This is a genomic window from Methylobacterium oxalidis (genome assembly GCF_007992195.1).
Taxonomy (GTDB): domain Bacteria; phylum Pseudomonadota; class Alphaproteobacteria; order Rhizobiales; family Beijerinckiaceae; genus Methylobacterium; species Methylobacterium oxalidis.
This window is the reverse complement of record NZ_BJZU01000066.1, coordinates 1-55,932: the sequence shown is the minus strand read 5'-3', so window position 1 is coordinate 55,932 and position 55,932 is coordinate 1. Positions and strand designations below refer to the sequence as shown.

Here is a 55,932-nt window from a genome sequence, read left to right as displayed (position 1 = left end):
CCTCGTCCGCGTTGCCGTTCGGAACCATCTCGGCGGCGGGGACGGAAGCGGCCCAGCCGGCGAGGAACAGGGCGAGGGCTGCGCGGCGGAATCCGACACGAGGAGCGCTCGTCATGGCCATCCCTCCCGAGTGGCGCCGCGTGCGGCGCAGCCCGCCGGAGCGCGTGCCGTGGCGGCCGCGCCTGTCCGTTTCGAGATCGAGGCTTGAGGTTGCGCGGCGGGCTGGACACCCGCCCCTCGGTCGCGACGCGGGATCGCTCGGCCGCATCGCGGTGCAGCGCTCGCCAAGCGCCGATCTGATGAGGCCGAGAGGGGCCGAGTTCCGCCGCACGGGCATTAACAAATGCGTCGGCTACTACCTTATAGGCAGGCGAACCCGTTGAGCCGGCGAAACGTCCCGGCTCAGGCGGTCTTGCGGACGGGCAGGCGCGAGACGCCGGCCCGGTGAGGGAGCCCGAACGCCGTGAGCGGGTGGACCTCCACGGGCTCGTCCCGGCGGGCGACCACGAGGCTGTGGTCGGGCACCGCGATCCACTCGGCGTGCTTGCGGTCGACCGGCTCCGAGGCGACCACGACGCCGTCCTCCGACTGGCGGTAGTAGAGGGTGTTGGCCGCGTCGTTCGCCGCGTAGCGGAAGGCGTAGAGGTCGTGCCCGTCGGCGAGGGCCGCCGTGAAGCGGAACGGGTGGGCGCCCTCGTCCTCGTCGACGAGCCGGGTCAGCGCCGCGAGCGTCTCGACCGTGGCGGTGACGGGATCGCGCCGCCCGCCCGGTCCCATCAGCCCCGCACCGGCGATGGCGAGGAAGATCGCCTCCGAATCCGTGGTGCCGCTGCGCGAGGGGTAGAGCGCGTCCGGGATCAGCGCCTCGATCGGGCGGCGCAGCCGCGCCCAGTCGCCGATGTAGCCGTTGTGCATGAACAGCCAGGGCCCGCAGGCGAAGGGGTGGCAGTTCGGCCGGGTGATCGGCGTGCCGGTCGCCGCCCGCACGTGGGCGAAGAACAGGTGCGAGTGCAGGTGACGGCACAGGTAGCGCAGGTTGTCGTCCGACCAGGCGGGCTGGACGTCGCGGTAGCGGCCGGGCTCCGGGTGCTCGCCGTACCAGCCGAGCCCGAAGCCGTCGCCGTTGATGCTGGCGGTGGATTCGAGCGCCTGGATGCTCTGCGAAACGAGCGAGTGCGACGGCTCGGTCACGTAGTGCTCGAGCGGGATCGTGCGTCCGCGATAGGCGATCCAGCGGCACATGGTCGGTTCCTTCCCCCTGTTTCCCGGCCGCAAGCCCTTCCCGGACGATCGTGGAGAAACGACGTCACCTTGAGCGCGGACGGGCCTCAGACGCCGTGCGTCTGGAGCCAGGATTCGAGCAGGGCCACCTGCCAGAGCTTCGAGTTGCCCTTCGGCGTCAGCGTCCCGTCCGGGTCCGCCAGCAGTCTATCGACGTAGGCCCGGTTGAACAGGCCGCGCTGCCGCGCCGCGGGCCGGTCGAGGACGTCGCGCACGAACTCGTAGAAGGGCCCGCGCAGGTGCTTGAGCGCCGGCACCGGGAAGTAGCCCTTCGGCCGGTCGATCACCGCGGCCGGCACCACCGCGCGGGCCGCCTCCTTCAGGATGTGCTTGCCGCCCCCGCGCACCTTCAGCTCGGCCGGGATGCGGGCGGCGAGCTCCACCAGCTCGTGGTCGAGGAACGGCACCCGCGCCTCGAGCCCGTGCGCCATCGTCATGTTGTCGACCCGCTTGACGGGATCGTCCACCAGCATGACCTGCTGGTCGAGCTGCAGCACCTTGTCGATGGCGGTGGGGCTCGCCGACTCGGAGAAGAACCGGGCGATGTAGTCGCGGCTATGATCGCCGTTCAGGTAGTCGGGCGCCAGCGCCTCCCGCATCTCGGCGTGGTCGCGGTCGAAATACGCGCGGGCGTAGTCCGCGACCGGATCCTGCGAGCCCATCAGCTTCGGGTACCAGTGGTAGCCGCCGAACACCTCGTCGGCGCCCTGGCCGCTCTGGACCACCTTCACGTGCCGGGCGACCTCCTGCGAGAGGAGCCAGAAGGCCACCACGTCGTGGCTCATCTGCGGCTCGGCCATCGCCGCGATGGCCGAGGGCAGGGCGTCGAGGGTGCGCGAGCCGTCGATCACGAGCTTGGTGTGGTCGGTGCCGAACTCGCGGGCGACGATGTCCGAGTACTTGAACTCGTCGCCCTCGACGCCGTTCACCGCGTCGAAGCCGATCGAGAAGGTCTTGAGGCCCGTCTGCCCGCGGCGGGCGAGAAGCGCCACGATGACCGAGCTGTCGAGGCCGCCCGAGAGCAGCACGCCGGTCGGGACGTCGGCGATCTGGCGGCGCTCGACCGCGGTGCCGAGGGCGTCGAGCACGGCCTCGCGCCAGTCCGCCTCGCTCATGACGCGGTCCGCCTCGCGCGCGCCGACGGTGAGCGTCCAGTAGGTCTCCTCGCGGCGCGCGCCGTCGGGCTCGATCGTCAGGATCGTGGCGGGGCCGAGCTTGCGCACGCCCTTCAGGATGGTGAGCGGGGCCGGCACGCCCGCGTGCCAGCTCATGTAGTGGTGGAGCGCGACCGGATCGATCGCGGTGTCGACCCCGCCCGCGGCGAGGAGCGCCTGCGGGCTGGAAGCGAAGCGGAAGCGCCCCTTCGTCTCGCTGTAGTAGAGCGGCTTGATGCCGAGGCGGTCCCGGGCGAGCACGACGCGCCCGCTGTCGCGCTCCAGCACCGCGAAGGCGAACATGCCGAGGAAGCGGTCGACGCAGGCCGGCCCCCAGGCGTGGTAGCCCTTGAGCACGACCTCGGTGTCGCTCGTGGAGAAGAAGCGGTAGCCCTTGCCCTGAAGCTCGTCGCGCAGCGACTGGTAATTGTAGATGCAGCCGTTGAAGACGAGGGTGAGCCCGAGCTCCGGGTCCTGCATCGGCTGCTGCGAGGCGCTCGACAGGCCGATGATCTTGAGCCGCCTGTGGCCGAGGATCACCCGGTCGTGGCCGAGGATCCCGCCGGCATCCGGCCCCCTGTCCGCCAGCGCGTCCACCATGCGCTTGACGGCGCCCGGGTCGCCCGGCCCCTCGAAGCTGATCTCACCGCAGAGCCCGCACATCCCACCTTCGCCTTCCGGTTGGTCCCGGTCCGCAACGCGTCGGCGCTTCCCCCGGTTCGATCTCCGGAGGCGGGCGATGCGATTTCCGAGCCAGGGGCCGGATCACGCGCGCTCCGGGACGCCGGCCCGGCCGGGCCGGGCGAGCGCGATCAGCGCGCCCCCGGCCATCCAGGCCAGCACCGCGAGGGGCCAGAGGAAGCCCGGCCAGCCGGGAACGGGGTAGAGGCTGTTGAGGAACGGCCAGGCGAGGAGCGCCGCGCCGAGGAGGCCGACCGCGCTCATCAGGCGGCGGCCCGCGCGGGCGGCGTGCACCATCTGGGCGAGGCCGACGCCCATGTAGACGAGGATCAGGACGAGCGTCGCCACCGTGGCGAAGCCCTCGCTGTAGGCCCGCGAGCCGGACAGGCCGCCGAAGACGAGGAGCGCGGCGATGTTGCCCGCGCCGATCAGCCGGGTCGCCCGCCGCGGCGCCCCGTGCTCCGGGTCGATCTCGGCGAGCCGCGCGCTCAGGCCGCCGCGGCCGAGGGCGCAGAGGATGCGGGCGGCCGCCGCCGCCGTGCCGAGGGCGCAGGCGAGCGAGCTGATTCCGGCGGCGAGGTCGAGGAACACCCCGTAGCCGGGTGAGACGTAGCGCGCGGCCAGAGCGCCGAGGGGGGCGTGGGCGGCGCCGAGCTCCGCGACGCCCTCCGGGCCGTAGCCGAGCACCTGCGCGTAGGAGACCAGCGTGTAGAGGAGCGTCGCGACCACGAGTGAGCCGATGATGGCGAGCGGGATCGAGCGGTGCGGGTCGCGGGTCTCCTCGGCGAGCGTCGCCGCGCCCTCGAAGCCGGCGAGCGAGAGCACGGCGAACACCATCGCGAAGCCGAGGCCCGACCAGCCGTGCGCGGCGTCGGGCACGAAGGGCGCGGCCGTCAGCGGTACTCGGGCGAGGATGGTCGCGGCGAGCACCACGATCGCCAGCACCGCCGCCGCCTCGATCACCAGCATGATCACGGCGATGCTGCGGATCTCGCGCCCGCCGAGCCGGATCACGAGGAGGCCGGCCCCGGCCGCGATCGCCTGCCAGAGGCCGGGCAGCGCGATCCCGAGATGCTCCAGGGCCACGCCCAGGAAGCCGCCGACGAGCCCCGTGGCGGAGGCGAGGAACGCGAGGTAGGCGAGCAGCAATCCCCAGCCGGCGAGGAACCCTGAGCGCCGTCCGAACACCGCGCCGACGTAGGCGTAGGCCGAGCCCGCTGTGGCGATCCGCCGGCTGAAGGCGACGAAGGAGAGGCCGATCAGCGCCATCGCGGCGCCGCCGATCAGGAAGGCGAGGGGCGCGGCGCGCCCGCCCGCCTGCACCGCCAGCGGCACGTTGAAGGCCATCGCCAGGGTGGGGGCGATGATCGCGAGCGAGAGGACGAACGCCTCGAAGGCGCTCAGGGATCGTCGGAAGGTCGCCATGGGCGGCCAGGGTGCAGGATGCGCGCCGCCGAGGCCAGGGGCGTACGGCGGGGCCTCAGGCGCGGCCGCGCCGCCCCGCCGCCACGACGCGGCTCAGCATCAGCGAGAGCTGCTCCACCGAGTAGGGCTTGTGCAGGAGCTCGAAGCCGTGCGTGCCCTCCTTGGCGAGGACGTGGCTGTAGCCGCTCGTCAGCACGATCGGCATCTCGGGCCGCCGCTGCCGGATCTCGTTGGCGAGGTCGACCCCGTCGCGGCCGGGCATGACGACGTCGGAGAACACCACGTCGAACCGGAAGGGGATCTTCTCCAGCTCCGCCAGCGCCGCCTCGGCGTCGCGCACCCAGACGGTGGAGTAGCCGAGTTCCTCCAGCGTCTGCGTCGCGAAGCGGCCGACCTCGGCGTTGTCCTCGACGACGAGCACGCAGGTGCCGTGGCCGTCGACCTGCGCCTCATCCGCCTCGCTCCCGGGCTTCGGGGCGGCGGCCGGCATCTCGGCCCGGGGCAGGTAGAGCGTGAAGGTCGTGCCGCGGCCGACCTCGCTGCGCACCAGCACCGCGCCGCCCGACTGCTTGGCGAAGCCGAACACCTGGCTCAGCCCGAGCCCGGTGCCCTGGCCGACGCCCTTGGTGGTGAAGAACGGCTCGAAGATCCGGTCGAGGATGGCGGGCGGGATGCCGGTTCCGGTGTCGCTCACGGAGACCGCGACGAAGGGGCCCGGCACGGCCTCCTCGGTCCGGGAGGCCGGGATGCCCTCGGCGGCCTCCACGGTGATCGTCAGCTCGCCCTCGCCCTGCATGGCGTCTCGGGCGTTCACGGCGATGTTGACGAGGGCGGTGTCGAACTGGCTCGGGTCGGCGTGGACGCAGCAGGGCCGGTCCGGCAGGCGCGTCACCACATGGATGCGCGCGCCCGTGAGCGTGCCGACCATGTCGCCGATGGAGGCGACGCTGGCGGAGGCGTCGAAGGTCTCGGGCTTCAGGGCCTGGCGCCGGGCGAAGGCGAGGAGCTGTCCGGTCAGCTTCGCGGCCCGGTCCACCGTGTCGGCGATGGCCAGCACGTAGCGGCTGCGCCGGTCCTCGGGCAGGTCGCGCCGCTTCAGGAGGTCGGTCGAGGACTTGATCACGGTGAGCAGGTTGTTGAAGTCGTGCGCGACGCCGCCCGTGAGCTGGCCTACCGCCTCGAGCTTCTGGGCCTGCCGGAGCGCCTCCTCGATCCGCTCGCGCTCGGCGATCTCGGCGGTGAGGCGCGCGTTCGCCTCGGCGAGCTCGTGCAGGCGGCTGCGCTCCTCGGTGAGGTCGGTCAGCACGCCGCAGAGGAGCGGCGCCTCGCCGTCGCGCTCCAGGCGGTTGAGGGAGAGGTAGACCGGGCGGGGCTCGCCCGCCTTGTCGCGCAGGGCGATCTCGCCGCGCGCGGGCCGGCGCAGGGCGCCCTCGAGGAGGGCGGCCAGCGCCGCCTCCTGCCCGGGCTGGACGAAGCGCCGGAGCGAGTGGCCGATCAGCGTCTCCTGGCGCGCGCCGAGGATCGCGGCGAGGCGCCGGTTGCAGTAGAGCACCGTGCCCTCGTGGCTCAGCGTGAGGGCGCCCTCCTGGATCTGCTCGATCAGCACCCGGTAGGGCCGGTCGGCGTTCTCCAGGGTGTAGACCAGCCGCTCGCCGCCGGGGCCCTCGACGACGACCGCGTCGAAATCGCCCCGGCGGATCGCCGCGAGCGTGTCCTCGCTCTCCTCGAGCCGCGCCTCCAGCTCGGCGATGCGGGCCTGGTACTCCGCGTGGCTCATGTCGGTGACGACCTCAGCGGACATCGGCGTCCTTCGGCCCGGCGCTCCTCGGCTCGGTACCCTTCGGCCCGGCATCCTTCGACCCGGCATCCTTGGGCAGGCCGAGCCCCTGGAGGATGCGCCCCTCGTCCGAGAGGTCGCCGGCGATGCGGCGGGCGGGCTCGGGGCGGAGCCTCACCAGGGTCGGCGCCGCGAGCACGCGGTCGGTCTCGGCGAGCGCCTGCTGCTGGTAGATGTCGACGATCTCGAGCTCGTAGCCCTCGGCGAGGTGCGCGTCGCAGACCCGCCGGACGGCCTCGATCGTGCGGTGCGAGCGCGGCGAGGTGCCGGCGATGAACAGGCGCAGGTGGTAGCGGCCCGTCCCGTCCCGAGGCGCGCCGAGGCTCAAGGCGCGTCGACCTTGGGACGGATGTCGAGGCCGACGAGCACCTTGTCGGTGTTCGAGAGGTCGCCGATGATCCGCTTGAGGGGCGAGGGCAGCCGGCGCACCAGGGTCGGGATCGCCAGGATCTGGTCTCCCGCGGCGAGCTGCGGGTTCGTCATCAGGTCGACCACCTCGATGTCGTAGCGGCCCGCGAGGTGCTCCTCGCAGAAGCGCTTCAGGTTCGCCATCGCGGCGAGCGACTTGGAGGTCTGCCCGGCCACGTAGAGGCGCAGGTGGTAGTGGCCCGGGTCGAGGTCCGCCTCGGTCGTCGGTTCGGCCGGGTTCTGTCTCTCGTCGCTCATCCTGCAGCACCCCGCCGCTTCGCGATCTCGCGCCGGTCGCTCGCGATCCGCGCCTCGCGCGCCTCGTTCTCGCCGAGGAGAAGGCGCTCCTCCTCCTCGGCCGCCTCCAGGCCGGCCTCGAGCTCGGCGATCTGGCGCTCGATCGAGAGGCGGCGGCGCGTCGCCTCGCGCCGGCGCCGCTCGTTCTCCTGGCGCCGCCGCAGGGCGGCCGCCTGCTCCTCCGCCTCCTGGATGAGGCGGGCGGTGCCCGTCAGCACGCCGGAGGGTCCGATATAGGCGTCGATGAGCCGGATGCCCGCATCCGACATCAGGAATTCGCGCACCTGGTGCGAGTGGCGCATGCCGCGCGCCTTGATGACGTAGAGCGTGCGCGATCGCTCGCCGTTGGCCTCGACGCTCTGGAGCTTGATCCAGGAATCCATCAGCGAGGACACGCCGAAATCGTCGGCGAGGTCGACGGCGCCGTCGATGCGCAGGCTGGTGAACAGGGCCGTGATGCCCCGGCACTTGAGGAGGTCGACCATGCGCAGGATGGTCGCCTGCATCTCGGTGGCCGGGCCGCGCAGCGCCGAGAGCGGGTCGACCACGACGAGGCTCGGATCGAACCGGTCGATGTCGCGGTGCATCCGGGCGAGGTGCATCTCGAGGCCGAACAGGCTCGGCCGCGCCGCCTCGAAGCGCAGGAGCCCCGCCTGGACGTGCTGCGCGAGATCGAGGCCGATCGAGCTGGCGTTGCGGCAGATCTGGTCGCCGCTCTCCTCGAACACGAAGGACATGCAGCGCTCGCCGCGCCGGCAGGCCGCGTCGATCATGCTGGAGCTGATCATGGTCTTGCCGGTGCCGGCCTCGCCCGAGATCAGGATGCTGGAGCCGCGGTGGAACCCGCCGGGCTCCAGCATCTCGTCCAGGCCGGCGATGCCCGAGGAGATGATGCCGCCGGGCGCCGCGTAGTCGAGGTCGGCCGAGGTCACCGGCAGGACGCTGATGCCCTCGGCGTCGATCAGGAACGGGTACTCGTTGGTGCCGTGGGCCGAGCCGCGGTACTTCACGACCCGCAGGCGGCGCGTCGTGATCTGGTCCTCGACCCGGTTGTCGAGGAGCACGACGCAGTCCGAGACGTACTCCTCCAGCCCCTGGCGGGTGAGTTGGCCCTCGCCGCGCTCGCCCGTGATGACGGCGGTGAGGCCCCGGTCCTTGATCCAGCCGAACAGCCGGCGCAGCTCCGCCCGCAGGATCGAGGCGTCCGAGAAGCCGGAGAACAGGGTCTCGATCGTGTCGAGCACCACGCGCTTGGCCTTCACCGTGTCGACCGCGTAGCCGAGGCGGATGAACAGGCCGTCGAGGTCGTACTCGCCGGTCTCCTCGATCTCGCTGCGCTCCACGCGCACGTGGTCGATGGCGATGCGCCCCTCCGCCACGAGCCGGTCGAGGTCGTAGCCGAGGGAGGCGACGTTCGCCACGAGGTCCTCGGCCCGCTCCTCGAAGCTCATGAAGACGCCGGGCTCGTCGAAGAGGGTGGCGCCGTTGACGAGGAAGGTGGTGGCGAAGAGCGTCTTGCCGCAGCCCGCCGCGCCGCAGACCAGCGACGGCCGCCCCGCGGGCAGGCCGCCGAACGTGATCTCGTCGAAGCCCGTGATGCCGGTCTCGACCTTCGGCAGGGTCGGGTGCTGCTCAGCCTCGGACGCCACGATCGGGTTCTCTGGTGTCTCGCGCGCCCACCGCGCGCCGCGCAAGCCGCGGTGCGGCGGCCTGTCGGCCTAATGCAAAGCCTCCCCGGCGGCAATACGCCACCGCAACCGGGTGTTGTGGCGATCCGGTCACTCCGCCGCGAGCGGGGCCGCCTCGTGGGTGGGTACCTCTCCGGCGGCCGCGTGGCGCGGCAGGGTCACCGCGAAGGTGGTGCCGGCGCCGAGCGTCGAGGCGAGCTCGATGCGCCCGCCGAGGGCGCGCACCAGCGCCTTGACGTGGGCGAGCCCGATGCCCTCGCCGGGCTGGTCCTGGGGGCCGGCCCGCCGGAACAGCTCGAAGACGCGGCCGTGATCCTGCTCGGCGATGCCGCGGCCGTTGTCCGCGACCTCGAAGCGGGCGTGGCCGCTCGGCGCGATCCGCCCCGTGACCGTGACCCGCCCGGGCCGGCCCGGTTCGAGGTACTTGAGCGCGTTGTCGATCAGGTTGCCGAACACCTGCTCGACGGCGAGGCAGTCCGACACGATCCCCGGCAGGTCGGGCGCCACCTCGACGCGCGCGCCCTGCATCTCGGCCTGGTGCCGGTGCGCGTCCCGGACGGCTCTCATCAGAGCACCCATGTCGAGGGGCTCGGCCGCGAAGTTGCGCCGCCCCTCGCGGGACAGCTTCAGGATCGCCGCGATCAGCGCGTCCATCCGCGCCACGGCGGCCTGGATGAAGCCGAGGGACTCGCCGAGATCCGCGTCGATCTGCGCCGCCCGCGGGTGGCCCGCCAGCGCCTCCCGCACCTCCGCGCGCGTGGCCACGAGCTCGCTCGTGAACCCCATCACGTTGACGAGCGGCGCGCGCAGGTCGTGGCTGACGATGTAGGCGTAGCGCTGGATCTCCTCGTTCGACTCGCGCAGCCCGGCCTCGGCCTCGCGCTGCTCGGTGATGTCGGTGTGGACGCCGACCCACTCGCGGATCGTCCCGTTCCGGTCGAGCACGGGCACGCCGCGGATCGCGAAGTGGCGCCAGCCGCCCGCCTTCACGCGAAGCCGGTGCTCGAACTCGAAGGTGCGCCGCGCGGCGACGGTGGCGTTCCAGGCGTCGATCGAGGGCTGCGCGTCCTCCGGGTGGACGGCCCGCGCCCAGCCGTAGCCCTCGTACTCCGCGCGCGTCTGGCCCGTGATGGCCGCCCAGCCGGGCTGCTCGCCGACCATCCGCCCCTGCGCGTCGTTCGTCCAGAGCACCCCGCGCACGGCCTGGACCGCGGCCCGGAAGCGCTCCTCGCTCATGCGCAGCTCGGCCTGCACCCGCTGCTGGTCGATCGAGGAGGCGATCATGGCCAGGAACAGGATCAGGAAGGTGGCGCCCGCCACGCCGAGGGCGAGGTTCTGCTGGTGCGCGCCGAGGGCCGCCGGGTGGGCGGCGTGCACGCCGGCCTCCGCCGCCGTGATCGTGGCGGCGGCCATGCCGGTGTAGTGCATCCCCGCCACCGCGGCGCCCATCACGCAGGCGGCCGCGAGCGTCTGCCACACGGTCCTTCGGCGGAAGGTGAGCCACAGGGCCGCGGTGGCGGCGGTGACCGCGATGCCGACCGAGACCGCGACGACGGGCAGGCTGTAGGCGAGGTTGCCGTGGATGCGCATCGCCGCCATGCCGGTGTAGTGCATGGCCGCGACGCCGAGGCCCATCAGGGTGCCGCTGGCGAGGATCGTGCCGGCCCCGGCGCCGGGGCGGCCGACGAGAGCGAAGGCCGCTCCGGTCGCCGCGATGGCGATGAGGAGGGACAGGACCGTCGGCGCGAGGTCGTAGGCGGCGGGCAGGCCCATCTCGAAGGCCAGCATGCCGACGAAGTGCATCGACCAGATGCCGCCGCCCATCGCGACCGCCGCGCCGCCGAGCCAGGCCCAGCGCGGGCCCGCGGCCCGGTCCCGGACGCGGGCCCCGAGGTCGAGGGCCGTGTAGGAGGCGAACACCGCGATGGCGATCGACAGGGCGACGAGGGCCGGGTTGTAGCCGGTATGGACCATCGGGAGGCTGGGCTGGGGATCGGGCGGGCTTTGCGAAGGCCCCGAGAGTACCGGGGCCGCGCTCCGCCGTCACGCGTCGCGGACGGGCGTCCAGCCCGCTTCGATGCGGTGCCTCCGGAAAGACCCGGCCGGGCCGCGATCAGCCGCCGCCGACGCCCGTCGTCACCTTGCCGGTGCCGCTGCAATCGGGGCAGGTCTCGGCCCCGATCTTGCCGGAGCCGCCGCAGCGCCGGCACAGGTTCTCGCCGCTGCCGGGGGTGCCCGGAGGGGCCTCGTCTCCGGGTTTCTGGGGGTCGGTCCCGTCCATGGCGCGCCTCCTTCGCAGGGGCAACCGGGCGCCCCGGGGGAGCGTTCCGCGGCAGGATTCCCGGGCAGGATTCCCGGGACAGCCGTCAGGCGGCAGCGGCCGTTTCCGCTGCGCCGGCCTCGTCGGTCTCGCCGGCGCGGAGCGCGTCCGCCTCCGCGCAGAGGGTGCCGGCCAGGAGGCGCGCGCGCTCCGCCCAGCGGTCGCGCTCCTCGCGCATCCGCGCGAGCCGGTTCTCCGCCGTGGCGAGGGCGACCTGCAGGTCGTCCACCTCGCCGCGCAGCGCGCTCGTGCGCTCGCGCTCGCTGGCGAGCGCCGCCTTCAGGATGATGAGCGCCGCCTCCGCCGCGCCCTTCGCGGGCCGGCGCGCCGCCTCCCGCGGCCGCGGGGCGGCCGGCGCCGCGGCATCGGCGGGCCCGGTCGCGCCGAGATCCTGCCAGATCTCGCCGATCTCGGCCCGGACGCGGGTCACGTCGAGGGCGGCCGGCCCGGGGTCCGCGGCGGCCTCCGCGCCCGGCACGGCGGCCGGCGGGGCGGCCAAGCCCTCCTCCTCCAGCACGAGGCCGTGCAGCATGGCGAAGACCACGTCGCCGTCGAGGCGGGACAGGTCGAAGCCGCTCTCCTCCGCGAGGCCGCTCCAGAGCGCCCGGCCCCTGGCCGACTGGCCGACGAAGGCCATCGACCAGGTGGCGAAGCCGCGGCTCTCGACCGGCCCGCATTGCAGGACCGTGACCTCGCCGTGGCGCATGTCGCGCTGGATCCGCTCGAACGTGTCCTCGACGCCGACCCGCGGCCCCTCCAGCACCTGCGCGAAGGCGCCGCCGTTGAACATCAGGGCGCCGGTGACGCCGGCGGCGCCGTTGTTGCGCTGGGACGTCTCCAGGATCTGCGCCACCGCGGCGGCGGCCTCGGCCTCGGAGCCCGGGAGCAGGTTCTTGCTGGCGTAGACGAGGCGGTAGAGGTCGCTCATGGGCGGGCTCCGGGTCGGGAGGGGGTCGGGCGCGCGCGGTGTCGCGCCAGGAGCGCGGCGAGGTCTTCGGCCGGGACGGGGCGGCTGATCAGGTAGCCCTGCACGTCGGTGCAGCCCTCCGCGCGGATGCGGTGCATCTGCTCGGCGGTCTCGACGCCCTCGGCGACGGTGGTCATGCCGAGGCTCTTGCCGAGGCCGGCGATGGCCCGGATGATCGCCTCGCCGTCGGGCTTCGAGACGAGGTCCGACACGAAGGAGCGGTCGATCTTGATCTTGTCGAAGGGGAACGAGCGGAGGTAGCTGAGCGACGAGTAGCCGGTGCCGAAATCGTCCATCGAGACGCGCACGCCGAGGTCGCGCAGGCGGTGCAGCGTCTGCAGGGTCCTGCCGCTCTCCTGCAGCAGCACGCCCTCGGTGATCTCGACCTCGAGGCGCGCAGCCGGCAGGCCGGACGTCGCCAGAGCCGACACGATCATCTCCACGAGCCGGTCGCTCTTGAACTGCGCGGGCGAGACGTTGACCGCCACCGTGAGCGGGGCCGGCCAGCCCGCCGCGTCCCGGCAGGCCTGCCGCATCACCCACTCGCCGATCGGCACGATCAGCCCGATCTCCTCCGCGAGCGGGATGAACTCGGCGGGCGAGACCATGCCCCGCTCCGGGTGGCGCCAGCGGATCAGCGCCTCGCAGCCGGTGAGCTGGTCGGTCTCCAGGTTGAGCTGCGGCTGGTAGTGGAGCTGGAACTCGCGGCGGGCGAGCGCCTGGCGCATGTCGAGCTCCAGCTGGCGGCGCGCCTGCATGCGCGCGTCCATCTCGGGCTCGAAGAAGCGGAACAGGCCCCGCCCGTCGAGCTTCGCCCGGTAGAGGGCGAGGTCGGCGTTCTTGAGGAGGCGGTCGGCGTCCTTCCCGTCGGCGGGCGCCAGGGCGACGCCGACGCTGGCGCCGATGGTGAGGAGGTGGCCGTCGACCATGTAGGTCCGGCCGATCAGGTCGACGATGCGGCGCGCCAGCGCCTGCGTCTCCGCCGGGTTTTCCACCTTCGTCTGCAGGATCACGAACTCGTCGCCGCCGATCCGGGCGACGGTGTCGGAGGCCCGCACGGCCGAGCGCAGGCGCTCGGCCACCTTCACGAGGAGCGCGTCGCCGACCGGGTGGCCGAGCGTGTCGTTGACCGGCTTGAAGCGGTCGAGGTCGAGGAGGAGCAGGGCGCAGCCCTCGCCCGCCCGCCGCAGCCGCGCCAGCGCCTCGTCGAGGTGCTCGCGCAGGAGGAGGCGGTTCGGCAGCTCGGTCAGGGGGTCGAGCCGGGCGAGCTCCTCGGCCCGGGCCTCCGCCGCGCGCCGGGCGCTCACGTCCGAGACGGTCACGGACCAGCCGCCGCCCTCGGCCGGGTGCATCGCGACCGTCAGGCGCCGCGCCGCCTGCGACAGCTCGAAGGCCGCCGCCTCGCGCCGGGCGAGGGCGGAGCGCAGGCGCCCGGCCTGCTCGCGCCGCCGCTCGGTCGCGGCCCTGGCGAAGGCGCGCAGGAGCGTCCGCAGCGGCGCGGCCTCCACCGCCGCCCCGGTATGGCCGATGAGGGAGGCCACGGGGCCGCTGGCGAGGACGACGCGCCCCCGCCCGTCGATCAGGAGGAGGCCGTCCGGGATCGCATCGAGATAGGGGCGCAGCGCCGGCGGCTGATCGAGCGCGGCCGCGTCGCTCGCCCGCTGTGTGACGGTGCTGGCCCGGAGGGGAAGGGACATCCTGGCAATGTTCCGGAAGGACGGTGTGCGGGCGATGGCGTGACGGCGCGGGGTCTCGGAACCAGGAAAGCAGACACAGTCTAATTTTGTCCTAAAACAGCCGCTTCGACTCACGGGGTCGAAATTGATCTATGTTGATCAGGCATGCGCCGCGGGTATAGAAGCTTCGTTGCGACGCAAGAAGCGAAGCAACATTCCGCGTGTTGCTGAGACAACGATTGCGCACAACTCTGTGTTTGCCTCGGCGGCGATCCGACTTCGCTGTCCTCGGGCCCTCCCGACGCTGCAGGCCGCCGCGCACGCTGGCCGGCTCCGCGGCGTCGGCGGCCGGGCTCAGCGTCCGCAAGCGCACGGGCCGGCCCCGCTTCCTCCCACGGGGCGGCGGAGGTTCTAGGATCGGCCGGCCGGAGAGGAGGGCGCGATGGACGAGGAGACGATCAGGAAGCTGTCCGACGCCGTCCACGAGGCGGCGAGCGCCCTGAACCGGGCGATGGCCTACGCGGTCCAGGGCGGTCTGCGGATCGACATCGAGTCCGAGACCTCGCAGATGGCGGTCAACCACCACCCGATCCCGATCCTGCGGGTGCACATCTACCAGGAGCGGTGAGGCGCGGGCCTCCTCAGCGGCGGTAGCCGCGCCGGTAGACCGTGGTCCGCGGCCCGTAGACGCCGCGGCGCACCACGACGCCCCGGCTCCCGTGATAGCCCCGGCGCACGCCGACGGCCGCGTTCGGCCCGACGCAGCCGGCGCGGTAGACCCCGCGGGCGCAGACGACGGCGCTCGCCTCGGTGGGCAGGATTGCGATCAGGCCGGCCAGCAGGCCGAGGGCCACCAGGATCCGCTTCATCGCTCGTCTCCGTCTGGTCGTGGGCCGGGGCGTCGCTCAGGGCGACGCCAGCATGCGCAGGCAGGTGCCGGCCTTCTCGGCGGCCGGGCGCGCCTCGGCCTCGTTGAGCTTGCCGGCCTCGACGAGGGAGCGGGTCTGCGCCACCACCGTGTCCCGCAGCGTGTCGAGGCTCTTCATGTTGCGCAGCGAGGCGTCGTAGATGATCCGCGAGTCGGAGGGCAGGCCCGCCGCGCAGTGGTTCGCGGCGGCGTTGCCGCCCCCGCCGCCCGCCTGCGCCACCTGCGGGCTCGCGCCTGAACTCGAGCCTGAACTCGAGCCTGAACTCGAGCCTGAACTCGAGCCTGAACCCTGGGCCGGAGGCGGGGCGCCCTGCGCGGAGGATCCGGCGGGGGGCGCCGTCGAGCCCGTACCCGCGGCCGCCCCGGCGACGGCCGCGCCGGCGAGCGCGGTGCCGGCGAGGGCCGCCGCCGCCGGCGCGCAGCGCCAGCACCGCGCGAGGAGGGCTTCCCGCGCCAGGATCGGGGCGCGGATACCCCCGGCGGCCACGCCGCCGCGCCAGCCGCGCGCGACCCAGAAGGCGTCGGCGGGCGTCGCGAGGCCCGCGAGCGCGGCGCCGGCCGCGAGCGTGACGACGAGCCGTCTCATCGGTGCCTCCCTCAATAGGCGGATGCCGGGAAGGGGACGGCCTGCGCCCCCTCGGTGTGGGCGGTGGAGAAGACGCGGTCCTCGAGCGGCGGGTCGACCACCCAGTCCGAGAAGGTCACCGCGTCGCGCGGGCGGCCCGGCGCGCCCGTCTCCGTCACCCAGAGCTGGCGCGGCAGGCGGTCCTGCACGCCGATCCAGATCTGCGCCTGCGCGTCCCGGTCCGCGAAGGCCACCACGTCGGTCTCGACGCCGCCGACGAGGCGCGAGCGGCCGACCACGAAGGCGCGGGTGAGGCCCTCCGTGAGGGCCTGCGCGGGGTTGGCCAGCAGCACGTCGGCGAAGGCCTGCGTCTCGCCGGCCGCCGCGACCTCCGCCCGCAGCGCCGCGTCGAGGCTCGCAGGCGCGGGCATCGTGGCCACGGTGCGCGCCTCGGGGCGGAACAGGGTCAGGCTGCGCCCGTCCAGGATGAGCTCGCGGGAGGGCCCGTCGCCGTCCGTGACGACGCGCAGGCGGTCGGGCCGCCTCAGCTCGACCCGGCTGCGGCCGACGTAGAAGACCGACTGCCCCTCCGCGCTCGGCACGTCGTGCACGGCGAGCGCCGTGAAGCTGAGGCTCCGGGCCGCCGCCAGCGCCGCGCCCGTCGCCTTCAGCAGCGCCAGGGCGGCGGGCTCGACGGAGGGCGCCGCCTGGGCCGGCGGGCTCGCCGGCTGTGCGGCGGTCTCGGCCGCGGGCGCGGAGAGCGGGAGGACGAGGGCTGCGAGGAGCCCGAGCGGGATCAGCGGCCGCATGACGTGTTCCCTCCCGCGCCCGGCCTGCCGGCGCCCCGGCGAACGCCGCGCGACGCCGGGCTCCGGAAGCGAGCGGGCCCGGCGAAGACCGAACGGAACCTGCACAAGACGTCGGTGCCCGGCCCGGGGCCGAAGCGTCGGCCGCAAGCAACGGTGCGCTTCCTCCAAGTGGGAGGAAAGCTTCGAGAAGCTGGCCGCACCTTATGCCTGCGGCCAATGTCAGTCTATGATATCAAAGCGTACCGAGATTGCGTGAGTTAAAGCCTGATGACATCTTGACATCGCTCAAGTGCAGGTCGTTCCCCAGCGGGCAGCGACCGGCGGGAGGATCGGATGTGGGGTGTCCGCGTGCTCGCGGGGATCTTCGCGCTCGTCGGCGTCGCGGCGGGGGCGCTGTATCTCGGGATGCCGCGGGCGGACCTGCGCATCGCGGCAGGCCCGCCCGGCACCGGCATCCACCGCCTCGTCAAGGCGATCGCGGCGGCGAACGCCAAGGTGCATCCGCGGGTGCGCCTCGTCGTCGTGGAGAGCGACAGCCTCGCGGGATCGGGCCGGGACCTCGAGGAGGGCCGGGTCAACCTCGCGGTCATCCGCAGCGACCTGCCGCCCCCGCGCAACGCCCAGACGATCGCGATCCTGCGGCGGGACGTGGTCGCCTTCGTGCTCCCGCCCCACAGCGGCGTCGACTCGGTCGGCGGCCTGTCCGGGCACGCGGTGGCGCTGCCGGCCGGGTCCGCTCCGGCGGAGGACGAGCGCCTGCTCGACCATCTGCTCGGCTACTTCGACGTGCCGGCCGCGAGCGTGCGCCGCACGGTCCTGCCGCTCGACGCGATCGGCCGCGCGGTCAGGGACCGGCAGGCCGCCGCGATCCTGGCGGTCGGGCCGATCGGGCCGGGCGTCGTGGTCGACGCGGTCGCGAGCCTGGCCCGGGCCGAGAAGGGCACGCCGAAGCTCATGGCCATCGACGAGGCGGAGGCGATCGGCAAGCGCCTGCCGGGCCTCGAGTCCCTCGACGTGCCGGCCGGCGCCTTCCGGGGCCGGCCAGAGGTGCCGGGGGACACGGTGACGAGCGTCGCCGTGACGTACCGGCTCGTCGCCTCCCGCACGATGCTCGACATCCTGGCGGCGGCCATCGCCCGGACGGTCTTCACCATGAAGCCGATGCTCCTGGAGGCGACGCCGCTCGCCAACCAGATCGAGGCGCCCGACACCGACGACAAGGATCCGGTGCTGCCGATCCACCCGGGCGTCGCCGCCTATCTCAGCAACGGCGACCAGAGCTTCTTCGACACCTCCGAGAGCTACGTCTACGTGGTCGGCATCCTGGTGAGCCTCACCGGATCGAGCCTCGCCATCCTCGCGGAGCGCCGGCGCCGCCGGCAGACGGGGCGGGACCGCAAGCTGCTCCTGCGCCTCGTCGAGATCGCCGAGGCGGCCGAGGAGGCCGACCGGGCGGCGCTCGCCGCTCTCGACCGGGAGTTGCACGGGCTGGTGGCGACCGCGCTGACGCGGCAGGCCGAGGGCTCGTCCGGCTCGGACCGGTGGGCGACCGTCGCGGCGGCGACGGCGCACGCGCGCCACGTCATCGCCGGGCGGCGCGCGGCCCTCGGCGAGCCGGACGGCGCCCCGGCAGACCCGCGGCTCGCCGAGTCGGCGCGCGGGCCTGCCACGGAACGTGAAGGAATGTGAAGGACAATTCTCAAGTCTTGCCCTAATCCAAGAGGCGGTGTTGATTGGATCAGGTGGAGGTGCGATCGTCGCGACATTGACGGCGACTGTGTTCGTACTGGAGCGCACCGGATTTCTCGCTCGTTTCTCGTACAGGACCGCACGCACATGATGCTCACGATCCCGGTCGCCCTGTTGGCGACGACACTCGCGCACGCGGCCGCCGAGGGCGTGCCGGTCTTCGACATCCGGCCCGGCTGCCACGCGGCCACTTCCCTGATGAGCCTCGACCCGAAGCGGGAGAAGCGCTGCCTCGACGACGAGGCCACCGCGCGCACCGAAGTCACGAAGCAGTGGACGAGCTTTTCCGCCGTCGAGCGCCAGCGCTGCGCGGCCGAGGCGCAGCTCAACGGGATCCCGAGCTACGTGGATCTCCTCGAATGCCTGACCCTCTCCCGCGAGGCCAAGGCCGGCGCGAACTGACCGGGCCGCCGGCGCCGCCCCGCGCGCCGGCCGGACGGTCCACCGGGCGGATCCCCATGTCGAACGCCACGCCCCGCACGCGGCCCCGTCCGCCAGCCCCGGCCCGGCCGCGCCGCCGCCCGGCCTCGCTCGCTGCCGGGGCGGGGATGCTCGCGCTCGCCTGCGGCTGCAACGAGAAGAACCAGTACGTGGCGCCGCCCGCACCGACCGTGTCGGTCTCGCAGCCGCTGGAGCGGCCGGTGACGCGCTACCTCGAGATGACGGGCAACACGCAGGCCTTCGCCACGGTCGATCTCGAGGCCCGCGTCCAGGGCTTCCTCGAATCGATCACCTACAAGGACGGGGCGCGGGTCGCGAAGGGCACGCCGCTGTTCGGCATCCAGCGCAACACCTACGAGGCGCAGCTCAAGCAGGCCCAGGGCAGCCTCGCCTCGCAGGAGGCGGCCCGCACGAACGCCCAGTCCGAGTACCAGCGCCAGTCGACGCTGGGGAAGCAGGAATTCGCCTCGCAGGCCCATGTCGAGGACACCAAGACCAAGCTCGACCAGGCGACCGCCTCGGTCACCGAGGCCCAGGCGAACCTCGACCTCGCCGAGATCAACCTCGGCTACACGCAGGTGCTGGCGCCCTTCGACGGCATCGTCACGAACCACCTTGTCGACGTGGGCGGGCTCGTCGGGGTCGGCGGCCCGACGAAGCTCGCCACGATCGTGCGGGTGGATCCGCTCTACGTCTACTTCAACGTGAGCGAGCAGCAGGTCCTCCTCGTGAAGGACGGCCTCGCCAAGCAGGGGCGCACCCTCGGCGACGTCTCGAAGATCCCGGTCGAGATCGGCCTCCAGAACGAGACCGGCTACCCGCACGCGGGCCATCTCGACTACGTGGCGCCGCAGATCGACCCCTCAACGGGGACGCTGCTCGCCCGCGGCCTGTTCGAGAACGGCCGGCACGCCCTGATGCCCGGCCTGTTCGTTCGGGTGCGCGTGCCCCTGGAGCGGCAGGACAAGGGTCTGCTCGTGCGCGACGACGCGATCGGCACGAACCAGCAGGGCAGCTACGTCCTCGTGGTCGGCGCGGACGACGTGGTGGCGCAGCGCCTCGTCACGCCCGGCCCGCGCGAGGGCCGGTACCGCGTGATCGAGGCCGGGCTCAAACCCGGTGAGTGGGTGATCACCGACGGGCTGCAGCGGGCGGTGCCGGGCTCGAAGGTGGCGCCGCAGAAGGTGACGCAGGAGGCGGCGGCCGAGGCTGCCGCGCCGGATCCGACCCGGCGCTGACGCGCGCCCGACCGGCGCCTCCAACCGACGAAGGCCACCATGATCTCGCGCTTCTTCATCGAGCGGCCGGTCCTCGCCAACGTGCTGGCCCTCGTCATGGTGCTGATCGGGGCGGTCTCCCTCTGGAACCTGCCGGTGGCGCAGTACCCGAACGTGGTGCCGCCGACCGTGCAGGTGACGACGCGCTACCCCGGCGCGAGCGCCCGCACGGTGGTGGACACCGTCGCCCTGCCGATCGAGCAGCAGGTCAACGGCGTGCAGGGCATGCTCTACATGCAGTCGACGAGCGCGAGCGACGGCACCTACACGCTCACCGTCACCTTCGCGATCGGCACCAACGCCGACCAGGCCCAGGTGCTGGTGCAGAACCGCGTCGCCATCGCGATGTCCCAGCTGCCGCAGGCCGTGCAGGTGCAGGGGGTGACGACGCAGAAGAAGTCGACCGCGATCCTCCAGTTCGTCACGCTGTCCTCGCCGGACGGGCGCTACGACAGCCTGTTCCTCGCCAATTACGGCGTCATCAACCTCCAGAGCGAACTGGCGCGGCTGCCCGGCGTCGGCAGCGTGACGGTGTTCGGCGCCGGCCAGTACGCCATGCGGATCTGGCTCGACCCCGACCTCGTGCAGGCCCGCGGGCTGACGCCGGACACCGTGATCAGCCTCGTGCAGCAGCAGAGCCAGGAGGTGACGGCGGGCGCGGTCGGGATGCCGCCCGCCCCGCGGGGCCAGGACTTCCAGTACACGATCAACGTGAACGGGCGGCTCGACAACGCCCCCGACTTCGAGAACATCGTCCTCAAGGCCGACGCGCAGGACGGCGGGCGCATCACGCGGCTGCGCGACGTCGGCCGGGTCGAGCTCGGCGCCCAGACCTACAGCCAGTCCTTCACGCTGAACGGCCAGCCCGCGGCCGGCATCGGGATCTACCAGCTGCCCGAGGCGAACGCGATCTCGGTGGCGGGCGAGGTCCGGGCCCGCATGGACACGCTGGGCAGGAGCTTCCCGCCCGGCCTCGTCTACGCGGTGCCCTTCGACACGACGGCCTTCGTCGAGGCCTCGATCCGCGAGGTCTACGTCACGCTGTTCGAGGCCGGGATCCTCGTGCTCATCGTCATCATGGTGTTCGTGCAGGACTGGCGGGCGATGCTCGTTCCCGCGACGACCGTGCCGGTCACCATCATCGGCGCCTTCGCGGCGATGGCCGCGCTCGGCTTCACGGTCAACCTCTCGACCCTGTTCGCGATCGTGCTCGCCATCGGCATCGTGGTGGACGACGCCATCGTGATCGTCGAGGGCGTCGCACGCCACATCGAGCGCGGCCTGCCGCCGAAGCTCGCCGCCGAGAAGGCCATGGACGAGCTGTTCGGCCCGATCATCGGCATCACCCTCGTGCTGATGTCGGTCTTCATCCCGGCCGCCTTCCTGCCCGGCCTGACCGGCCAGCTCTACAAGCAGTTCGCCCTGGTGATCGCCGCCACCGCGCTGATCAGCGCCGTCAACGCGATGACGCTGAAGCCGACCCAGTGCGCGCTCTGGCTGCGCCCGCCCGTGCCGCCCGAGCGGCGCAACGTGCTGTTCCGGGCCTTCAACCGGGTCTACGACGCCGCCGAGGCGGCCTATGCCCGCCTGATCGCCCGCATGGTCCGGCACAGCCTCGCCATGGTGCTGGCGGCGCTCGCGCTCGGGGGCGTGGCCGCCTGGGGCCTGACGCGCCTGCCCACCGCCTTCCTGCCGATCGAGGACCAGGGCTACGTCCTCGTCGGCGCGCAGTTGCCGGACGGCGCCGCCAAGGAGCGCACCGACGCGGTGATGCAGCGGGTCAGCGCCCTGGCGAAGGAGGTCCCGGGCGTCGATCAGGTGCTCACGATCAGTGGCATCTCGGTGCTCGATTCCAACGCCTCGCTGCCCAATGCCGGCGTCGCCTACGTGATCCTGAAGGACTGGGACGCGCGCGAGAAGGCGACGGGGCAGGACCTGCGCAGCCTCATCGGGCACCTGAACCGGGGCCTGGAGGAGATCGAGGGAGCGGCGACCTTCGTGCTGGTGCCGCCGCCGATCCAGGGCATCGGCAACGCCAGCGGCTTCACCATGCAGGTGGAGCTGCGCAACGGCAGCTTCGACTACGCGCTCCTCGAGAGCCTCGCCCGCACCATCGTGGCGAACGGGAGCTCGCAATCCGCGCTCCAGCGCCTGAACACCTCGTTCCGGGCCGGCGCGCCGCAACTCTCGGTCCTCGTGGACCGGGTCAAGGCGGAGGCGCTCGGCGTCACGGTGGGGCAGGTCTTCTCGACCCTGTCGAGCTACGTCGGCTCGTCCTACGTGACGCAGTTCAACAAGTTCGGCCGCACCTTCCAGGTCTACGTGCAGGCGGCCCCGGACTACCGGCTGCGGCCCGAGGACATCGCGAACCTCTACGTGAAGGCGGGCAACGGCACGATGGTGCCGCTCGGGACCATCGTCACGGTGAAGACGGTGCAGGGGCCGCCCCTCGTCAGCCTCTACAACCTCTACCCGACCGCCACCATCGTCGGAGGCGCCGCCACGGGCTACAGCTCGGGCGAGGCGCTCGGCCTGATGGAGCAGATCGCCGGCAGCGTGCTCCCGCCCGGCGCAGGCTTCGACTGGACCGCCATGTCCTACCAGGAGAAGGCGGTCGGCACGCAGATCTACGTGGTGTTCGCGCTCGCCCTCGTGCTCGTCTACTTCGTGCTGGCCGGCCAGTACGAGAGCTGGATCCTGCCGCTCGCGGTGCTGCTCGGCGTTCCGCTCGCGCTCCTCGGCACGGTCGGCGCGCTCATGGGGCTCGGGGCCGCCAACAACCTCTACACGCAGATCGGCCTCGTCCTGCTGATCGCGCTCGCCAGCAAGAACGCGATCCTCATCGTCGAGTACGCCCGCGAGAAGCGCCAGGAGGGCATGGAGATCGCCGCCGCCGCGGTGGAGGCCGCGCGGCTGCGCTTCCGCCCGATCCTCATGACCTCCTTCGCCTTCATCCTCGGCGTGCTGCCGCTCGTCACGGCGAGCGGGGCCGGCGCCTCCGCCCGCAAGTCGATCGGCATCGCGGTGTTCAGCGGCATGCTCGCCTCGACGTGCCTCGCGGTGCTGTTCGTGCCCTCGCTCTACGTGGTCCTGCAGCGGATCGAGGAGTGGCGCGCGGGCCGGAAGGGGGCGCCTCAGGCGGGCCCGCCCCCGGTCGCCGACCGCGCCTGAGGCGGTCTCCTCAGGCGGCGGGCCGGGCGACCCGGCGCGCCTCGCCGGGGCGCAGGCCGAAGCGGCGCAGGAAGGCCCGGCTGAACGCGCTCTCGGATTCGTAGCCGACCTCCGCGGCGATCCGGCCGAGCGGGGCATCGCTCGTGGCGAGCCGGTGCTGGGCCAGCGCGAGCCGCAGGTCGGTCAGGAAGGTGAGCGGCGCGAGACCGGCGGCGCGGCGAAAGGCCCGGACCAGGGTCGCCCGCGAGACATGCGCCTCCTCCGCCATGGCGTCGAGCGTCCAGGCACGCGCCGGGTCCAGGGCGAGGGACCTGAGCAGGCGCGCCGTCGCCGCCTCCGAGAGGAGCCGCAGCAGGCTGCTGCCCGCCCGGTCGGTCTCGAGATGCGCGCGCAGGGCCATCATCAGGAGCGCGCTCGCGAGGTCGGCGGCGATGGCCGCCGCGCCCACCCGCGCCTGCCCGAGCTCGTCCCGGATCGCCAGGATCAGGGCCCGGATGCGCAGGGCGGTCTCGCCCTCGGTCCGCATCACGATCATCCGGGGCAGCAGGGCCGGGACGAGGCCGCCGATCCCGGCACCGAAATGCAGCCGGCCGCAGATCACCTCCGTCTCGGGCTCGGCCGCGACGTTGCTCTTGAAGCGGACGCTGCCGTGGGCACGCACCCGCACGGGCGGCCCGTGCCCGGCGCCGGAGCCGTCGCCGATCGCGTGGGCCTCGCCCTGCGGCAGCAGGACGACGTCGCCGGCGCCGAGATCGAGCGGCGGCAGGCTCGCGACGCGGATCCGGCAGGCGCCCTGCGTGACGATGTGGAAGGGCGCGAACCCCGCCGGCTCGGCCGGGTGTTCGGAGCGCCAGGGGCCGCTGAACCAGCACAGGTCCTGCAGCTCGGGCCGCACCCGAAGCATCGGCGCGAGACCCGTCAGAGCGTCGGCCGTCGCGTCGGTGGGGATCGCCTGCACGCCATGCTCCGGGCGGGCCGGCCCCGCTGCAACTGACAATAGCAGCGATTGATCCGCCCCGACATCCGATTGCGCCGATCGGCCATCGAGGGCGGGCTCGCCGCGGCATAGCTCTCGTCCATCGACGATTCGAGCGAGAGTCCGCCGCCATGAGCACGATCTCCGTTCCCGAGGCCGAGGCCGCCGCGCGCCCGGCCGGGAGCGTCCGCAGACAGCATTTCGAGTACCTGCCGGTGAGCCTGTTCGGCTCCGTCATGGGCCTCACCGGGCTCAGCGTAGCGTGGCGGCTCGCCGGCCAGCGCTACGGCGTGCCCGCCCTCGTCGCCGACGCGGTCGGCTGGGTGGCGCTCGCCGCCTTCGCGGCCCTGGCGCTCGCCTACGGCGCGAAGGTCGTCACCGCCCGGGCTGCGGTGGTGGCCGAGTTCAACCATCCGATCGCCGGAAACCTGTTCGGCACCATCCTGATCAGCCTCCTGCTGATCCCGATCCTGCTCGCGCGCTCCGCCCCCGTGCTCGCCCGCGGCATCTGGATCCTGGCCGCCGCCGCCATGGTCGTGTTCGCCCTCGTGATCGTCAGCCGCTGGATGGGCAGCCGCCAGCAGGTCGCCCACGCCACGCCGGCCTGGGTCGTCCCCGTGGTCGGGCTCTTCGACCTGCCCCTCGCGTTGCCCGTCCTCGACCTGCCGGCGGCCCACGCGGTCGGCCAGTTCGGCCTGAGCGTCGGCCTGTTCTTCGCGCTGCCCCTGTTCACGCTGATCTTCTCGCGGCTCCTGTTCGAGGAACCCCTGCCGGCGGCGCTGCGGCCGACCCTGATGATCCTGATCGCGCCCTTCGCGGTCGGCTTCTCCAGCTACGTCGCGGTCACGGGGCGCATCGACGCCTTCGCGGAGGCGCTGTTCATGCTGACCCTGTTCGTGCTCGCCGTGCTCGTCGGGCGCCAGCGCGACCTGCCCTTCTGCTGTCCGTTCCGGGTCTCGTGGTGGGCCGTGAGCTTCCCGCTCGCCGCGACCGCCGCCGCGGCCCTGCGCTACGCGGACCATGCGGGCTCGCCCGTCGCCGACGCGATCGCCCTGGCGCTGCTGGCCTTCGCCACGCTCGTCATCGCGGGGCTCGCCGGCCGCACCCTCCTCGGCATCGCCCGGGGCGAGCTGCGGGCGCTGAGCGGCTGAGGGCCGGGCGGCGCGTGCGCCCGGACACTTGCGCGGCCGGCCCGGGGCGGGCACACCGCTCACATTAGATGTATATGCATCTAATGTGAGCGGACGCTAGCGGACCGGAGCGCGCGACCGGGTTCCCTTGCGGAGCGGCGAGGTACAACCTTCGCGTGCACCGACACGGATAGGTTCGGAGGAATGTCGAGCCGATGCTGACCATAGGCGTGCTGGCCATTCCCGAGCTCAAGCTGATGTCGCTCGCCGCGCTCTCGGTGTTCCAGGCCGCGAACGGCGTCGCGGGCAGCCGGGCCTACGAGGTCCGGCTGGTCTCGGAGCGGGGCGGCAGCGTCCCGACCAACGTGGGGTTCGGCGTGGAGACCGAGCCCGTCGACGCCGCCCCGGGCGCCTTCGACACCTTCATCATCGGCGCGTTCACGGGGATGGAGGCGGGCTCTCCCGCGCTCCTCGACTACGCGGCCCGGTCGGCGGCGGGGGCGCGCCGGGTCGCCAGCTTCTGCACCGGCGTCTTCGTGCTGGCCGAGATCGGCCTCCTCGGGGGCCGCCGGGCCACGACCCACTGGCTGAACACCGCCGCTCTCCAGGCGCGCTACCCCGACCTGCGGGTCGAGACCGACCGGATCTTCGTCAACGACGGCACGGTCTGGACCTCGGCCGGGATGACCGCCTCGATCGACATGGCGCTCGCCCTCGTGGAGGACGACCTCGGCCGGCCGACGGCCCGGGAGGTCGCGCGCCGCATGCTCCTCGACCGGCGCCGGTTCGGCGCGCAGCCGCAGGCGTCGAGCCTGATCGACCTCGAGCCGCGGTCCGACCGCATCCAGCGGGCGCTCGACTTCGCGCGCCTGAACCTGCGCGAGGCGCTCACCGTCTCCCAGCTCGCGGAGATCGCCCGGCTCTCGCCGCGCCAGTTCAGCCGCGCCTTCCACGCGGAGCTCGGCCAGCCCCCGGCCAAGGTGATCGAGCGCCTGCGCGCCGACGCGGCGCGGGTGATGCTCGCCCAGGGGCGGCACTCCCTCGAGGTGATCGCGGCGGAGACCGGCTTCGCCGACCGGGAGCGCATGCGCCGCGCCTTCCTGCGGATCTACGGGCGCAACCCGGGGGCGTTCCGGCGCGAGACGCGCCTGCCGGCACCGGCCTGAGCGGGGCCGGCGATGTCCTGAAACGATGGGATTATGACATTTCGGTGCGCCGGGGATCGCCATAAGCATAGCCATGCCTCGCACCTCGACCGGGAGGACCACGCGATGATCAAGCTGACGATCAACGGCCGCGAACATTCCGTGGATGCCGAGCCGGATACGCCGCTCCTCTTCGTCCTGCGCGACGATCTCCACCTCACCGGCACGAAGTACGGCTGCGGCATCGGCCAGTGCGGTGCCTGCACGGTGCTGATCGACGGGCAGGCGACCCGCTCCTGCCAGATGCCGCTCGACGGCGTCGGCGCGCAGGCCGTCACCACCATCGAGGCGATCGAGCAGGATCCGGTCGGCCGCCGGGTTGTGGAGGCCTGGGTCGGCATCGAGGTGCCCCAGTGCGGCTACTGCCAGTCCGGCCAGGTCATGGCCGCCACGAGCCTTCTGAAGCAGAACCCGAAGCCGACCGACGCGGACATCGCGGAGGCGATGACCAACCTCTGCCGCTGCGGCACCTACAACGTCATCGGCGCCGCCGTGCGCCGCGCCGCGGCCTGAGAGGGGAGGGCGCCATGAACGATCTCACCCCGCCGCTCCTCGCCGCCGCTTCCGGCGCGTCTACCGCGCGCGAGCCCGTGCGCAACCTGTCCCGCCGCGGCTTCCTCGGCGCCGGTTCGGGCGCGCTCCTCCTCGGCGTCGGCCTGCGCGCCGGGCCCGCCCGCGCCGGCGGCTCGCCGGCGGAGGGCGCGGGCGCCATCGCGCCGAAACCGGGCACCCGCGTCGCCGCTTTCCTGGAGATCCGGCCTGACGGCACGGTCCGGCTCCTGAGCCCCTTCGTGGAGGGCGGCCAGGGCATCAACACGGGGCTCGCCCAGACCATCGGCGAGGAGCTCGACCTCGACCCCGCCCGCTTCTCCGTGGAATGCGCCCCGCCGGGGCCCGACTACGCCGTCGTCAACGGCCTGCGCCTGACGGGCGGCAGCTTCTCGACCCGCTCCAGCTTCGACGCGATGCGCCGCCTCGGCGCCACCGCCCGCGAGATGCTGCTGCGGGCCGCCGCCGCCCGCCTCGCCGTGCGCCAGGACGAGCTGACGACCGAGAACGGCCGCGTCCTGCACGGAGCGTCCGGCCGCGCGCTCGGCTACGGCGACCTCGCCGAGGCCGCACTCGCGCTCGTCCCGCGCGACGACGTGCCCCTGAGGGATCCGAAGACCTTCCGCTACATCGGCAAGCCGGTGCCGCGCCTCGATGCCCGCGACAAGTCCACGGGCCGGGCCGAGTACGCGATCGACATCCGCCTCGACGGCATGCTGCACGCCGCCGTGGTCCACGCGCCCCATCTCGGCACCGAGCCGCGCTCGGTCGCCAACGAGGCGGAGGTGCGCGCGATGCCCGGCGTCCACTCGGTCCACCGCCTGCCCGGCGCGGTGGCGGTCGTGGCGGAATCCTGGTGGCGGGCCCGCAAGGCCGTCGAGGCCCTCGCGGTCACCTGGACCGAGCCGGCGCCGGAGGGCGTCGCCACCGTCTCGGGCGCGTTCTCCTCGGCCGCGATGCTCGCCGCCCTGAAATCCTCCACCGAGCCCGGCATCGCGGCCGAGCAGGAGGGGAACGTCGAGGCGGCCTTCGCCGGGGCCGCGACGGTGATCGAGGCGGAGTACGACGCGCCCTACCTCGCGCACGCGCAGCTGGAGCCGCCGGCCTCGGTGGCGCGGTTCGCGCCGGACGGGAGCCTCGACCTCTGGCTGCCGAACCAGATGCCGGAGGTGTTCCAGCAGGTCGCCGCCAAGGTCGCCGGGCTCCAGCCCGACGGGGTGCGCATCCACTCGCCGATGCTCGGCGGCTTCTTCGGGCGCCACTTCTTCTACGGGCCGGGCAACCCCTTCCCGCAGGCGATCCTGCTGGCGAAGGCCACGGGCCGGCCCGTCCGCGTGCTCTGGTCGCGCGAGGAGGAGTTCGGCATGGACGCGGTGCGCCCGCTCGGCTTCGTGCGCTTCCGGGCGGCGATCGGCCGGGACGGACTGCCGGTCGCCCTGACGACGCGCGCGGTCGGCGAGGGGCCGATCGGCCGCTGGTTCGGCTCGATCTTCAAGAGCCCGGTCGATTCCTCGGTGGTCGAGGGCCTCGACAAGAAGCCCTACGCGATCCCGAACCGCAGGCTCGACTACGTGAAGGTGCCACACCCGGTCACGATCGCCTTCTGGCGCTCGGTCGGGCACTCGATGAACGACTACTTCTACGAGAGCTTCCTCGACGAGATCGCCGAGGCCGGCGGCCAGGATCCGTTCGCGCTGCGCATGGCGCTCCTCAGGGACAGCCCGCGCCACCGCACCCTGCTGCAGGCGGCGGCCGACCTCGCGGGGGGCTGGAAGCGCGGCCCCTTCGCGGGGCCGGAGGGCGGCCGGCGGGCGCGGGGCGTCTCGATGGCCTCTCCCTTCGGCTCGGAGACGGCCACCATCGCCGAGGTCTCGCTGGAGGACGGCGAGGCGCGGGTGCACGACCTCTGGATCGCGATCGACCCGGGCAGCGTCGTCAACCCGAGCATCGTCAAGCGTCAGGTCGAGGGCGCGGCCGCGCTCGGTCTCTCGGCGACGCTCCTGGAGCAGGTGGTCTACGAGGGCGGCCAGCGCCAGGCGCGCAACTTCGACGCCTACCCGATCCTCGACCGGACGCGGATGCCGCGGATCCACGTGGCGATCGTCGAGAGCGGCGCCCCGATGGGCGGCATCGGCGAGCCGGGCCTGCCCGGCGTGCCCCCCGCCGTGGTCAACGCGGTGGCCGCGCTCACGGGGCAGCGGCTGCGCAGCCTGCCGCTCAGCAAGGCCCGCCTCACGGCGGCCTGAGGGGCCTTCCGGGCGGCCCGGGTTCCAGGCCGCCGCGGATGCATTATCCTGACTCCGCGGCGGCAGCGCGTCCGGGCCTCGCCCGGACCGGCGGCGAGGAGCGGTGCGCGATGGCGAGCCCCCATCCCGGAGACGGGATCAGCATCCGGACCATGTCCCCGGCCGAGCTCGGGCTTGCCCTCGACTGGGCCGCGGCCGAGGGCTGGAACCCGGGCCTCGACGACGGCGCCTGCTTCCGCGCGGCCGATCCGGGCGGCTTCCTGATGCTGCACGACGGGGACGCGCCCGCCGGCTCGATCTCCCTGGTCCGCTACGGCGAGGCATTCGGCTTCCTCGGCCTCTTCATCGTGCGGCCGGACCGCCGCGGGCAGGGCCTCGGGCGCCGGCTCTGGGAGGCCGGTCTCGGACGGCTTCCCGGCGGCACGGTCGGGCTCGACGGGGTGGTGGAGCAGCAGGGGGCCTACGCGCGCGCCGGGTTCGTCCTCGCCCACCGCAACGTCCGCTTCTCCGGCACGCCGCGCCCGTCCGGCCCGCCCGATCCGCGCGTCGTCCCCGTCGACGCGGCGCTCCTGCCGGCGGTACTGGCGTTCGACCGGCGCTTCTTCCCCGCGCCGCGCGAGGCGTTCCTGCGCTGCTGGCTCGGCGGCGGGCGCGGGGTCCGCGCCCTCGTCGCGGACGGCGCGGTCGCGGGCTACGGCGTCGTGCGCGCCTGCCGGCACGGTCACAAGGTCGGGCCCCTGTTCGCCCCGGACGCCGACGCGGCGTCCGCGCTCCTCGCCGGGCTCGTCGCCGGCCTGCCCGGACCGGTCGCCCTCGACGTGCCGGAGCCCAACGGCGCCGCGGTGCGGCTTGCCGAGACGCTCGGCCTGTCGCCGGTCTTCGAGACCGCCCGGATGTATCGCGGGGCGGCGCCTGGGCTGCCGCTCGCGGAGACCTTCGGGATCACGACCTTCGAGCTCGGCTGAGGCCCGCTCAGGAGGCGCCGAAATTCTCCAGCACCTGGTCGAGCGCCTCGGGCGTCACCCGCACCGAGCCCGCGAAGGGATGGTCGATCGCCACGATCACGAGCAGCCCGGAGAAGATCAGGATCGACAGCATCCCGGTCATGATGGTCTGCACGCGCAGGTTCTCGGCCGCGAAGAAGAAGGTGAAGCTGATCGTCAGGACGGCGCCGCTCGCCAGCACCAGCCAGAGCACGTCCGGCACGCTGCCGGAAGCCATGATCAGGCGGTCGCGGCGAGCCTCGGTGACGTGGTCGAGCTGGTTCAGGATCTCGGCGAGGACGACCTCGGAGCGAGGGTCTCCGGGGCGCGTCGCCAGGGCGGCGGCGTAGATGGCGTCGAGCGCCTGCCGCGCGCCCGGCGCGGTCTCGCCGCGCTCCATCGCGGGCCAGTCCTCCTCGACGCTCGCGCGGATGTAGCGGGTCAGGCCGGCGCGGAAGCCTTCCCGCGAGGCCGCGTCCAGGCCGTCGCTGAGCCGGTAGAGCACGGCAAGGGCGCCCGCCTCCTGCGCCACCTTGCGCTCCGCCTCGCTGAACTTCTCCCAGACCACGATGACCGCGAAGGCGAGGAGCACCGCGTAGAGGACGCCGACCGTCGCGAACTTGAACCCGGCGACCTCGTTGTTGGTGCGCAGCTTCGCGAAGCTGATCCGGCGCCGGATCAGGATCGGCCCGAACATCGCCAGCAGGGTCGGCACGCCGACGATCAGCAGGCCCGACAGCCACAGCGACGCGTGCGTCAGGAACATCGCGGCACCTCCGGCGCCCGCACCGTCTGCGCGCCGGCGGGATCGAGCTTGGCGGGAGATGTAGCACCGGGCCGGGCCCCGATCTGCCGTCCGTCGCGAATCGGACGGTCGGCGGGAGCCGGCCTTCAGTCCGTCGTCGCCATCGCCATCCGCTCCGCGATCCAGCGGCGCGCCGCGTCGAGCCCGTCGAACCGTACGGACAGCACGCCGACGTCGCAGGCCCCGAAGCCGACCTCCACGCACCACTGGCCGGCGCGCCCGTCGGCGCCGTGCAACTCCTCGCTCAGGCGAACGAGCACGGCGACAAGCTTGCCGTCCGCGAAGGCGATGCGCCCGTCGGTGTCCGCGCAGAGGCTCGCGATCTGCACCGGTTGCAGCGTGATGTTGTCCATTCTTCTTCTCGAGCGGGCGGCTGGATCCTGCCCCCTGTAACGGCACTAACCTGGATCAAGTTTCACGCGAGCAGCGGGGCGGCCGCCGGCGGTGCGGTCGCCACCCTGGGTTCGGGGCGCCCTCCGGGGTCAGGGGCCGAAGCCCTCGAAGCAGAGGTAGGCCGGGTCGAACTCGGCGTAAGCCCGGAGGCCGTCCACGTCCGGGATCGTCACATGCTGGCTGCTCCAGGCGACGAGCCCGCTCGAGCGCAGGCTCTGCAGGACGCGGTTGATGTGGACGTGCGAGATCCCCAGCGCGTCCGCCACGTCGACCTGGGTCACCGGGAACTCGAAGCCGTGCTCGTCCGCCTGCTGGATCACCTGGAGGCAGACCAGCAACTCGCACAGGAGATGGGCGAGGCGCCGGTCCGCCGGGCGCGTGTCGTTGACGATCCACTCCCGGGCGCGGCTGAGCTCGCGCAGGGTCACCCACCAGATCGCGCGGCTGATGCCGGGATGGAGCCCGATCAGCTCGACGAGCTTGGAGCGCGAGAGGTCGACGACCGAGCAGGGCGTCAGCGCCCCCACGCGCAGGTCCCGCCCGAACGCGCCCGCATCGTGCATGTAGCAGAGGTCGCCGGGCAGGACGAAGGAGACGATGCGGCGGTTGCCGGAAGGAAGCGTCTTGTAGCGGCAGGCGAAGCCGCTCATCACGAGGTAGACCCGGTCCGTCACGTCTCCGGTCGCGATGTCGTGCCGTGCCGGTAAGGTCCTGCGGTTGAAGGTCAAGCTCTGGAGTGCGTAACGCTCGTCTTCGGATAGCTGAACTGCGCGCTCTAGCTTGCGCAGGAACGGGTCTTCGATCACTCAATTGCCCCCTAAGCAATTTTACACAACGCAACTTTTTCTTTTTACTTTAGCCGAATGAGCGTCGTTTTTGAAACAGCCCCCCATTGCGGCGCGCGCATATGTCGAAGATGCCTGTCTTCAGGGGCGGGGCGGCCTGTTCGAGGGCGGCGGGCTCCCGGGTCCGTTCAGGTCGCCGCCCGCTGCCGAAGCGCCCGTTCCAGGCAGTCGATGATCGCACGCCCTTCGCAGGGCTTGCGCAGGAAGCCGCTGGCGCCGGCCGCGAGCGCCCGGCTGCGCAGGCTCTCCGTCGGGAAGGCCGTGACGAAGATCACGGGGAGGCGGCGGCCGGCCGCCACCAGGGCCTCCTGCAGCTCGACGCCGCTCATGCCCGGCATCTGCACGTCGGTGATGAGGCAGGCGGGCTCGCGCGCCGCGCTGGCGCGCAGGAAGTCGCGGGCGCTGGAATAGGTCTCGGCGGTGTAGCCGAGCGAGCGCACGAGGCTGCCGGTGGCGACGCGCACCGCCTCGTCGTCGTCGACGATCGCGATCACGGGTGCTTCCGCCATGAGACCTCGCCGCGGGCGCCGCCGCCGCCACCGCGACGATGGCGGGCGCCCCGCAGGCCGTATGCGCCCGGACCGGTCAGTTTGGAATCATACGGAGGTTTGGCCGCCGGTTCGGATGCCCAGAGCCTCGGCCATGCGGACGAGGTCTGCGAGCGAGCGGGCGCTCATCTTGCGCATCACGTTGCCGCGGTGGATCTTCACGGTGATCTCGCTGAGGCCGAGGTTGCCCGCCACCTGCTTGTTCATCAGCCCGGCCGTCACCTGCGCCAGCACCTCGCGCTCGCGCTGGGTCAGGGTCTCGTAGAGCGCGGCGAGCGCCTCGTGGGCGGTCTCGGCGTCGCGCCTGCGGGCGTCGCGCTCCAGCGCGACCGCGACCGCGTCGAGCATGTCCTGGTCGCGGAAGGGCTTTGCCAGGAAGTCGACGGCGCCGGCCTTCATGGCGCGCACCGACATCGGGATGTCGCCGTGGCCGGTCATCAGGATGATCGGCATGCGGATGCCGAGCCCCGCCATCTGACCCTGGAAGTCGAGGCCGCTGAGCCCGGGCAGGCGTACGTCCACGACGAGGCAGCCCGGCGTGCCGGGGCGCGGGCTGCCGAGGAACTCGGCCACCGAGGCGACGGCCTGGACGGCGAGTCCGACGGAGCGGAACAGGCTGGAGAGGGCGTCGCGGATCGCCGGGTCGTCGTCCACCACGTGGACGGTCGGCGGCTCGGCCGCCTCGGGGGCCGGCTTGGCGGCGGAGCTGCGGATCATGCGGCCTCCGGTTCGGGCAGCGGCAGGGTGAAGTGGAAGGCGGTGCCGGGCCCCGCGTGCCCGGCGGCCCAGAGCCGGCCGCCATGCGCCTCCACGGTCGTGCGGCAGATGGCGAGCCCCATGCCCATCCCGTCCCGCTTCGTCGTGAAGAAGGGCTCGAACACGCGGGCCCGGGCCTCGTCGGTCAGGCCGGGCCCGGTGTCGATCACCGACACGCGCGCGGACGCGCCGTCGCGGCCGAGCCGGACCACGAGGCGGCGCGGCCGGTCGCGGGTCTCCGCCATGGCCTGCACGGCGTTCACCATCAGGTTGATGACGACCTGTTGCAGCATCACCCGCTCGCCGAGCACCGGCGGCAGGCGCGGCTCGATCTCGCGGCGCAGGCTCACCTCGTGGCGCAGGATCTCGCGCTCGATCAGGAGGGCCGCCTCGTCGATGATCTCGCACAGGCGGACCGGGGTGGGGCGCGGCGGCGCCTTGGTCAGGAAGGTGCGGATCCGGGCGACGATCTCGCCCGCCCGAGTCCCGCTCGCCACCACGCGGGCGATGCCGGCGCGGGCCTCGTCGAGGTCGGGCACGTCGCGGGCGAGCCAGCGAAGGGACGCCTCGGCGTTGGTCACGATGGCGGCGAGCGGCTGGTTCACCTCGTGGGCGATCGAGGCGGTGAGGGCGCCGAGGGTGGAGACCCGCAGGGCGTGGGCGAGCTCGGCCTGCACGGCGAGCAGCGCCTCCTGCGCCTCCTTGCGCTCGGTGATGTCGACGGCGAAGACGAGGACGCAGCCGAGCGCCTCCGGGCGCTCCGGGAAGGTGATGCCGAACAGGACCGGCACCGTGCTGCCGTCCCGCCGCCGGATCTCGGTCTCGCCCTCGTAGAACGTCTCGCCCCGCGCGAAGGCGAGGAGCGAGCGCGCGAAGGTCTGCTCCTCCTCGGGCAGGAACTCGTCGAGCGTGCGCATGAAGGCGGAGCGGTCGGGCACGCCCGCGAGGCGCAGGGTCACCGCGTTCACGTCGACGATCGTGATGCTCGCGCGCATGCGGCGCACGAAATCCGGATTGTCGGCGAGGTGGCGCTCGAGGTCGGTCTGGCCCGCGAGCCCGTCGAGGGCCGCCCGCACGGCCGTCCAGTCCTGCTGGAGGATCGAGACGCGGGTCGTGTCGAAGATGGTGCGGTAGCGCCGCTCGCTCTCGGTGAGGGCTTCGAGCGCGCGCTTGCGGTCGCTGATGTCGGTGTTGGTCTCCAGCACCGAGACCGGCTCGCCGCGGACGTCGCGCTGGAGCGCCCAGCGGCTCTCGACCGTCACGCGCCGCCCCGCGCGCACCGTCTGCACGAGCTCGCCCTCCCAGCGGCCGGTGCGCGTCAGCTCGTCCCAGATCGCCGCCGGATCGACGGGGAAGTCGGTGCGCAGCAGCTCGTGGATGTCCTGGCCGCGGACCTCCTCGGCCCGCCAGCCGTAGAGATCCTCCGCGGCCCGGTTCCAGAAGGTGACGATGTCGGACCGGTCGCGCACGAAGATCGAGTCGTGCGTCAGTTCGAGCAGGTTCGCCTGCTCGGCGAGCCGCTCCGCCGCCCGCTGGTTCTGCAGGATCAGCACGGTGCCGAGCCCGATCGCCGCGAGGCTCACGAGGCAGCGCAGCAGCGCCGAATCCCCGTTGAACAGGCCGTGCATCAGCCAGTAGGCGGCGGCGGTGGCGCTGATGCAGATGGCGGCGGTGAGCACGACGCCGAGGGGCCCGAAGCCGCGCGCCGCGATCAGGATGACGACGACGTAGAGGACCGCGACCGCGCTCTCCAGCGGCGTGAAGGCGTCGACGAGGAAGATGCCGAGGGCGAGCGCCACCGCGAAGGCGCCGAGCAGCGTGTCCTTGCGGGCGGGCCCCGGCCGTCCCGGCTCCGGCGGCGCGGCGGGGGCGCCCCACGCCCCGGCACGCCAGGCCCTGATGCTCCGCCTGCCGACGCCCCAGGTCCCGACGGCGGACCGGGCTCGGGCGACCGGCCCCCCGGACAACTGGTCCACGGGCATGCGACGCGTCTCCGTTCGACCCGCGACGGGCCGCACGCCGCGGCCGCGATCCGGCGCGACCATGCGGCGGCGCCGTTCGAAAGGCCATCATACCAAGGTTTGGTCGGCGCGGGCACCCGGTCAGGTTGCGTGGTGCGGGTCGGGACGGTGGCGGCAGCGAGCATCCGGCGATGGCGCCGGCGGCCTGGGCCCTGCGCGGGCGCAGGCAGGATCATACTTTGGTTTTGCTGCGCGAGACCAAGATCTGTGCCGCGAATACGCGCGGACGATTTCTTGGTGTTGCTCGATGTTTATCTTGGTGTGGCGTTCCCGAACCGGAGAAATCGCCATGAAGACTGTTCTTGTTTCCGCCTCCGCCCTCGCGCTCGGCTTCGGACTGCTCGGCGCTCCCGCCTTCGCGCAGTCGTCGCGCACGCTCAACGTCTGGGGTGCCCACATCGACGCGCCGGCGAGCGCCTACGACTTCGTCCAGCCGACCCCGGAGGACGACGTCGCGACGACCGGATCGGTGCGCTCCCATCGCGGGGCGCCCCGCGGCGCGGCCTTCGCGGCGGGCCGGATCGACGCCTCCGCCAAGGGCGGCAACGCCGAGGAGAACGACCGCTCCGTTCCGAACTACGGCATGACCTCGGGCGGCCCGGACGAGTGAGAGGGGCGCTCCACCCGGCAGGCTCCGTCGCGCCCGAAGCGGCACGGGGCAGAGCCCTTGAATGACGAACGGCCGGAGGCGGTGAGCCGCCTCCGGCCGTCCTGCCGTCCGGGAGGGCTCAGGCGGCCCGGACGGTGGCGAGGAAGCGGGACACCTCCTGGCCGAGATGCTCGGACTGGCGCGACAGGTCGGAGGCCGAGGCGAGCACCTGCGCGGCCGCCGCGCCCGTCTCCTCGGCGGCTCCCGCCACGCCCGCTATGTTCGCCGTGACCTCGCCGGTGCCCTGGGCGGCCTGGGCGACGTTGCGGACGATCTCCTGCGTCGCCGCGCCCTGCTCCTCCACCGCCGCCGCGATGGCGGTGGCGACGCCGCTGATCTCCTGGATCCGGGCCGTGATGTCGCCGATGGCCGTGACCGCCTGGCCCGTCGAGCCCTGGATGCGGGCGATCTGGCCGGAGATCTCCTCGGTGGCCTTGGCGGTCTGGTTGGCGAGTTCCTTCACCTCGGCGGCCACCACCGCGAAGCCACGGCCGGATTCGCCCGCGCGGGCCGCCTCGATCGTCGCGTTGAGGGCGAGCAGGTTCGTCTGCCCGGCGATCGTGGTGATCATCGTGACGACGTCGCCGATGCGGGACACGGCCCCGCTCAGCTCCTGCACGAGGGAGGCGGTCCGGGCCGCCTCCTCGACGGCGTTCTGCGCGAGGCGGGCCGAGCCCGAGACCTGTCGGCCGATCTCGGAGACGGAGGAGCCGAGTTCCTCGGCCGCCGCCGCCACGGTGCCGACGTTGGAGGCCGCCTCCTCGGCAGCCGCCGCCACGGCGGTCGACTGGCCGGCGGTCTCGGCCGCCGTGCCCGACATGCTCTGGGCGGTGGCCTGAAGCTCGGTCGCGGCCGCCGTCACGATGCCGACGATGCCGCCGACCGCGCGCTCGAAGCCGTCGGCCATCTCGCGCATCGCCGCCTTGCGCTGCGCCTCGGCGCCCGCGCGGGCGAGCGCCGTCTCCTCCTCCAGAGCGCGCATGCGCACGAGCCCGTCCTTGAAGACCTGCACCGCGTCCGCGATGCGGCCGATCTCCGTCCGCTCGCCCTGGTGCGGGACCCTCGCGTCGAGCTCTCCGCGCGCCAGCGCCTGCATGGGCTGAAGCACCGAGCCGATGCCGCGCGCGATGCCGCGGATGATGATGAGGGCGAGCCCGACCGAGAGCAGAGCCGCGAACCCGATCGCGCCGAGGACCTGCGTCCGCGTCGCCCCGTAGGCCGAGGCGGCCGCGCGCTCGGCCGCCGCGGCGCCGTCGTTGTTGAGCTTGATCATGGCCTCGAGGGCCAGGGAGGCGCGGCGGCGCGGCGGCACGCCCTCGGTCTCGTAGAGCGCGAGCGCCTCCGCCTTCCGGCCCTCGCGCGACAGGGCCATGATCCGCTCGCCGATCTCCGTGAAGGCACGCCACTCGCGGCGGAACGTCTCGAACTGGGTCCGCTCCTCGGCCGAGCCGACGAGCGGCTCGTAGGTGACGGCCACCGCGTCGAGCTTGCGCGCGCGCTGGAGGACGTCGGTCTCCACCGTACCGAGGCTCTTCGGCTCGCTCGTCACCACGTGGCGCAGGAGGCTGGTGTTGTAGCGCCCGGTCAGCGCGTCGATCTCGCCGGCGGTGCGCACGCTCGGCAGCCAGTTCCCCTCGATCTCCTGCAGGTGCCCGTCGACCCGCGACAGCCCGGCGAGGCTGAGCAGCCCCAGCGCGACGACCACCAGCGTCAGGGCCGCGAAGGCGGCAACGAGCTTCGAGCGGATGGACAGGTTTCTCAAGGACACGGACAGGCTCCCGACGCGGCCGCGCGACGCGCCGCGATTGCGGACGGGATGGCACGCAATCGTTAACCGGGGCTGGCTTTCGCTCCGACGACGCAACCGGAAGTGCATGGGTGGCGCGGCGGCGACGGTCGCCCCGCGCGTCGTGGCGGCTGGCGCAGCGGCGCCGGGCGTGGTCAAGCTGCGCCGCCGGGCCGGGGAATCCGGGGCGGGAATCCGTGGGGGTGGGGCGATGGATTTCGATCTTGCCTTCGTGACGAAGGTCTTCGCGGCCCTGTTCGCGATCATGAACCCGATCGCCAACGTGCCGGTCTTCCTGTCCCTGACCGAGGGCGCCTCGCCGGGCGCGCAGCAGCGCACCGCCGTGATGGCGGCGGTCGGCACGACCCTCGGTTGCCTGATCGCGGTGGTCGCCGGCGAGGGGATCCTCGCGCTGTTCGGGATCAGCGTGAACGATTTCCGCCTCGCCGGCGGCCTCCTCGTCCTGCTGATCGCCCTCTCGATGCTGCAGGGCGCGGCGAGCCACGCGCACGCGGCGACGCCCAAGGAGAGGACGGAGGATCTCGACCCGTCGAGCGTCGCCATCTACCCGATGACCGTGCCGCTGCTCGTCGGGCCCGGCACGATCGCGACCCTGATCGTGTTCGCCGAGACCGCCCGGACGCAGGGCAAGGTCGCCGAGCTGGCGGCCGGCCTCGCCCTCTTCCTGATGCTGCTCGCCGGAGCACTCCTCTCGGCGCCCCTCCTCGGCCGCCACCTCTCGCAGACCGCCACCGCCATCACACGCCGGCTGATGGGCATGATCCTCGCCGCGGTGGCCATGGAGATGATCGTGACGAGCCTGCGCGCGCTGTTCCCGGGTCTCGCCCGGTAGGCCATGCCCGGGGCACAGGGCGCTCAAGCGCTGCCGTGCCGGTCCCGGCCTGAAAAACCCGGCGCGATGCCCTATATCGGGGCCATGACGAACGAGATTCCCCATCCCTACGAGATCGAGATCCTCCCCCTGGAGAAGCCGGCCGGCGCCTATCGCTGGGTCCTGAGACGCAGCGGGAAGCTGCTGGAGCGTTCGGACCGCCCGCATTCCAGCGAGGACAAGGCCCTGGCGAGCGCCATCAAGGCCATGGAAGGCGACCTCACCCCGACCGGCCGCAGGCGCTGAGCCGGCCCGCGCCCTGAACAACCGCGCGTCCCGCGGGTTGAGGCCCCGACCTCGAACCCACGGAGCGCCTCCGATGCGGACCCCTCTCATCCCCGCCCTGATCCTGGGGCTCGCCTTCGCGGGCGGAGCGCTGGCGCAGGGCGCGCCTGCCGATCCTCTGGGCGAGCCAGGACGGACGGCGACGGGCGTGGAGAGCGGGGTCCGCGCGGCCGAGCCCGGCCCGCGCCCGGCCAACGTCGCCCCGGGCAACCCGAGCCCGAGTTCGGTGCCCGGCACGAATCCCGGCGTGAATATCGGCGGCACGCCGACCAGCGGTCCGCCCGGGACGGGCGGCGCCGCGGGCGGGCCCGGGATCGGCAACCGCTGAGCGCGCCGGGGCGCGGCCGCCTCAGCGGCTCGGCCGCATCTCGCCGATGACGGTCGGGATCAGCTCCGAGACGGTCGGTTGGATCGGCACGGCCCATTGCAGGGTCGGGTAGCGGGCGCCCGCGTTCATCATGTCGAGGATGCCGTGGACGGCCTCGTCGCCGCCGGTTCCGAGGATCGCGGCGCCGAGGATCTCCTGCGTCTCGGCGTCCGCCACGACCTTCATCAGGCCGGCCGTCTCGCCCTTCTCGACGGCGCGGCCGACCCGGCGCATCGGGCGGGTGCCGACCAGGACCGACCGGCCGCCCGCCCGCGCCTCGGTCTCGGTGAGCCCGACGCGCCCGAGCGGCGGGTCGATGTAGAGCGCGTAGCCCGGCACGCGGTCGCTCACCCGCCGCGACTGCCCGTCGAGGAGGTTGGCGGCCACGATCTCGAAATCGTTGTAGGCGGTGTGGGTGAAGGCGCCGCGCCCGTTGCAGTCGCCGAGCGCGTAGAGGCCCGGCACGGCGGTCTGGAGGTCGTCGCCGACCGCGATGTAGCCCCGCGCGTCCGTGACGATGCCGGCCGCGTCGAGCCCGAGATCGCCGGTGTTCGGCACGCGGCCCACGGCGAGGAGGAGGTCGGAGCCCACGATCTCCGGCGCGCCCTCCGTGCAGGTCACGCCGACCGCGACGCCGTCCGGATGGGGCGCGAGGCGCACGCACTCCGCGCCGAGCCTCAGCGCGATCCCTTCCGCCCGCAGGATCTCGGCGATCGCCTCCGAGATCTCCGGATCCTCCCGGCCGACGAGGCGCGCGCCCCGCTCGACCACCGTCACCCGCGCGCCGAAGCGGCGGTACATCTGGGCGAACTCGAGCCCGATGTAGCTGCCGCCGATCACGACGAGGTGCTCGGGGACGCGGTCGAGCTGGAGGAGCGAGCTGTTCGTGAGGAACGGGACCGTGCCGATCCCCGGCAGGTCCGGCACGGCGGCGCGCCCGCCGACATCGATGACGATCAGCGGGGCCGTGAGGCGCTGCGAGCCGACCGCGACCTCGCGCGGGCCCGTGAATCGGGCGTGACCCTCGATCACCGTGCAGCCCGCCATGCCCTTCAGCCAGCGCTCGACGTTGCCGCGGGCGGTCTCCGCGATCGCGCGCTGGCGCGCCTTGAGCGCCGCGGGATCGACCCGGATCGGCCCGTCGATGACGATCCCGAGATCCGCGCTTCGGCTCGCCAGGTGGGCGGCGTAGGCGGAGGCGACGAGCGCCTTCGTCGGCATGCACCCGGTGTTGACGCAGGTGCCGCCGAACAGGTGGCGCTCGATCAGCGCGACCGACCGGCCCGCCGCCGTGAGCCGGCCGGCGAGCGGCGGCCCCGCCTGGCCGGCCCCGATGATGATCGCGTCGAAGCTTCGGGTCATCGCAGCACCAGCACCGCGAGGATCGCGAGGGCGACCGCGGCTCCATCCTCGATGAGCGCGGCCGGGCGGTCGCGGCCGAAGCTCCGGGCGAGCCGGCCCCGGATTGCGGCGCCGCCGAGCGTGCCGGCCACGGCGCCGAGGGCGCCGGCGAGCGCGCCGAGCGCCATCGCACCGCCGTAGGTCCCGAAGGCGGCCCCGGCCAGTGCCCCGACGAGGACGCGGGTGCCGAACTGGACGGGCACCGTGCGGCTCGGCGTCGAGGGGAGCTGGTCGGTGACGAACTCGCCGAGCGCCAGGATCGTCAGGATCCCGGCCGTCCAGGGCGAAGCGAGCCAGCCGAGCCAGGTTCCGGCCACCGGCAGCAGGCCGAGATAGGCTGCCCAGGCGGCGCAGGCGGCCCCGGTCATGGCGCGCAGGCCGGTCACGACGCCCACGACGAGGGCAAGGCTCAGTGCGAACATGGCGATGACGTCTCCCCGACGCGGGACAAGCGAGAACTAGGCCGCGAGACGGGGATGTGAAACGTCCGCCCTCGTACGGTGGCGGCGTCCGCTCAGCGCGACGGGCGCGGGAGGTGCGCCGTGCGCCGGACGAGCCGGGCCGCGCGCTCCGAGACGCCCTGCACGCACAGGAACAGGACCGGCGTGACGTAGAGCGTCAGGACCTGCGACAGGACGAGGCCGCCGAGGACCGCGATGCCGAGGGGCTGGCGCGTCTCGGGGCTGGCGCCGAAACCGACGGCGAGCGGCACGGCGCCGACGATGGCGACGAGGCTCGTCATCACGATCGGCCGGAAGCGGCGCAGGGACGCCTCCCGGATCGCCTCGGCGGGCTTTGCCCCCGCCTGGAGCCGCCCCAGGGCCGCGTCGATGACCATGATGGCGTTCTTCTTCACGACTCCGATCAGGAGCAGGATCCCGATGACGCCCGTGAGGTCGAGGCTCAGCCCGGCCCAGGCGAGGGCGAGGAGCGCGCCGAGCGCCGCGGCCGGCAGCCCGGCGAGGATCGTGAGCGGGTGCGACAGGCTCCCGTAGAGGATGCCGAGGATCACGTAGACCGCCAGCAGGGCGGCCAGGACGAGCAGCCCCTGGCTGCCCGCGCTCTCCTGGAAGGTGCGGGCGCTGCCCAGGAACGTGACGGTCACCGAGCCCGGGAGCCCGGCCTGTCCGCGCAGCGCCTCGATGCGGCGCACGGCCTCGCCGAGAGAGACGCCGCGGGCGAGATCGAACGAGACGGTGACGCCGGGGAACAGCCCGATCTGATTCAGCGCCTGCAGGCCGAGGCCCGGCTCGGCGGTGGCGAAGGCCGAGAGCGGCACCAGCGCGCCGCCGCTCGCCCGCAGCCGGATCCCGTCGAGGTCGACGCTCTGCCCGGCCGGAGGCTTGGCGAACTCGACGAGGACGGGGTGGATGTCCGAGCCCGTCTGGATCGTCGCGACCTGGCGTGGGCCGAAGCCGAGGTTGAGCACGGAGCGGAGCTGGTCGGAGCCGATGCCGAGGAGGCGTGCCCGGTCGCGGTCGACCCGGAGCGTCACCTGCGGGACCGCGTCGCGCAGGTCCGTGGTCACGCCGACGAAGGCGGGGTCCCGGCCCATCGCCTCCGCGAGCCGGGCCGACCAGCGGCCGATCTCCTCGAGGTCCGCCCCCTGCACGGCGAACTGGTACTGGCTGCGGCCCTGCCGCCCGCCGCGCAGGTTCTGGTAGGGCGTCACGAGGCTCGCGATGCCCGGCACCGCGTCGAGCGAGCGGCGCAGGTCGGCGAGCACCGTGTCGAGGCCGGCCCGCTCCGCGCGCGGCCGCAGCTCCACGAAGACCCGGCCCTGGTTGGGGCCTGCGCCGTTCGCGCCCGGCCCGCCGATGCTCGACACCACGTGGGCGACGTGAGGCGAGGCGCGCAGGGTCGCGTCGACCCGCGCCTGGAGCGCGGCCATCGCCGGGAAGGAGATGTCGGCCCGCGCCTCCGTCGAGACCGTGACGAGGCTCAGGTCCTCCTGCGGGAAGAGCCCGCGCGGGATGGCCCGGCCGAGGGCGGCGGTCCCGGCCAGCGTGGCGAGGAAGAGGAGGACGACGACGCCCCGGTGCCGGAGCGACCAGTCCAGGCTGCGTCCGTAGAGGGCGAGCACCCGCGCGAAGGCGCGGCGCGAGCGTGTCTCCCGCGCCGGCCCACCGGGCAGCAGGCCGGCGAGCGCCGGCGTCAGGGTCAGCGAGACGAGCGCGGAGATCGCCAGCGCGACGCAGACGGTGACGGCGAACTCGTGGAAGATCCGCCCGACGAGCCCGCCCATGAACAGGACCGGGATGAAGGCCGCGATCAGCGAGACGGTGACCGAGACGATGGTGAAGGCCATCTCGCGCGCGCCGCGCAGCGCCGCCTCGACGGGTCCGAGCCCGGCCTCGCGGTGGTGCTGGTAGCCCTCCAGCATCACGATCGCGTCGTCCACGACGAGCCCGACCGACAGGGTCAGCGCGAGCAGCGTGATCGCGTTGAGCGAGAAGCCGAGGAGCAGCATCGCGGCGAAGGTGCCGGCCACCGAGAGCGGCACCGCGAGCCCGGCGATCAGGGTCGTGCCGAGGCCGCCGCCGAACAGGTGGATCACGGTGACGACGAGCAGGCTCGTGGCCAGGAGCGTCGCGAGGACGTCGCCGACCCCCTCGCGGATCGCGCCCGAATGGTCGTTGACGATCGTCAGGGCGACGTCCCCGCCGATCTCGGCCCCGAGCCGCGGCAGCATCCGCCGCACGGCGTCCGAGACCGCGACGGCGCTGGAGCCGGGCTCGCGGTGCACTGCCAGGACGAGGGCGGGCTCGCCGTCGAGCCAGCTTCCGGCCTGGTCGTCCTCGACGGAATCGACGATCGAGGCGATCTCTCCGAGCCGCAGCGGCCGGCCGCCCCGGCTCGCCACGATCAGCTCCCGGAAGCCGGCGGCGTCCTCGAACTGCGTCGGCGCGCGCAGGGCCGCCCGCCGCTGCCCATCCGTCAGGGTGCCGACGGCCGTCTGGGCGTTGGCGGCCCGGATCGCCTGTTCGACGGCATCCGGTCCGAGATCGCGCGCCACGAGGGCCTGCGGATCGATGCGGATCCGCACGGCCCGCTTCTGGCCGCCGTGCAGGACGACCTGCCCGACGCCCTGGCCCGCCGAGAGAGCAGGCGCGAGGAGCGTGCGCGCCAGCGCGTCGAGGCGGGGCAGCGGCAGGGCGCGGCTCGTCAGCGCGACGAGGAGGACGGGCGCGTCGGCCGGGTTGAACTTGCGGTAGCTCGGCGCGGTCAGCATCTCGGTCGGCAAGTGGCGCTGTGCCCGGGCGAGCGCCGCCTGGACGTCGGCCGCCGCGCCCTCGATGTCGCGGTGGAGAGCGAATTCCAGCGTGATCACGCTGGTGCCCGTCGTGTTCGTGGCGCTCATGGCCTGGAGCGAGGGCAGAGCCGCGAACTCGCGGATGAGCGGCGTCGCGACCGCGCCCGCCATCGTCTCCGGGCTCGCGCCGGGGAGCTGCGCCGAGACGAGGATGACGGGGAACTCCACCCGCGGCAGGGCCGCGACCGGCAGAAGCCGGTAGGAGGCGAGGCCGGCGCAGAGAAGGGCCAGCCCGAGCAGGATGGCGGCGACCGGGCGCCGGACGAAGGGGGCCGCGAGGTTCATCGGAATGCCGGGGCGCCGGCCGAGGCGACGGCGCGGCTCTCGACCGTCACCGGAGCCCCGTCGAACAGGCGCGCCTGACCCTCGACCACCACGCGCTCGCCCGAGCCGAGCCCGGAGCGGATCACGGCCCGGCCCTCCGCGGCCTCGGCCTCGACCGTCCGCCGCTCGGCGGTGCCGTCCGGCCGGATCACGTACACGGCGGCGCCGGCCCGGTCCTGCGTCAGGGCGGCGAGCGGCACCGTCACGCTGTCGGCGCCCGCGCCGAGGGTCAGGCTGAGGCGCGCGTACTGCCCCGGCCAGAGGGCGCCGTCCTCGTTCGGCACCAGCGCCTTCACGAGGATCGTGCCGGTCGCGGGATCGACCGAGGAATCGATGAAACGGATCCGGCCCGTGGCGGCCGGCCGCTCCGCGCCGCCGAGATGGACCGCCACTTCCGGCCGCTGGCCGGCCTGCGCCATCGCCGCCCGCAGGGCGTCGAGGTCGCGCTCGGGCAGGGTCAGGCTCACCTGGAGCGGGTGCATCGGCGTGATCGTCAGGAGTGCTGCGGCCGGGCCCTCGGCCGGCCCGACGAGATCGCCGCGGGCGTTGCGCACCACGCCGACCCGGCCGGCGATCGGCGCCCGTACCACCGTGTAGCCGAGCTTGATCCGCGAGGCCCGGAGCGACGCCTCGGCGGCCGCCACCGCGGCCGCGGCGGCCCGGGTCTCGGCGGTGAGCTGGTCGACCTGAACCTGCGTCGAGACGCTGCGCGCCCGCAATTCGAGGGCGCGGGCGAGGTCGGCCTCGAGGCGGGCCAGGGCCGCGCGGTCCTTGGCGAGCGCCGCCTCGTCGCGGGCGACCACGGCGCGGATCTCGCTGTCGTCGATCCGGAAGAGGACGTCGCCCTCCGCGACGACGCTGCCGTCCTCCACGCGCCGCTCGACGATCTCGCCCTCGATCCGGGCGCGCACCTTGACGGTGGCCAGCGGCTCGACCCAGCCGACGCCGGTGCGGGTCACGGGCACGCGCTCCAGGCGGGCGAACTCGGCGCGCACGGGCAGCTCGGGACCGCGCGTCGCCGGCCCGGCGGGCGGGCTCCCGGGGATCTCGGCGCGGGCGGCGAGCGCCTCCATCCGGGCGGGCGGGCGCATCCCGTGGAGGAAGGCGCCGCCCGCCAGGACGGCCGCCCCGATTCCCGCGGCAAGGCGCGTCGATCGCATCGTCGTCACTCCCGATCCGTCAGGGACGTCAGAGGCCGGGCACGCGGCCGGGCGTGCGCGCGAGGCCGAGCGCGCCCCACACCTCCGTCAGGGCCTCCACCAGGGCGGCGATCTGCGCGTCGGTGTGGAGGGGCGTCGGTGTGATGCGCAGCCGCTCCTGGCCGCGCGGCACGGTCGGGTAGTTGATCGGCTGGATGTAGATGCCGTGCCGGTCGAGGAGGCGGTCGGCCGCCGCCTTGCAGGCGGCGGCGTCGCGAACGAGCACCGGCACGATGTGCGTGCCGCGATCGACGAAGGGCAGGCCTGCCGCCGCGAGCGCGGCCTTGACCCGCGCCACCTGCCGGCGCTGGCCCACGCGCTCCACGTCCGACGCCTTGAGGTGGCGGATCGAGGCGCAGGCGGCCGCCGCGGTCGCGGGCGGGAGGGCGGTGGTGAAGATGAAGCCCGGCGCGCAGCTCCGGACCGCGTCGACGATCGCGGCGTCCGCCGCGATGTAGCCGCCGACGACGCCGTAGGCCTTGGCGAGCGTGCCCTCGACGATGTCGATGAGGCCGGCCGCGCCCTGCGCCTCGGCGATGCCGGCGCCGCCCGCGCCGTACATGCCCACCGCGTGAACCTCGTCGAGATAGGTCATCGCGCCGTAGCGGCGGGCGAGCCGGGCGATCTCGGCGATCGGCGCGACGTCGCCGTCCATCGAGTAGACGCTCTCGAAGACCACGACCTTCGGGCGGTCCTTCGCGGCGGCGAGGATCGCCTCCAGGTGCGCGAGGTCGTTGTGGCGGAAGATCGCCTTCTCGCAGCCGGACTGGCGGATGCCCTCGATGATCGAGTTGTGGTTCTCCGCGTCCGAGATCATCAGGCAACCGGGGATCAGCCGGCCGAGCGTCGAGAGCGTCGCCTGGTTGGAGACGTAGCCCGAGCTGAAGACGAGGGACGCCGCCTTGCCGTGCAGGTCGGCGAGCTCGCGCTCGAGCGTCACGACCGGGTGGCTGTTGCCGGAGATGTTGCGGGTTCCGCCCGCGCCGGCCCCGCTCCGCCGCGCCGTCTCGACGAGCGCCTCGACCACGGCCGGGTGCTGGCCCATGCCGAGATAGTCGTTCGAGCACCACACCGTGACCGGGCGGGCGCCGCCCTCGGCGTGCCAGATCGCCTCCGGGAAGCGGCCCGCCAGACGCTCGATGTCCACGAAGACCCGGTAGCGGCTCTCCGACCGCAGGTCCTCGAGCGCGCGGGTGAAGTAGGCGCCGTAGGCGAGGGGATCCGCCTGATCGAGACCCTGCGCCTCCCGGCCGGTGGCGGGCGCCTGCAGCGACAGCCCCGGCAGAATGTGGGTGGGCGACAGCTCCTCCATCAGGGTCGCGGAATCGACCCACTTGCCCTCGAACCGGCGCGCGGTCTGCCAGCCGGTGCGGGCGCAGTAGAGGAGGAACGATTGCCGCTCGGCCTCCGGCCAGGCTGACCCGGCGATCGGCAGAGGCTTCGCGCACTGACCCGAGCAATTCATGATTCGCTCCCGTCTCTCGGGTCAATTTTTAGGATTTATAAACTGAGATCAATTCTCCTGAACAACTAGTCTCTTGAACAAAGTAAAGTATTAGGTCGGGCTAGTACGAGGTGTCATTCCGGCGATCGACTGCCGCCGGACGCGGGTCAGGCCGTCGTCCTGCGCCGCGCGCGGAACTGCCATGCTGTCGCAGGCCGAACCGTTTCGCACCGCTCGTCGTTTCGAGGCCCGAGAGTTCCGGGTCCGGCCTGCGTCGGAGCCGAGGGCGCGGCCGGAAGACGAGCCGGCACCGCGGCTGTTTCCCGGCCCCCGGCCCGGTGGGCGGGCGTGATGTTTCACGAACCGCTGCAGTATTGTGCGCGATTCCTGTCAATATATTCCAAATACAAAAAGCTCTTTATCCATACAGCAAGTATGATACAACGGCGCGTCTCACGTAATCTGAGGGGTGATGATGCGGCCAGGATTGGTCCCGGAACGACGTGTGCGTCAGAACGACGAGGGCACCTACAGCCTGTACTCGGGCGATGAGGAGATCATCCGCGGCCTGACCGAGGATGACGTGGTCAGCTTCTACATGGAGTACACGGACCAGCCGACCGAGCCGTCGCGCGCCGGCGACGCCGCGGTCGTATCGAACGCGGAGGCGAAGCCCTCCCGCGCGAGCGCGACCTTCGCGCCCACTTGCTCCCGCGACCGCAGGCCGGTGCGCCGCGGCCGGCAACTGGCGCTCCTGCCCCATGCCGACTTCGTGAAGCGGGCGATGGAGCGCGACCCCAACATCCGCCCGATGACCATGGCGCTGCTCCTGAACCAGTACGGGGTCCGGGTGCACTCGCTGAACCCCGTCCGCAGCATCATGGAGTATTGCGAGCGCTGAGTGCGCTCGTCCCCCGTCTTTCGACGGGACGCCGGGGTGCGGCCCTTGAACCACATACAGCGATTACCTATTATGAATTCACTGTATGGCGGTTCGCAAAGGGAGATCACGCGCGCGATGGCGTTCCACGCACCAGCTCCGACGCATCCCGACGAGGCCCCCAGCGGGAGGCGGAGCGCCGCCGGCGCCCCGGCCGGACCGCCCCTTCTCCCCGCCTTCCTGCGCGATCACCTCGGCCACCAACTCCGGAGCCTGTACGCCTCCAGCGCGGACCGCACGACGCCGGTCCGGTTCCTGAAGCTCATCGAGCAGATCGAGCGTGCCCTCGGTGTCGCGGTCACGCCCGGCACCGTCGATCCCGACGCCTTCCGCGAGGAGCTTCTGGCGCTTCTTCCCGATTTTCGCGGCTTCGCCCGCTCGATCGTCCGCGATCCCTGCCAGGCCGACGATCTCGTCCAGGAGACGCTGCTTCGGGCCTGGCAGAACCAGCACCGCTACCGGCCGGGCAGCAACTTCAAGGCGTGGGCCTTCACGATCCTTCGCAACCAGTTCTACACGGAGCGCCGCCGCACGAAGCGCGAGGTCGAGGACGTCGACGGTGCAGCGGCCGGCCGGCTGGTGGCGCTCTCCGACCAGGTCGACCGGGTCGCCCTGCAGGAGCTCTGGGCACGCATCCGGAAGCTGCCGCTGGCGCAGCAGGAGGCGCTGATCCTCGTCGCCGCACAGGGAATGACCTACGAGGAGGCGGCGGCGGTGCTCAACTGCCAGGTCGGGACCGTGAAGAGCCGGGTCAGCCGGGCCCGCGAGGTCCTGGTCGGCGCGATGGGCCAGCAGGTGCCGAAGCTCGGCGGCGTGCCGGCCTGAGGCCGGCCGGCGCTCGCGCGCCGGCTCTCAGTGGAAGTCCGGATGGTGCAGCGGCGGGTGGTGGGCGGCCAAGCCCACCAGCCCGACATCCGCGTGCAGGTCCGCATCCGGCGAGGCGTGGTCCGAAGCCGGATGGGGCCGGAACTCGGGCCCTGAGCCGAACACGAGGTTCCCGTCCGCATCCACCTTCGCGGCCATCGCGCCCGGCCGCGCGTCCGCCCCTGGCTGCGCGTGCGGGCCGGCGCCCGGCGCCTCCGCGGGCCGGTGAGCCGCCGCCTTGCCCGGGTCCGGGTTCGATCCGGGATCGGCGCCTGCCGCCGAACCTGGCGCCGCCGTCGCCTCTGGTGCGCCTGCCGGCGCGTCGGTCTTCGGGCCGTGCCCGTTTCCGGCAGACCTGACCGCAGCGTCGGGTGTCGCTGCCGGCTCCGCGTCGGCGGAAGCGGCCGGCGCCTTGCTGAGGCCGTGCGCCGCCGCGTGCTCGGGCGGGTTCCCCGTGCTGGTCGCCTTGGCGGGTGCCTCCGGCGTCGACGGTGCGGCGTCGGCCTTCGGGCCGTGCCCGTTGCCGCCTGCCGTGTCGGGGCCATCGGCCGCCGCAGCGCCGGCTGCCTCGGCGGGCTCGCCGGGGGCCTTGGTCTGGCCCTGCGCGGCCGCGTGCTCCGGCGGATGGTGGCCCGAGGCGCCGGTGCTCGCTTCCCCCTGCGCGTGACCGGGCTGTGCCGGCGAGGTCTCCGCCTTCGGGCCGTGTCCCATCGCGCCCGGATGCTCCGCGCCGGTGCCCGGCTCCCCGGCCGATGCGGCAACCTTGTCCTTGTCCTGGCCGGGAGGCGTCGCATGTGCCTGACCGTGCGTCGCTTCCCCACCCTGCACGTCGGCGCCGGTACCCGACGCCTTCTCCGGTTTCGGGCCATGTCCGTCCACGGCCGGGCCCTCGGTGACGGCGCCCTTCGCCGGCGCGGATGCCTCCGGGGATGCCTCCGCCTTCTTGATCTGCCCGGGTGCGCTCGCGTGCCCCGCTGGCTGGCTCGCCTCGGCCTCCGCGGCCTCCGCCGCCGCGACTCCCACGGCCTGCGCCTTCTGACCATGTCCGTCCACGGCCGGGCCCTCGGTGACGGCGCCCTTTGCCGGTGCGGATGCCTCCGAAGACGCCTCCGCCTTCTTGATCTGCCCGGGTGCGCTCGCGTGCCCCGGCGGCTGGCTCGCCTCGGCCGGTGCGGCCTCCGCCGCGCCGGCTCCCGCTGCCTGCGCCTTCGGGCCCTGATCCTCCACCTTGCCCGGTTTGTCCGTCGATGCGCCAGCGGACGGGCCGCTCTGGTGCTGCGCCGGTTCGGCAGCGCCACTCTTGCCCGACGGCGGGCCGGCATCCGCGGCCTTCGCGGCGTCGGACTTGTCGGGACCGGGTCCCTTCCCGACGCCCTCGCCAGCGTCGAGGCCCGTCTCCTTGCCCGCCTTGCCCTGGTCGGACGAGCTCTTCCCCTCCTCGTTGCGCAGCACCGTGACGAGCCAGGTGTTCGAGCCGGAGTTGCTGCCGGAATTGCTCCCGGAGCCGGAACTGCTGCCGGAACCGGCGTTGCCGTTCGAGCCGGAAGGACCGTGCGTCGCACCCGGCGATGCGGCCTGCTGGACGTTCTGAGAGCCCGAGGCGTCCGCCGATGTGGCCGAGCCTGCGGCTTGGGCCGAGCCGCCCTTTCCATCGGTTCCGCTCGCGGGCGCCGCCCCATCCTCCGGGCGCGCCTCCGCAGGTGCCTGCTTGACGGCCCCGAGGACCAGGCTCGGCTCCCCGCCGCGCGCGGCCGCGTGAGCCTCGTCGTCGGCCGGTGCGGTCCGGTGTGCGACCGCGAGCTTCGGAAGGTCCGGCCCGTCGACGTTCGCCTCCGTCCGGATCTGCCGGATCGCGCCGGCCCGCTCCGGGCCGGACGGCACGGCCTCGCCGCCGCGCACGCCCCCGACATCGAAGGCCGAGGCCGGCTGGATCGGGCCGGCCTCCGCGCGGGCGGACCCCGCATATGCCGGCTCCTCGCCCTGCGCGGCCTGAGCCGCGGCGGCGGCCGCCGTCTCGCTCGCCGGGAGATCGGGGCTCGACCGCAGGTCGATCTCCTCGGCGGCGGCCGCCTGCGCGGCGAAGATCATCGCCGAGAACACGATCGCCTCGATCTGTCGCCGGTGGTCCTCCTGCCGCCCGGCATCCTCCGCGCCGCCGGGCCGGGCGGCCTGCGCCTCCGCCAGGGGGCCCGCCCCGCCCGGCGCCGAGAGCGCCGGCCCGACCGGCCCGATCGTCTCCACCTCGCCCGCGAAGGCGTCGTCCGGCGCGAGGCTCAGCGCCGCGGCCGTGACGAGCGCCGCCAGCAGGGCGGCCGGGTGGACCACGAGCTTCGTGCCGGCGCCCGCCTGCGGGATCGGGAGGAGGGCGGGGTTGCTGGCCGCGATCTCGTTGACCAGCGCGCGGAAGTCGGAGCCGCGCATCGGGTGGTCGAGGGCCTCGGAGGCCACCACGTAGCTGCCGTCGATCCGGGCGAAGTGCATGATGGCGTCGCCGTCGGGGCGGCAGAACACGAACCAGGGATCGGCCTCGTCGCTCAGGCCCTGCTCGCTGGTGATCCGCAGGCCGGCCCGGATCAGGGCGGCCTCGACCCGGTAGAACTCGGCGAGTTCCTGCTGGGACCACGCGCCCTGCGCCGTGGCGGCCGGGCGGAAGAAGGAGATTACCGCAGCCATCTCGACCTCACTCGCGGGATCCCGCACCGCTTACCCGGCGCGGGCCGCCTCGTCCGCTTCGTCCCGGCTCTAGCGTTCATGGAAGGCGCGTCCCATCGCGTCGAGGAAGGGGGCGACCATGTAGTCGAAGGCCGTGCGCTCGCCGGCCGAGACGACGATCTCGGCCGGGAGGCCGGCGAGCAGGCGCCGCCGCACCTCGTCCGGAACCTGGGCTTCGTCCATCTCGACGATGCCGGCAAAGTAGGGCTGCTTCGTGGTCTCGTCGATCAGCCGGTCGCGCGAGACCGTCGTGAGGGTGCCGAACATCGCGGGCGTCCGGCGGGTCTGGAAGGCCGGGAACTTCACCTCGGCCCGCAGCCCCGCGTGGATCGTCTCGAGGTCGTTGGGCGAGAACTGGACGCTGATCACGAGGCGGTCGCTCGTCGGCACGATCTCCATCAGGGGCTCGCCCGAGCGGATCACCTGGCCGATCGTGTAGACCTTGAGGCCCTGGACGACGCCGTCGTGAGGCGCGCGGACCTCGTGGCGCCGCAGCACGTCCTGCGCCACGAGAAGTTTCTCGCGCAGCTCCGAGATCTTCTGGCGGGTTTCCAGGAGCTGGGCGGTGACGGCCTCCTGCTGCTTCTGCCGGATCTGCGTCGCCTGCATCCCGGCCTCGCCGATGGCGTTCTGCGCCTTGGCGGTCTCCGCCACCGAGCGGCCGATCACGCCCTCGAGGCGGGTGCGCTCGCGCTCCATGACGAGGAGGCGCGAGAGCGGGATCAGGTTCTTGTCGCGAAGCGCCCGCAGGCCCTCGAGCTCCTGGTTGATGAAGCCGACCTGCTCCTGGACGGACGCCTTTTCCACCGCGAGGCCCGACATCTCGGTCCTGAGCTGCGTCACGCGGGCGTCGATCAGGTCGAGCTGGGAGCGGAGTGAGCGGCGCCGCTCCGCAAGCTGGTCGGTCTGGTCCCGGATCAGCCGGGCGATGCCCGGGTCGGCGCGGCGCGGGGCGACGTCCGGCGGCAGGTCCAGCGTCTCGGCGCCCGCCTGCTCGGCTCGCAGCCGCGCCTCGAGGATCAGGGCCGCGTCGAGTTGGCTCCGGTACAGGTCGGCGCTGGCGCGGGACTGGAGCGGGTCGATGCGCAGGAGGACGTCGCCCTCCCGCACGCCCTGCCCGTCGCGCACCAGCACCTCCTGGACCATGCCGCCCTCGAAATGCTGGACGACCTTGCGGCTGCCCTCGGCGACGACGATCCCGGGGCTGATCACGGCGCGGTCGAGCCGCGTCGTCGCCGCCCAGGCGCCCATCACCCCGAAGGTCGCGGCGATGAGCGCGTAGCCCGCCACCGCGTAGCGCCGCCAGTGCGTCAGGCCGCGCAGGTCCGGCGGCTCGCCGGGCCCTGCACGGGCGACCGCCGCCTGGAGCGGCACGGTCGCGGGCAGGGTGTTGGCGGATCCGTCGGTCATGGCTCACCCCGCCGCGGCCCGGTGGCCGTCGCCCGCCGCCGGCACGAGGGAGGGAACCGGCCGCGGGCCGACGATCTGCCCGAGGACCTGCTCGGCCGGGCCGTAGGCCTGCACCGCGCCGCCGCTCATCACGAGCACCTGGTCGGCCTCGGAGAGGATGCTCATCTTGTGGGTCACGATGACGACCGTGGTGCCACGCTCCTTGAGCGCGGAGACGGCCTGCGTCAGGGCCGCCTCGCCGGCCTGGTCGAGGCTGGCGTTCGGCTCGTCGAGGACGACGAGGCTCGGGTCGCCGTAGAGGGCGCGGGCCAGCGCGATGCGCTGGCGCTGGCCGCCCGAGAGCCCGTGGCCGCCCGGCCCGACCCGGGTGTTGTAGCCGTCCGGCAGGGTCTGGATCAGGCCGTGGCAGCCCGCCCTCTGCGCCACCGCGATGATCGCGGCCTCGTCGCCCGCCTCGAAGCGCGCGATGTTCTCGGCGACCGTGCCGTCGAACAGCTCCACGTCCTGCGGCAGGTAGCCGATGTGGCGCCCGAGCGCCTGCGGATCCCAGTGACCGAGCTCGGACCCGTCGATCCGCACCGCCCCGGACAGGAGCGGCCACACGCCCGTGAGCGCCCGGGCCAGGGTCGACTTGCCGGCGGCGCTCGGCCCGATCACCCCGACGACGCTGCCGGGCTCGATCCGGAAGGTGACGTCGCGCAGGATCGGCAGGGTCGAGCCCGGCGCGGCGACCGACACCGCCTCCGCCTCGATCCGGCCCTGCGGCCGCGGCAGCACCACGCGGCGCGGCTCCGGGCCGGCCGCCTCGACGAGACCCCGCAGGCGCCGGTAGCTGGCGCGGGCGGCCGTGAAGCCCTTCCAGTTGGCGACGACGAGCTCGATCGGCGCCAGCGCGCGGCCGATGATGATCGAGGCGGCGATCATCGACCCCGCGGTGATCTCGCGGTGGATCGCGAGGTAGGCGCCGACCCCGAGCACCATGGTCTGCAGGAACATGCGCACGAACTTCGTCGCCGCCACGATCAGCCCGGCCCGGTCGCTGGCGAGCGCCTGGTGCAGCAGCACCTCGTCGTGGCGCGCGCGCCAGAGCTCGCGCAGCGCCCCGAGCATGCCCATCGCCCGCACCACCTCGCCGTTGCGCAGGCTCGCCCTGGCCTGCCGGCCGGCCGCCCCGGAGGCGAGGTTCGCCGCCTCGAGCCGGTGCCGGGTCGCGACCTCGTTGACGAGGGTCAGGCCGAGGATCACCGCGCCGCCGGTCAGCGCCATCCAGCCGAACCAGGGGTGCAGGGCGAAGCAGGCGAGAAGGAAGATCGGGGTCCAGGGCACGTCGCAGAAGGCCAGCAGGCCGCTGCCGGTCAGGAACTCGCGCAGGGTGTCGACGTCGCGCAGGGCCGCGTCGTGCCCGGCGCCCGGCCGGCGCAGCGTGCCCCGGTGCACCGCATCGAAGACCGGGCCGGCGATCCGTCGGTCGAAGACCATCCCGGCCCGCACCAGGATGCGCGAGCGCAGCATCTCGAGCATCGCGTAGACCGCGAGCGCGAAGGCGGCGACCAGGGTGATGCCGACGAGCGTCGTCTCGTTCCGGCTGGCTAGCACCCGGTCGTAGATCTGCAGCATGTACAGCGGGCTGACGAACAGCAGGACGTTGATGAAGAAGCTGAAGATCACGGCCGTGACGAGCATCGGCCGCATCGACCGGACGCCGTTCGTCAACAGGGATGCGGAGCCGTCGCTGCTCATGCGGACATCTCGCCGGGACGTGGCCGTGTCAGGCTGCCGAAGAAGGATGTAGTCCTGGACGCGTCCGCGCGTTGATCCCGGCGCGCCGCAAGACAAAACCGGACCGAACCGGGTCCCGGTATCGAGAGGGGCGAGCTTGTCGGGGCGGTTTGGTGCTGGCGCCGGCCGTGTTCACTGATCACTCCAGTCCCGTCCCCCTGGCCGGGATCATAGGGCATCCTAGATCCATTCCAAGCGCCGCATCGATCACCGTTGTTAAACGGTTCGGGGCCCGATCTGGACAAGGGCCGGCATGCGACCCTATATGGATATCGCTGTATAGGCGAAGACTCCGCGTCATGAGCCAGCGAGAAGGCACCCCACCGTGTATGCTCATCATCAGCGCCTGGACTCGGAGGAGGTCCAGGGATTGCGCCGGGAAGGCGGGCGCTTCCTGAAGGAGCTGCGCGAGACGCGCGGCCTCTCCCAGCGCCAGCTCGCGCAGCTGGTCGGCGCGGAGTACTACACGTTCATCTCGCAGCTCGAGACCGGCCGCGGCCGCATCCCGCCGGATCGCTACCGGGCCTGGGCGGAGGCGCTCGGCGTCGACGTCCGGCACTTCGTGCAGACCCTGATGCGCTTCTACGACCCGATGACCTACGACATCCTGTTTGGCGCCGAGGCAGCCGGGGGGAGCGTCGAGGGGAGCCGCTGAGGCGCCGCGAAGGCGCCCCCGCTCAGGCGAGGTCGAGTTCCAGGGCGAGGTCGGCGAGGTAGGCGGCGATGCGGTGGCGCGCTGCGGGGTCGGCGCAATCCACCCGGAAGCCCACCGCGAGCCTCTGGTGCTCGTGCTGCCGCAGGATCGATTCCGCCATCAGGGCGACCTCGCGCTCCGTCGCCGCCGAAACCGTGCGCTCGGCCTCGCGGATGGACAGCGTGACGCGGTAGGAGGTTGCGGTCATGGTCGGGCGCACCCTGGCGGTCCGGGTTCGATCCGGTCCTCGGATCGTCGATGAAGGACCTCAACGGCCGGGCGGGCCGGATGGATCCACGGTCGGCATGTCGAGGCCCGTGTGATGGCGCCGCCTCGCCGACGCCTCAAGAGCGCTGCGGCACATCGGCTACGTGATCGCCGAGCCTCACGGTTGCGCCGACCGCTATCGGTGAGGCTCGCCGCTCACTCGGGCGGCAGCAATTCGGGCGGGGTCGGCGGCTCGTCCGCCTCGCCGGGGTTCCGGCTCCAGTCGCGGACCGCCTCGTTCAGCCAGGCCCGCAGCATCTGGGCGTGCGGCTCGGCGAGGTGCCCGCCCACGACGTCGAACACCGCCTGCGCGCCGTGCGCGAAGCCGCGGCGGAACTCCGCCGTCCGGCTGTCGCCCGGCTCGTAGTCGAGCAGGCTCGACATGGCTTCCTCCTCTCGGCATCGAAGGAGGAACAACGACGGCCGGTGCGAAACCGTTCGATCCCGGCGCGCCCTTCGGCCCGTCACCAGGGCC

The 55,932-nt window shown here is 73.1% G+C and carries 50 protein-coding genes (1 of these 50 only partly in view); 17 read left to right on the top strand and 33 right to left on the bottom strand.

Annotated features, from left to right (window positions below; genetic code table 11):
- From MOX02_RS31305 to MOX02_RS16645, 12 genes are all read right to left on the bottom strand, one after another.
- Positions 1-115, bottom strand: partial view of a hypothetical protein gene (locus tag MOX02_RS31305; protein WP_170267899.1) — the 5' portion only. It extends 1,118 nt beyond the left edge of the window; the window shows 115 of its 1,233 coding nt (coding positions 1-115); the start codon lies at positions 113-115; the stop codon falls past the left edge of the window.
- Between the two features lie 287 nt (positions 116-402).
- Positions 403-1,242, bottom strand: a complete 840-nt coding sequence (locus tag MOX02_RS16690; protein ID WP_147026923.1) for a class II glutamine amidotransferase — start codon at positions 1,240-1,242, stop codon at positions 403-405.
- Positions 1,243-1,328: 86 nt separating this feature from the next.
- Positions 1,329-3,098, bottom strand: coding sequence for an N-acetylglutaminylglutamine amidotransferase (locus tag MOX02_RS16685; protein ID WP_147026922.1), 1,770 nt, complete (start codon positions 3,096-3,098; stop codon positions 1,329-1,331).
- Positions 3,099-3,200: 102 nt separating this feature from the next.
- A complete protein-coding gene (locus MOX02_RS16680; RefSeq protein ID WP_147026921.1) occupies positions 3,201-4,541 on the bottom strand; it encodes an APC family permease in 1,341 nt (446 codons plus the stop codon).
- Between the two features lie 55 nt (positions 4,542-4,596).
- Positions 4,597-6,342, bottom strand: a complete 1,746-nt coding sequence (locus MOX02_RS16675; protein WP_147026920.1) for an ATP-binding protein — start codon at positions 6,340-6,342, stop codon at positions 4,597-4,599.
- Entirely contained in the window at positions 6,332-6,706 is a 375-nt protein-coding gene (locus tag MOX02_RS16670; RefSeq protein ID WP_238179009.1) for a circadian clock KaiB family protein, read from the bottom strand. Before MOX02_RS16670 ends, MOX02_RS16675 begins: the two co-directional genes overlap by 11 nt.
- Positions 6,703-7,044: a circadian clock KaiB family protein gene (locus MOX02_RS16665; RefSeq protein ID WP_147026919.1), complete on the bottom strand. Its 342-nt coding sequence runs from the start codon at positions 7,042-7,044 to the stop codon at positions 6,703-6,705. The genes MOX02_RS16670 and MOX02_RS16665 overlap by 4 nt, the downstream gene beginning before the upstream one ends.
- On the bottom strand, positions 7,041-8,732 hold the full coding sequence (gene kaiC, locus MOX02_RS16660) for a circadian clock protein KaiC (protein ID WP_174804939.1): 1,692 nt from the start codon (positions 8,730-8,732) through the stop codon (positions 7,041-7,043). The genes MOX02_RS16665 and kaiC overlap by 4 nt, the downstream gene beginning before the upstream one ends.
- Before the next feature lie 129 nt (positions 8,733-8,861).
- Positions 8,862-10,745 (bottom strand): MHYT domain-containing protein, encoded by a 1,884-nt coding sequence (locus MOX02_RS16655; RefSeq protein ID WP_147026918.1) that lies wholly within the window; start codon positions 10,743-10,745, stop codon positions 8,862-8,864.
- 139 nt (positions 10,746-10,884) lie between these two features.
- On the bottom strand, positions 10,885-11,052 hold the full coding sequence (locus MOX02_RS31300) for a hypothetical protein (RefSeq protein ID WP_170267898.1): 168 nt from the start codon (positions 11,050-11,052) through the stop codon (positions 10,885-10,887).
- 85 nt (positions 11,053-11,137) lie between these two features.
- Positions 11,138-12,019: a BLUF domain-containing protein gene (locus tag MOX02_RS16650; RefSeq protein ID WP_147026917.1), complete on the bottom strand. Its 882-nt coding sequence runs from the start codon at positions 12,017-12,019 to the stop codon at positions 11,138-11,140.
- A complete protein-coding gene (locus MOX02_RS16645) occupies positions 12,016-13,755 on the bottom strand; it encodes a putative bifunctional diguanylate cyclase/phosphodiesterase (RefSeq protein WP_147026916.1) in 1,740 nt (579 codons plus the stop codon). Before MOX02_RS16645 ends, MOX02_RS16650 begins: the two co-directional genes overlap by 4 nt.
- A gap of 421 nt (positions 13,756-14,176) precedes the next feature.
- Here MOX02_RS16645 and MOX02_RS16640 point away from each other — a divergent pair, with 421 nt between their 5' ends.
- Complete coding sequence (locus MOX02_RS16640) at positions 14,177-14,362, top strand: hypothetical protein (RefSeq protein WP_147026915.1); 186 nt, start codon at positions 14,177-14,179, stop codon at positions 14,360-14,362.
- 13 nt (positions 14,363-14,375) lie between these two features.
- Here the strand turns inward: MOX02_RS16640 and MOX02_RS16635 are convergent, their stop codons facing one another.
- The 3 genes from MOX02_RS16635 to MOX02_RS16625 are packed head-to-tail and all read right to left on the bottom strand — an operon-like array spanning position 14,376 to position 16,036.
- The gene (locus MOX02_RS16635; protein ID WP_147026914.1) at positions 14,376-14,603 is read right to left on the bottom strand and encodes a hypothetical protein; all 228 of its coding nucleotides are present in this window, start codon (positions 14,601-14,603) and stop codon (positions 14,376-14,378) included.
- 36 nt (positions 14,604-14,639) lie between these two features.
- A complete protein-coding gene (locus MOX02_RS16630; RefSeq protein ID WP_147026913.1) occupies positions 14,640-15,248 on the bottom strand; it encodes a hypothetical protein in 609 nt (202 codons plus the stop codon).
- Positions 15,249-15,259: 11 nt separating this feature from the next.
- The gene (locus tag MOX02_RS16625) at positions 15,260-16,036 is read right to left on the bottom strand and encodes a DUF2092 domain-containing protein (RefSeq protein WP_147026912.1); all 777 of its coding nucleotides are present in this window, start codon (positions 16,034-16,036) and stop codon (positions 15,260-15,262) included.
- A gap of 333 nt (positions 16,037-16,369) precedes the next feature.
- Here MOX02_RS16625 and MOX02_RS16620 point away from each other — a divergent pair, with 333 nt between their 5' ends.
- From MOX02_RS16620 to MOX02_RS16605, 4 genes are all read left to right on the top strand, one after another.
- Complete coding sequence (locus tag MOX02_RS16620) at positions 16,370-17,725, top strand: TAXI family TRAP transporter solute-binding subunit (RefSeq protein ID WP_147026911.1); 1,356 nt, start codon at positions 16,370-16,372, stop codon at positions 17,723-17,725.
- A gap of 147 nt (positions 17,726-17,872) precedes the next feature.
- The gene (locus tag MOX02_RS16615; protein WP_238179007.1) at positions 17,873-18,187 is read left to right on the top strand and encodes a hypothetical protein; all 315 of its coding nucleotides are present in this window, start codon (positions 17,873-17,875) and stop codon (positions 18,185-18,187) included.
- Positions 18,188-18,333: 146 nt separating this feature from the next.
- A complete protein-coding gene (locus MOX02_RS16610) occupies positions 18,334-19,464 on the top strand; it encodes an efflux RND transporter periplasmic adaptor subunit (RefSeq protein WP_147026937.1) in 1,131 nt (376 codons plus the stop codon).
- Between the two features lie 39 nt (positions 19,465-19,503).
- Positions 19,504-22,674, top strand: coding sequence for an efflux RND transporter permease subunit (locus tag MOX02_RS16605; protein WP_147026910.1), 3,171 nt, complete (start codon positions 19,504-19,506; stop codon positions 22,672-22,674).
- A gap of 10 nt (positions 22,675-22,684) precedes the next feature.
- Here the strand turns inward: MOX02_RS16605 and MOX02_RS16600 are convergent, their stop codons facing one another.
- A complete protein-coding gene (locus MOX02_RS16600; protein WP_238179005.1) occupies positions 22,685-23,632 on the bottom strand; it encodes an AraC family transcriptional regulator in 948 nt (315 codons plus the stop codon).
- 158 nt (positions 23,633-23,790) lie between these two features.
- Here MOX02_RS16600 and MOX02_RS16595 point away from each other — a divergent pair, with 158 nt between their 5' ends.
- From MOX02_RS16595 to MOX02_RS16575, 5 genes are all read left to right on the top strand, one after another.
- On the top strand, positions 23,791-24,801 hold the full coding sequence (locus MOX02_RS16595) for an SLAC1 anion channel family protein (protein WP_373866757.1): 1,011 nt from the start codon (positions 23,791-23,793) through the stop codon (positions 24,799-24,801).
- A gap of 194 nt (positions 24,802-24,995) precedes the next feature.
- Positions 24,996-25,946 (top strand): GlxA family transcriptional regulator, encoded by a 951-nt coding sequence (locus tag MOX02_RS16590; RefSeq protein ID WP_147026908.1) that lies wholly within the window; start codon positions 24,996-24,998, stop codon positions 25,944-25,946.
- Between the two features lie 105 nt (positions 25,947-26,051).
- Positions 26,052-26,498 (top strand): (2Fe-2S)-binding protein, encoded by a 447-nt coding sequence (locus MOX02_RS16585; protein WP_147026907.1) that lies wholly within the window; start codon positions 26,052-26,054, stop codon positions 26,496-26,498.
- A gap of 14 nt (positions 26,499-26,512) precedes the next feature.
- On the top strand, positions 26,513-28,780 hold the full coding sequence (locus tag MOX02_RS16580; RefSeq protein WP_147026906.1) for a xanthine dehydrogenase family protein molybdopterin-binding subunit: 2,268 nt from the start codon (positions 26,513-26,515) through the stop codon (positions 28,778-28,780).
- 110 nt (positions 28,781-28,890) lie between these two features.
- Positions 28,891-29,745 (top strand): GNAT family N-acetyltransferase, encoded by an 855-nt coding sequence (locus MOX02_RS16575; RefSeq protein WP_210250390.1) that lies wholly within the window; start codon positions 28,891-28,893, stop codon positions 29,743-29,745.
- 7 nt (positions 29,746-29,752) lie between these two features.
- Here MOX02_RS16575 and MOX02_RS16570 read toward each other — a convergent pair whose 3' ends face one another.
- The 6 genes from MOX02_RS16570 to MOX02_RS16545 form a co-directional block, all read right to left on the bottom strand.
- Positions 29,753-30,529: a bestrophin-like domain gene (locus MOX02_RS16570; RefSeq protein ID WP_147026905.1), complete on the bottom strand. Its 777-nt coding sequence runs from the start codon at positions 30,527-30,529 to the stop codon at positions 29,753-29,755.
- Between the two features lie 125 nt (positions 30,530-30,654).
- Positions 30,655-30,921: a hypothetical protein gene (locus MOX02_RS16565; protein WP_147026904.1), complete on the bottom strand. Its 267-nt coding sequence runs from the start codon at positions 30,919-30,921 to the stop codon at positions 30,655-30,657.
- A gap of 129 nt (positions 30,922-31,050) precedes the next feature.
- Positions 31,051-31,635 (bottom strand): Crp/Fnr family transcriptional regulator, encoded by a 585-nt coding sequence (locus MOX02_RS16560; protein WP_147026903.1) that lies wholly within the window; start codon positions 31,633-31,635, stop codon positions 31,051-31,053.
- 299 nt (positions 31,636-31,934) lie between these two features.
- Positions 31,935-32,315, bottom strand: coding sequence for a response regulator transcription factor (locus tag MOX02_RS16555; protein WP_147026902.1), 381 nt, complete (start codon positions 32,313-32,315; stop codon positions 31,935-31,937).
- A gap of 87 nt (positions 32,316-32,402) precedes the next feature.
- Entirely contained in the window at positions 32,403-33,071 is a 669-nt protein-coding gene (locus MOX02_RS16550; protein WP_147026901.1) for a response regulator transcription factor, read from the bottom strand.
- A complete protein-coding gene (locus MOX02_RS16545) occupies positions 33,068-35,092 on the bottom strand; it encodes a PAS domain-containing sensor histidine kinase (protein ID WP_210250389.1) in 2,025 nt (674 codons plus the stop codon). Before MOX02_RS16545 ends, MOX02_RS16550 begins: the two co-directional genes overlap by 4 nt.
- Positions 35,093-35,420: 328 nt before the next feature.
- On the opposite strand from MOX02_RS16545, the gene MOX02_RS16540 reads away from it, so the two are divergent.
- The gene (locus MOX02_RS16540; protein WP_147026900.1) at positions 35,421-35,741 is read left to right on the top strand and encodes a hypothetical protein; all 321 of its coding nucleotides are present in this window, start codon (positions 35,421-35,423) and stop codon (positions 35,739-35,741) included.
- A 118-nt stretch (positions 35,742-35,859) separates the two neighbouring features.
- Here the strand turns inward: MOX02_RS16540 and MOX02_RS16535 are convergent, their stop codons facing one another.
- On the bottom strand, positions 35,860-37,548 hold the full coding sequence (locus tag MOX02_RS16535; protein WP_147026899.1) for a methyl-accepting chemotaxis protein: 1,689 nt from the start codon (positions 37,546-37,548) through the stop codon (positions 35,860-35,862).
- Between the two features lie 229 nt (positions 37,549-37,777).
- On the opposite strand from MOX02_RS16535, the gene MOX02_RS16530 reads away from it, so the two are divergent.
- The 3 genes from MOX02_RS16530 (at position 37,778) to MOX02_RS16520 (ending at position 39,071) form a co-directional block, all read left to right on the top strand.
- The gene (locus MOX02_RS16530; protein ID WP_147026898.1) at positions 37,778-38,419 is read left to right on the top strand and encodes a MarC family protein; all 642 of its coding nucleotides are present in this window, start codon (positions 37,778-37,780) and stop codon (positions 38,417-38,419) included.
- A 66-nt stretch (positions 38,420-38,485) separates the two neighbouring features.
- A complete protein-coding gene (locus MOX02_RS16525) occupies positions 38,486-38,704 on the top strand; it encodes a hypothetical protein (RefSeq protein WP_238179003.1) in 219 nt (72 codons plus the stop codon).
- A gap of 73 nt (positions 38,705-38,777) precedes the next feature.
- Complete coding sequence (locus tag MOX02_RS16520) at positions 38,778-39,071, top strand: hypothetical protein (protein WP_147026897.1); 294 nt, start codon at positions 38,778-38,780, stop codon at positions 39,069-39,071.
- 21 nt (positions 39,072-39,092) lie between these two features.
- Here MOX02_RS16520 and MOX02_RS16515 read toward each other — a convergent pair whose 3' ends face one another.
- The 5 genes from MOX02_RS16515 to hemA all read right to left on the bottom strand — a co-directional run bounded on the left by MOX02_RS16515 (position 39,093) and on the right by hemA (position 46,812).
- Positions 39,093-40,472 (bottom strand): FAD-containing oxidoreductase, encoded by a 1,380-nt coding sequence (locus tag MOX02_RS16515; protein ID WP_147026896.1) that lies wholly within the window; start codon positions 40,470-40,472, stop codon positions 39,093-39,095.
- The gene (locus MOX02_RS16510; protein ID WP_147026895.1) at positions 40,469-40,933 is read right to left on the bottom strand and encodes a DUF4126 family protein; all 465 of its coding nucleotides are present in this window, start codon (positions 40,931-40,933) and stop codon (positions 40,469-40,471) included. Before MOX02_RS16510 ends, MOX02_RS16515 begins: the two co-directional genes overlap by 4 nt.
- Before the next feature lie 92 nt (positions 40,934-41,025).
- Positions 41,026-44,109 (bottom strand): efflux RND transporter permease subunit, encoded by a 3,084-nt coding sequence (locus MOX02_RS16505; protein WP_147026894.1) that lies wholly within the window; start codon positions 44,107-44,109, stop codon positions 41,026-41,028.
- Positions 44,106-45,308: an efflux RND transporter periplasmic adaptor subunit gene (locus tag MOX02_RS16500; protein ID WP_147026893.1), complete on the bottom strand. Its 1,203-nt coding sequence runs from the start codon at positions 45,306-45,308 to the stop codon at positions 44,106-44,108. Before MOX02_RS16500 ends, MOX02_RS16505 begins: the two co-directional genes overlap by 4 nt.
- A gap of 28 nt (positions 45,309-45,336) precedes the next feature.
- Complete coding sequence (gene hemA / locus MOX02_RS16495; protein ID WP_238179002.1) at positions 45,337-46,812, bottom strand: 5-aminolevulinate synthase; 1,476 nt, start codon at positions 46,810-46,812, stop codon at positions 45,337-45,339.
- Between the two features lie 484 nt (positions 46,813-47,296).
- Here hemA and MOX02_RS16490 point away from each other — a divergent pair, with 484 nt between their 5' ends.
- Complete coding sequence (locus MOX02_RS16490) at positions 47,297-47,692, top strand: hypothetical protein (protein ID WP_147026892.1); 396 nt, start codon at positions 47,297-47,299, stop codon at positions 47,690-47,692.
- Between the two features lie 117 nt (positions 47,693-47,809).
- On the top strand, positions 47,810-48,556 hold the full coding sequence (locus MOX02_RS16485) for a sigma-70 family RNA polymerase sigma factor (protein WP_147026891.1): 747 nt from the start codon (positions 47,810-47,812) through the stop codon (positions 48,554-48,556).
- A gap of 27 nt (positions 48,557-48,583) precedes the next feature.
- Here the strand turns inward: MOX02_RS16485 and MOX02_RS16480 are convergent, their stop codons facing one another.
- The 3 genes from MOX02_RS16480 to MOX02_RS16470 all read right to left on the bottom strand — a co-directional run bounded on the left by MOX02_RS16480 (position 48,584) and on the right by MOX02_RS16470 (position 54,457).
- On the bottom strand, positions 48,584-51,268 hold the full coding sequence (locus tag MOX02_RS16480) for a hypothetical protein (RefSeq protein WP_147026890.1): 2,685 nt from the start codon (positions 51,266-51,268) through the stop codon (positions 48,584-48,586).
- A 69-nt stretch (positions 51,269-51,337) separates the two neighbouring features.
- Positions 51,338-52,717 carry an HlyD family type I secretion periplasmic adaptor subunit gene (locus MOX02_RS16475; protein ID WP_147026889.1) on the bottom strand — a complete coding sequence of 460 codons (1,380 nt, stop codon included), beginning with the start codon at positions 52,715-52,717 and terminating at the stop codon, positions 51,338-51,340.
- 3 nt (positions 52,718-52,720) lie between these two features.
- A complete protein-coding gene (locus MOX02_RS16470; protein WP_147026888.1) occupies positions 52,721-54,457 on the bottom strand; it encodes a type I secretion system permease/ATPase in 1,737 nt (578 codons plus the stop codon).
- Between the two features lie 364 nt (positions 54,458-54,821).
- On the opposite strand from MOX02_RS16470, the gene MOX02_RS16465 reads away from it, so the two are divergent.
- Positions 54,822-55,151 carry a helix-turn-helix domain-containing protein gene (locus MOX02_RS16465; protein WP_147026887.1) on the top strand — a complete coding sequence of 110 codons (330 nt, stop codon included), beginning with the start codon at positions 54,822-54,824 and terminating at the stop codon, positions 55,149-55,151.
- Between the two features lie 22 nt (positions 55,152-55,173).
- Here the strand turns inward: MOX02_RS16465 and MOX02_RS16460 are convergent, their stop codons facing one another.
- Together MOX02_RS16460 and MOX02_RS16455 are read right to left on the bottom strand one after the other, a co-directional pair.
- A complete protein-coding gene (locus MOX02_RS16460) occupies positions 55,174-55,398 on the bottom strand; it encodes a hypothetical protein (protein ID WP_147026886.1) in 225 nt (74 codons plus the stop codon).
- 215 nt (positions 55,399-55,613) lie between these two features.
- Positions 55,614-55,841 carry a hypothetical protein gene (locus MOX02_RS16455; RefSeq protein ID WP_147026885.1) on the bottom strand — a complete coding sequence of 76 codons (228 nt, stop codon included), beginning with the start codon at positions 55,839-55,841 and terminating at the stop codon, positions 55,614-55,616.
- Positions 55,842-55,932 lie beyond the last annotated feature (91 nt).

What these genes read in the sequence shown, in the direction of transcription:
- MOX02_RS16690 (WP_147026923.1), bottom strand. Translation starts at nt 1,242, where the DNA reads ATGTGCCGCTGGATCGCCTATCGCGGACGCACGATCCCGCTCGAGCAC.
- MOX02_RS16685 (WP_147026922.1), bottom strand. Translation starts at nt 3,098, where the DNA reads ATGTGCGGGCTCTGCGGTGAGATCAGCTTCGAGGGGCCGGGCGACCCG.
- MOX02_RS16680 (WP_147026921.1), bottom strand. Translation starts at nt 4,541, where the DNA reads ATGGCGACCTTCCGACGATCCCTGAGCGCCTTCGAGGCGTTCGTCCTC.
- MOX02_RS16675 (WP_147026920.1), bottom strand. Translation starts at nt 6,342, where the DNA reads ATGTCCGCTGAGGTCGTCACCGACATGAGCCACGCGGAGTACCAGGCC.
- MOX02_RS16665 (WP_147026919.1), bottom strand. Translation starts at nt 7,044, where the DNA reads ATGAGCGACGAGAGACAGAACCCGGCCGAACCGACGACCGAGGCGGAC.
- MOX02_RS16655 (WP_147026918.1), bottom strand. Translation starts at nt 10,745, where the DNA reads ATGGTCCATACCGGCTACAACCCGGCCCTCGTCGCCCTGTCGATCGCC.
- MOX02_RS31300 (WP_170267898.1), bottom strand. Translation starts at nt 11,052, where the DNA reads ATGGACGGGACCGACCCCCAGAAACCCGGAGACGAGGCCCCTCCGGGC.
- MOX02_RS16650 (WP_147026917.1), bottom strand. Translation starts at nt 12,019, where the DNA reads ATGAGCGACCTCTACCGCCTCGTCTACGCCAGCAAGAACCTGCTCCCG.
- MOX02_RS16645 (WP_147026916.1), bottom strand. Translation starts at nt 13,755, where the DNA reads ATGTCCCTTCCCCTCCGGGCCAGCACCGTCACACAGCGGGCGAGCGAC.
- MOX02_RS16640 (WP_147026915.1), top strand. Translation starts at nt 14,177, where the DNA reads ATGGACGAGGAGACGATCAGGAAGCTGTCCGACGCCGTCCACGAGGCG.
- MOX02_RS16635 (WP_147026914.1), bottom strand. Translation starts at nt 14,603, where the DNA reads ATGAAGCGGATCCTGGTGGCCCTCGGCCTGCTGGCCGGCCTGATCGCA.
- MOX02_RS16630 (WP_147026913.1), bottom strand. Translation starts at nt 15,248, where the DNA reads ATGAGACGGCTCGTCGTCACGCTCGCGGCCGGCGCCGCGCTCGCGGGC.
- MOX02_RS16625 (WP_147026912.1), bottom strand. Translation starts at nt 16,036, where the DNA reads ATGCGGCCGCTGATCCCGCTCGGGCTCCTCGCAGCCCTCGTCCTCCCG.
- MOX02_RS16620 (WP_147026911.1), top strand. Translation starts at nt 16,370, where the DNA reads ATGTGGGGTGTCCGCGTGCTCGCGGGGATCTTCGCGCTCGTCGGCGTC.
- MOX02_RS16615 (WP_238179007.1), top strand. Translation starts at nt 17,873, where the DNA reads ATGATGCTCACGATCCCGGTCGCCCTGTTGGCGACGACACTCGCGCAC.
- MOX02_RS16610 (WP_147026937.1), top strand. Translation starts at nt 18,334, where the DNA reads ATGCTCGCGCTCGCCTGCGGCTGCAACGAGAAGAACCAGTACGTGGCG.
- MOX02_RS16605 (WP_147026910.1), top strand. Translation starts at nt 19,504, where the DNA reads ATGATCTCGCGCTTCTTCATCGAGCGGCCGGTCCTCGCCAACGTGCTG.
- MOX02_RS16590 (WP_147026908.1), top strand. Translation starts at nt 24,996, where the DNA reads ATGCTGACCATAGGCGTGCTGGCCATTCCCGAGCTCAAGCTGATGTCG.
- MOX02_RS16585 (WP_147026907.1), top strand. Translation starts at nt 26,052, where the DNA reads ATGATCAAGCTGACGATCAACGGCCGCGAACATTCCGTGGATGCCGAG.
- MOX02_RS16580 (WP_147026906.1), top strand. Translation starts at nt 26,513, where the DNA reads ATGAACGATCTCACCCCGCCGCTCCTCGCCGCCGCTTCCGGCGCGTCT.
- MOX02_RS16575 (WP_210250390.1), top strand. Translation starts at nt 28,891, where the DNA reads ATGGCGAGCCCCCATCCCGGAGACGGGATCAGCATCCGGACCATGTCC.
- MOX02_RS16570 (WP_147026905.1), bottom strand. Translation starts at nt 30,529, where the DNA reads ATGTTCCTGACGCACGCGTCGCTGTGGCTGTCGGGCCTGCTGATCGTC.
- MOX02_RS16565 (WP_147026904.1), bottom strand. Translation starts at nt 30,921, where the DNA reads ATGGACAACATCACGCTGCAACCGGTGCAGATCGCGAGCCTCTGCGCG.
- MOX02_RS16555 (WP_147026902.1), bottom strand. Translation starts at nt 32,315, where the DNA reads ATGGCGGAAGCACCCGTGATCGCGATCGTCGACGACGACGAGGCGGTG.
- MOX02_RS16550 (WP_147026901.1), bottom strand. Translation starts at nt 33,071, where the DNA reads ATGATCCGCAGCTCCGCCGCCAAGCCGGCCCCCGAGGCGGCCGAGCCG.
- MOX02_RS16545 (WP_210250389.1), bottom strand. Translation starts at nt 35,092, where the DNA reads ATGCCCGTGGACCAGTTGTCCGGGGGGCCGGTCGCCCGAGCCCGGTCC.
- MOX02_RS16540 (WP_147026900.1), top strand. Translation starts at nt 35,421, where the DNA reads ATGAAGACTGTTCTTGTTTCCGCCTCCGCCCTCGCGCTCGGCTTCGGA.
- MOX02_RS16530 (WP_147026898.1), top strand. Translation starts at nt 37,778, where the DNA reads ATGGATTTCGATCTTGCCTTCGTGACGAAGGTCTTCGCGGCCCTGTTC.
- MOX02_RS16525 (WP_238179003.1), top strand. Translation starts at nt 38,486, where the DNA reads ATGCCCTATATCGGGGCCATGACGAACGAGATTCCCCATCCCTACGAG.
- MOX02_RS16520 (WP_147026897.1), top strand. Translation starts at nt 38,778, where the DNA reads ATGCGGACCCCTCTCATCCCCGCCCTGATCCTGGGGCTCGCCTTCGCG.
- MOX02_RS16515 (WP_147026896.1), bottom strand. Translation starts at nt 40,472, where the DNA reads ATGACCCGAAGCTTCGACGCGATCATCATCGGGGCCGGCCAGGCGGGG.
- MOX02_RS16510 (WP_147026895.1), bottom strand. Translation starts at nt 40,933, where the DNA reads ATGTTCGCACTGAGCCTTGCCCTCGTCGTGGGCGTCGTGACCGGCCTG.
- MOX02_RS16505 (WP_147026894.1), bottom strand. Translation starts at nt 44,109, where the DNA reads ATGAACCTCGCGGCCCCCTTCGTCCGGCGCCCGGTCGCCGCCATCCTG.
- MOX02_RS16500 (WP_147026893.1), bottom strand. Translation starts at nt 45,308, where the DNA reads ATGCGATCGACGCGCCTTGCCGCGGGAATCGGGGCGGCCGTCCTGGCG.
- hemA (WP_238179002.1), bottom strand. Translation starts at nt 46,812, where the DNA reads ATGAATTGCTCGGGTCAGTGCGCGAAGCCTCTGCCGATCGCCGGGTCA.
- MOX02_RS16485 (WP_147026891.1), top strand. Translation starts at nt 47,810, where the DNA reads ATGGCGTTCCACGCACCAGCTCCGACGCATCCCGACGAGGCCCCCAGC.
- MOX02_RS16480 (WP_147026890.1), bottom strand. Translation starts at nt 51,268, where the DNA reads ATGGCTGCGGTAATCTCCTTCTTCCGCCCGGCCGCCACGGCGCAGGGC.
- MOX02_RS16475 (WP_147026889.1), bottom strand. Translation starts at nt 52,717, where the DNA reads ATGACCGACGGATCCGCCAACACCCTGCCCGCGACCGTGCCGCTCCAG.
- MOX02_RS16470 (WP_147026888.1), bottom strand. Translation starts at nt 54,457, where the DNA reads ATGAGCAGCGACGGCTCCGCATCCCTGTTGACGAACGGCGTCCGGTCG.
- MOX02_RS16460 (WP_147026886.1), bottom strand. Translation starts at nt 55,398, where the DNA reads ATGACCGCAACCTCCTACCGCGTCACGCTGTCCATCCGCGAGGCCGAG.
- MOX02_RS16455 (WP_147026885.1), bottom strand. Translation starts at nt 55,841, where the DNA reads ATGTCGAGCCTGCTCGACTACGAGCCGGGCGACAGCCGGACGGCGGAG.